The following is a 57671-nucleotide window of genomic DNA, read 5'->3' as shown; positions in this document are numbered from 1 at the left end:
GCGGGGTGGCCTGCCGGAGGAAGGCCCCGGCCTGCTGCCGGGCCTCGGCGCGGCTGGCCGTGCCGTACACCGTGACCAGGATCGACAGGCCGAGCGAGCCGCCGACCTGCTGGGTGGTGTTGAGCATGCCGGTGGCGGCGCCGGTCTCGTGCGGGGCGACGTGGGAGACGACGGTGAGGGTGGCGGGGACGAAGATCGAGCCCATGCCGAAGCCGAACATCATGGTCGGTCCGAGGATGCCGCCGATGTAGCTGCTGTCGATGTCGATCTGCGTCGCCCAGGCGACCCCGCCCAGCACCAGGAGCGAGCCGGCGACGAGGAAGGGCTTGGGGCCGAAGCGCAGCTGGTTGCGGGCGGCGAACTGGGCGGCGCCGACGATGGCCACGCTGATCGGCAGGAACGCGAAGCCGGCCCGCAGCGGGCTGAAGCCGAGGATCTCCTGGACGAACAGGGTGATGAAGAAGAAGATGCTGAACATCGTCGCGGCCACGCAGAGCAGCAGTCCGTACGCGCCCGAGCGGTTGCGGTCCCGTAGGAGGCGCAGGGGCATGATCGGCTGGCGTGCGCGCCGCTCGTTCGCCACGAACGCCGCGACCAGGACCACGGCGAGGCCGAAGGCGGTGAGCGTCACCGGGTCCGTCCAGCCGTGGTCGGAGGCGCGGATGAAGCCGTAGACCAGGGAGACCATGCCCGCGGTGGCGGTGAGGGCGCCGGGCAGGTCGAAGCGGCCGGGGTGGCGCTCGGACTCGTTGATGTAGAGCGGCGCCAGCAGGGCGATCGCGATGCCGATCGGCACATTGACGAAGAGCACCCAGCGCCAGGACAGCCAGGAGGTGAGCATGCCGCCGAGCAGCAGGCCGATCGCGCCACCGGCCCCGGCGACGGCGGAGTAGACCCCGAAGGCCCGGTTGCGTTCCTGGCCCTCCTTGAAGTTGGTGGCGATCAGCGCCAGCGCCGTCGGCGAGGCGATGGCCCCGCCCACGCCCTGCAGGGCCCGCGCCGCCAGCAGCCAGGCGGAGGACTGCGCGACGCCGCCGAGCAGCGAGGCCAGGCTGAACACCAGCACGCCGACGACGAACACCCGCCGCCGCCCGAGGATGTCGCCCGCCCGTCCGCCGAGCAGCAGCAGCCCGCCGAAGGTCAGGGTGTAGGCGTTGATGACCCAGGACAGGTCGGTGGTGCTGAACTTCAGCGCCTGCTGGATGTGCGGCAGCGCGATGTTCACGATCGTGATGTCCAGGACGACCATCAGCTGTGTCGCCGCGATGACGGTGAGTGCAATCCCCGGGTGCTGGCCCCGACGTGCGGTCGCGGGCGAAGCCTCGGCCAGGGCGCGCGAGGTGGCCATGGCGGTCCCCCAAAGGGTTCGGGGGTGAACGACGGGAAGGGGACGGATTCGTTCACCACTACCGACGGTATCCCCGGGGCATAGGGAACACAATCGTTCATTACGGACAGGCACCTGCTTCCCGGTCGCTCCGTGCACCGGCGCGAGGCCGGGGCGCGGTGGAGGCCGGGGTGGGGCGGAGGCCGGGGTGGAGCGGCGCGGGGGTCAGGGCGTGTCGTGGGGCCATCCGTCCTCCGTGCGCCGGGTGGCGGCGACGGCGTAGCCGGTGAGCAGGGCGGCCAGGATGTCGGTGAGGCGGGGCTCGACGTCGACGACGGAGTGGGAGAGCTCGGGGTCGGTCTCGTAGAAGGCGCGCAGGCGGGTGCCGGGGGCGGCCATCTGCCACAGGGCGCCGGCCATCGAGGTGGCGGTGGTGACGACGCTGCGGGCGTGGTCGGCGCCGAGCGGGGCGATGGAGCCGAGGGTCGCGCCGACCGCGTCCACCTCGGCGATGGCGCGGACCTTGAACGCGCGGACCGTGTCGAGGGAGACGTTGCGCTCCAGGTTCAACGGGGTGTGCGCGAGCAGGTCGCAGAAGAGCGGGCGGGCCACCAGCGACTGCGCCAGGACGCCCGCGATCGAGTGGGCTCCGTGGGCCCATTCGGGGTCCGCGGCGGTCTCGCACGGGGTGAGGGCGGCGAGGCGGTCGCGGACCTCGGCCGACCAGTCCTGCCAGGCCTCGGCGGCGAGCCGCAGGAAGATGTCCTCCCGCGTCTCGAAGTAGCGCAGCATCGCGGACTTGTGCATGCCGACCTCGTCGGCGATGGCGGTCACGGTCACCTCGCGGACGCCGTTGGCGGTGGCCAGGCGTGCGGCGGCGGCGAGGATCGCGTCCTCGCGGGCGCGCTTGGCCTCGGGGGTGCGGGCGCGCTGGAAGTCGGAGTCGGTCACGCCGTCGAGTCTAGCGAAACGTGGTTGCGCTAATAACGATCCGGCGTTGCGTTATTAGCGCAACGGTGTTTCACTAAATCCATGAGCACTCACACCGACACCCGCACCTGGTTCATCACCGGCTCCTCGCGCGGCTTCGGCCGCTCCCTGGCCTCGGCCGCCCTGGCGGCCGGTGACCGGGTCGTCGCCACCGCCCGCAAGCCCGAGCAGCTCGACGACCTGGTCGCCCGCTACGGCGACCGCGTCCTGCCCGTCGCCCTGGACGTCACCGACCCGGCCGCGGTCCAGGCCGCCTTCGCCGCCGCCCGTACGGCCTTCGGCTCCGTCGACGTCGTGGTCAACAACGCCGGGTACGCCAACCTCGCCCCGGTCGAGACCGCCGACGAGGAGGACTTCCGCCGCCAGTTCGACACCAACTTCTGGGGCGTCTACCACGTCTCCAAGGCCGCGATCCCGCTGCTGAAGGAACAGGGTGGCGGCATCGTGATCCAGTTCTCCTCCGTCGGCGGGCGCGTTGGCGCCACCCCGGGGCTCGGCTCCTACCAGGCGGCGAAGTTCGCCGTGGACGGCTTCACCCGCGTCCTGGCGGCCGAGACCGCGCCGCTGGGCATCCGCTACCTCGTCGTCGAGCCCGGCGGGTTCGCCACCGACTGGGCCGGGGCCTCGATGGAGGTCGACGACGTACCCGCCGACTACCGCGCCACCGTCGGCGCCCTCGCCGACCTCCTGCGCGGCGGCGGGGCGGCCGTGGGCGACCCCGACCGCGCGGCGCAGATCCTCGTCCGGATCGTCCACGCCGACCGGCTGCCCACCCACCTGCTCCTGGGCGCCGGCGCCGCGGACATGGCGCTGGACTACTCCCGCGGCCAGCTCGCCGAGGCCACCGTCTGGCAGGCCGTCTCCGCGTCCGCCGACACCGGCGCCGCCTACCCCGTCGACCTGCCGGCCAACGGCTGAGACGCCCGCCGCGAAGTCCCGAAGTCCCAAGGTCCCGAAGGGAGAACCCGGACATGCGACCGTTCCACGGCAAGGCCGCACTGGTCACCGGCGCCGGCTCGGGCATGGGCCGCGCCACCGCGCTCCTGCTGGCGCGGCGCGGCGCCGCCGTCACCGTCGTCGGCCGCCGCGAGCACCGGCTCGCCGAGGTGGTCGCCGAGATCACCGCCGCGGGCGGGCGGGCCCTCGCCGTCCCCGGTGACGTCAGCCGCCCCGAGGACAACGAGCGGGCGGTCGCCCGCACGGTAGAGGCGTTCGGCGCGCTGCACTACGCCGTCAACAACGCCGGGGTCTCCGGCGACTTCACCCCGCTGCCCGACATGACCCCCGAGCAGTGGCGGCGCACCGTCGACATCGACCTCAACAGCCTCTTCTACGGCATCAAGTACGAGATCCCGGCGATCCTCGCCTCGGGCGGCGGCGCGATCGTCAACGTCTCCAGCGTGTTCGCCGACCGCGGCGGCCCCACCGCCGAGTACTCCAGCGCCAAGCACGGCATCCGCGGCCTGACCCGCACCGCCGCGATCCAGTTCGGCGGCCAGGGGGTGCGCGTCAACGAACTCCAACCCGGCGTCATCGACACCGAGATGACCCGGGCCAACCCCGAGGGCACCAGGCGGGTCGCCGGGACCGGCATCCCCATGGGCCGGGTCGGCACCGGGCGCGAGATCGCCACCGCCATTGCGTTCCTGCTGTCGGACGACGCCGCCTACGTCAACGGCAGCCACCTCGCCGTCGACGGCGGATTCCTCGCCTGACGGGACGAGGCCCGCCGCGCCCCGGCCTGCCTGCTTCAGGGGGTGCTGGGGCGGGTCTCGGTCCAGTCGACCATCAGCCGTCGTTCGGCGAAGAACCACTCCCCGTCGCGCTTGACGAACCGGTCCAGGTAGCGGATCGAGGCGATCATGATCGACCGCTCGGCGTCCGTGCCGTAGGAGACGTGGTGGGCCAGGCAGTAGCTCTCGCCGCTCGCCCGGTCGCCGTCCAGGACCACGGTGCTCTGCCCGTTGAAGTGGGTGGTGGCCCGGTAGGTGTTCAGGTTGTCGAAGACCGGGGCCAGGGCGTCGCGGCCGCGCAGTTCCTGGGTCGGCTCGGCCGCGGTGGCGTCCATGAAGACCAGGAAGCGGGTGTCCTCGGTGAACAGGGCCATCTGCCCCTCGGCGTCACGGCGGTCGGCGCAGTGCGCGTAGGCGTCGACGAGCTCCCGGATGGCCAGCCGGTCCGCGGCCTCCTGGGGCGGGATCGGATCGTGGGGCGACACGGTGACTCCCTCCGGACGGGTGCGACACCTGAATCAGAGCACCGGAGGCCGGGCTCCTCAACCGCGCCCCGTCCGCCACGAGGACACCGACCAGGAGACGTGGTCGACGGCGCGGTCGCCGCCGGTACCCCCGCCGACTACGCTCTGGTGCTGCGCCGGCTCACCGGGCGGCCCTACGACAACCGCTTCGTCTCCGTCGTGACCGTCAGGGACCGCAAGGTGGCGCACTGGCGCGACTACCTCGACCCCACCGCCGTGTTCGACGCCCAGGGCTGGCCGCACAGCGGCCGCGCGTAGGAGCCACCGGACCCGCCTCGCCGCCGGGAACCCCACCACCCTCGACCGGGTGGCGTCTCAGGCATTCGGGCTACTGCCCGACAACCTCCGGGGCATCCGAGGAACACCTGACCCCTACATTCGCGGAGAGGAAGGCTGAGGAACATGACCACCGCAATCGTGGGCGTGGGCAACATCGGCGGCGCTGTCGCCCGGCACCTGGTCGCCGGAGGAGAGCACATCGTCCTGACGGGGAAGAGCGCGTCGCGGGCCCAGGAGCTGGCGGACGAGCTCGGACCGCTCGCGCACACCGCCACCGTCCGGGACGCCGTCGCCGAGGCCGACACCGTCGTGTTCGCCGTCTGGCTCGACACCATCAAGGAGCTGATCCCGCAGGTTTCGCCGCAGCTCGTGGGCAAGGTCGTGGTCGACCCGTCGAACCCGATCGCCTTCGACGACCAGGGCCGGATGGTGCGGTCCCTGCCCGACGGGCAGTCGGCCGGGTCCGTCGTCGCCGCGCTCCTGCCCGGGGGCGCCCACTACGTCAAGGCGTTCGGCACCCTCGCCGCCGAGGCGCTCGCCGCGAGCGCGAACCGCACCCCGCAGCGGGCCGCGCTGCTCTACGCCACCGACGACGAGCACGCCGCGGCGGCCGTCGAGCGGCTGATCCGCACGGCCGGATTCGACCCGGTGAAGGCCGGCGGCCTGGCCGACGCCGGACGCATCGAAGCCCCCGGCGGGGACCTGCACCAGTCCGGCCTCGACGGCGAGGTGGTCGGCGCCGACCAGGCCCGAGCGGCGATCACGGCCGACCGTTGAAGGACCGGCCGTGACAGACTGTCCCGCCAGGGGCGGCGACATCGTCGGCCTGTCCGTCACCCTGGCTCCGGCCCGGGGCGTGTGGAAGCTCTTGGCCGACCACGCGCCTGCGGGCCTGCTGCTGTTCTGACGGCCGGCGATCGAGAGTAACGGGGGCTTAGGGGTATGGGCGAGGATCCACTCATCTCGGCGGTGCGGAGAGGGGACGAGAACGCGGTCAGGATGCTCCTGGAGGACGGGGCGGATCCCAATGCCGTCGACGAGCAGGGAACCCCTGCACTCTGCCTGGCCATCGCCGCGTTCGACTCGTTGGCAGCCGACTGTCTGGTGGAGGGCGGCGCGGATGTGGACCGTCGGTTGCCCGATGGGACCACCCCGCGGCTGCGGGCCGTCGACAGCGGCTCCGTCGGTCTTGCCCACGGCCTGCTCGGCGAGGCGGCGCTGCTCGGTGAGGACACTCGCGCGGAACTGTTGGCACGTGCCCGGCAGTGGCACGAGACGGGCGCGGTCGGCATGCTGCGGGAACGGACCGGCTCCTCGGGTCCGGTCGAGTGGGTCCGGGTCCGGGACAGGGAATGGTCCACCGACTACCACGAGATCCGACTCGGCGAAACGACCGTCCGCGACGGCCACACAGGAATCCTCACTCTCCTCGAGAAGCATCTCGGACTCCGCTTGGGAGTCGACGAGTTGGCCGGCCGCGCGTGCGCCCTCGCGTACCCCGACCGGGAGCACGCCGTCTGGGGGGAGATCATCAGCACGCTTGCCGAGAGGCAGGACGACGAGACGTGGGAGGCCGCGGTGGCACTGCGGTCCCACCCCGATCCCCTGCGTCGCCGCTTCGGTGCGGAGCTCCTGACATCCCTCTTCCTCGGTGACCCCATGTCCGCCGACCCGAGCCCGTTCGAGCAGCGCACGCTGGAGTTCCTCCTCGACTGGGCGGCGGAGGGGGACCACGCGGACGTCCTGGCCGAGGTCTTGGTCGGCCTGAGCCAGCACGAGGACCCGAGGATCGAGCCCCTCGGCCTGTCCTTTCTCGCGCACCCCGCCTCGAAGGTGCGCGCCCGAGTGCCCGCGACCCTGGAGCACACGGTCGCGGACCGTTCGGGGCGGTGGACCTACGCGTCCGAGGGGCTGGATGCCATGCGCGTACTGGCTCGGGACAACGACGCCGCTGTTCGCCGACTTGTCGCCCATCAGCTCGCGGAGAGCGGGGAACCGGCGAGCGCGGTCGGCGAGGTCCTCGCCGAACTGCTCGACGACGAGGACCAGGTGACCCGCATCTGGGCCGTCTTCGGACTCGCCGAACGGGACGATCCGCGCTGCGTCGACGGCGCCGCCCGGGTCGGGACCGTCGACGAGTACGAGGCCTGGTCCTGGATACTCGGCGCGCCCTCGCGGTACGAGCAGCGCCGGAAAGAGTTGGAGGCGCCGGCCACCGCTGGGTAGGGAACGCCCGCGCGGGACCTGTTGGATCGCCGCCGCTCCGTACCCTTGTGTCCGGGCGGGCCGGGTCAGCCGAGGTCGAAGGTGTTCGGCAGGCCGAGGCGGTAGCGGGCCTCGTCGACCAGCTTGAGGGGCTCCAGCTCAGGGGGACGGAAGAGCAGCTGGATCCGGCAGCGTTCGGCGGGCGAACCGTCGGCGTCCAGGAGGGCGTTGACGGCGCGGCGCGCGGACTCGTTGGCGCCCTCCATGGTGGCCAGGTCGACGTCGGTGCGGACGTAGTCGCCGGCCAGGAAGAAGTTGCCGACGGCGGTGGCGGCGGAGGGCCGGTGGTAGAGCGTGCCGGCGGGGTGGACCAGGAGTTGCTCGCGGTTGGCCGGGGCCGGCCCGCCCAGGCCGGTGACGGCCGGGTCGAGGAACCACGAGTGCACGTCCGCGTCCGTCGGCCAACCGGCGCCCGGCCGGTCGAGGGCCCGCCGGCACTGCGCCCAGACCTCGCGGGCGACCTCCTCGCGGGTGCACTCCTTGGCCGTCCTGCCGTAGAGGATGCCGGGACGGTCCCACTCCGAGACGCAGACCGAGAGGCAGTCGCGCACCGTGCCGTCGCCGTAGGCGGCCGCGAAGTCGCGGTCCCAGAACTGCGCCTGGTTGACCGTGGTGAGCGACCACGGGGAGTCCAGGCAGATGGCGTGGCCGTGCACCAGCCGCAGCGGGCGGCGCAGGTAGAACTGGATGCCCGTCATCCAGTCCGTGCCGATCGCGTCGCAGCGCGCCAGTTGGGGATCGGCGGCGCGCAGGCGCGGGCCCCAGGTGGTGCGGGCATGCTCGACCGGCAGTGCGCTGAGGTAGTAGTCGGCCCGCACCGTCTCGGGGGCGCCGCCGCCGGCCGGTGCCACCAGGACCCCGGTGATCCGGCCCTCGCCGTACAGCACCTCCCGGACCTCGGTGCCGGTCCGGAACTCGACGCCCAGTGCGGAGAGGTGGGCCGCCCACGGGTCGATCCAGGCCTCACTGGTGGGGCCGTTGAGCACCCGGTCGAGCTGTCCGTCGACGCCGCGCCCGAGCAGCCCGTTCAGCAGGAAGGCCTCGATGATGGTGCGGGCCACCGTACGGGTGCTGGCCTGCTCGGCCCGGGTCGCCACCAGGTCCCGGGACACGCCGACCCCGAGGAGGCGCTGGTAGTCGTGGGACATTCGCCCGGCCCTGATGAAGTCCCACCACGGCACCCGTTCCCACTGCTGCTCGCGGCGCAGGTCGCAGCTGGTCAGGTGGACCAGGACCCGGTCCACGAAGTAGGCCAGCTCGTCGGCGGGCAGGTGCAGCACCTCGTCCAGCGCGCCGGTCAGGGTCCGCCGCAGGGCGTCCGGGGCGAGGTCGCCCAGGTCGAGCGGGCGGCGGGTGAGGGTCCGGAACGGGAGCAGCAGGCCCGGGCGCGGGGCGTCGAAGGACAGCAGCGCCTGGGTGGCGTCGCGCAGGTTGTCGTGGACGCCGCCGGGGTTGCCCGGGTAGGGGATGCGGCGCAGGGTGTCCGGCAGGTTGCGGTAGAAGCCGGGGAAGAACCGGAAGCCGTGCTCGCCCGGCAGCGCTCGGCGTCCACCGCTCGCGCCGCCCGGCACGTCCATGCTCCGGGCCTTGCCGCCGAGCGCGGCGTAGTACTCGTACACCGTCACCCGGTAGCCGCGCTCGGCCAGTTCGTGCGCCGCGCTCAGCCCGGACACCCCGCCGCCGAGGACCGCCACGGTCCGCCCGGCGCCGCCGCGGGCGATGGTGCCCGCGCCGCGCGGGAGCGAGGCGGCGCCGGCGGCGGGACCGACCGCCAGCGCCCCGCCCAACGCGGCGGCGCGGGTGAGGAACTGGCGTCGGGTCCGCCCGCTCACCGCATCCTCGTGCGAACCGTCCTGTGAACCCTCGGCCAACCCCATGCTGCGCGCACCTCCGGCTCCTTGGTCACCCCGAGCGGTTGGGATGACCCCCCGGTGTGCAACGAGCGGGACGGGTGCCGGTCACCCGTCCCGGGCCAGGGTGGTGGAGGGGTGTTCGACGGGGTGGGCCCGTCCTACGCCTCGTCGTTCTCGAAGCGTGGGAGCGGCGTGCCGCGCCGGGCCATCTCGGCCTCGAAGAGGCGCTGGAACTCCCGCGCGGACTCGTCGAGGACGATCGGCTCGTCATCGTCCTCGTCGGGGACGATGCCCTGCGCTCGCAGCTTCTGGTCCATCACCAGGATCGGATCCTCGGGGTCGTGGTCGGAGGGGCGGGGGCCCTCGGGTCCGTCCGGGCCGAAGCGGACGGCGCGTTCCACCCGGATGATCCGCAGGAGCCGGTCCTCGACGGTGAGTTCGAAGCCCTGCTCGGCTTCGAGCCGGTCCGCCGCCTCGGCGTAGCGGGCCCGTTGCCGGTCGCTCAGCCGGCGTTCGACCGGCTCGGTCACGCGCAGCCGCATCGACAGGATGTCCCGGGCGCGGAAGGGGGTGGGGGCGTCCATGACGCCGACCGGACGCCACCGGCCGTCGACCCGTTCCGCGACGCCGAAGGCGGCCGGCAGCAGCACCACACCCGGGTGGGTGGTGCTGGAACGCAGTGCGTCCCGGCGGACCTCGGGCGGGAAGTCGCGTGCGGTGGGCACCAGTTGGATGAGGTCGGTCTTGAGGATGCCGGTGGAGAGCCCGGTCGGCAGGGCGGGGTCCATGACGAAGCCGGCGGCCGGATCCAGGGCTTCGGCGAGCGGGCGCTTGCGGTGGTCGTCGGGGTCGGTGGAGCGCGGCGGCTCCGGGCCGTCCGGACCGCTGCGGATGTACCGTTCGGCCCGCACCACGCGGTAGCGGACGTCCAGTTCGACCTCGTCGAGCTTCTCCCACTCCAGCCGCCCGGCCGCGGCCAGGTAGCGCTGCTGCGCCGCGGTGTCGCCGGCCCGCTCCGCCCGGCCGGCCTGCTCGCGGCAGACCATGCCCAGGTCGTCGCGGGCCGACTGCGGGTAGACCTCGGCCATCGAGGTGCGCAGGGCCCAGCCGCCCGTGGGCAGTTCACGGGCGACGCCGAAGGCCCTGCTCCCGGCCGACAGGATCTGCGGATAGCTGTCGCGGGCCGTCCACGCCTCGACGTCCGCCATCCCCGCCACCGGCTCGGTGGGGGCGGCCATCCTGATGGAGAGGTAACCGGGGACATCGTCAGGGAAGTTCACCATGCGCACATGATGCAACCGGTCGGCCACCGAGCGCAGTCAAACGGCCCCTCCTGTCACTCCGAAGGGGCGGGTCACCGCTGTGCCGCTCCGGGTGGCGCGCTACTCGGGTACGAGCACCGCGACGCCCGTCACCCGGTCCGCGGCGAGGTCGGCGAGCGCCGCGTCCGCCCGGCGCAGGGGGTAGCGGCTGACGTGGACCACCGGGCGGGCGCGGGCCGCCTCCGCCAGGAAGGCCAGGCCGTCGGCCCGGGTGTTGGCGGTGACGCTGCGCAGCGTGCGCTCCTGGAAGAGGTGCCGCTGGTAGTCCAGCGACGGGATGTCGGTGAGGTGGATGCCGGCCACGGCGAGCGTGCCGCCGCGGTCCAGCGCGGTGAGGGCGGCGGGCACGAGGCTGCCGACCGGGGCGAAGAGGACGGCCGCGTCCAGCGGCTGCGGGGGCGGGTCGTAGGAGTCGCCGGCGAAGGCGGCGCCGAGTTCCAGTGCGAGCCGTCGGGCCGCCTCGGAGCGGGTGAACACGGCCACCCGGGCACCCCGGGCGAGGGCGATCTGGGCGGTCAGGTGCGCGGACGCGCCGAAGCCGTAGATGCCGAGCAGCCCGCCCGTCGGCAGTTCGGCCCGTTCCAGGGCCCGGTAGCCGATGATCCCGGCGCACAGCAGCGGGGCGAGTTCCTCGGCGGGCGGGCCCTCGGGCAGCCGGTAGGCGTAGCGGGCGTCCGCGGTGACGTGCCCGGCGTAGCCGCCGTGCCGGTCCCAGCCGGTGTACCGGGAGTCGGGGCAGAGGTTCTCGCGCCCGCCGCGGCAGTACCCGCAGCCGCCGCAGGTCCGGGCCAGCCAGGCCACCCCGGCCCGGTCCCCGACGGTGAACTCCTCGACCTCGGACCCGGCCGCCAGCACGTGCCCGACCACCTCGTGCCCGGGTGTGCGCCTCGCCATCCTGGGGGAGAGGTCCCCCTCCGCGAGGTGGAGGTCGGTGCGGCACACCCCGCAGGCCTCCACCTCGACCAGGATCTCCTGCGGCCCGGGCGGGTCGAGCGGTCGGCGCTCCCACACCAGCGGGCCCGGTCCCGGCCCGCCGACCGGCCCGGGGCGGTCCACCACCCAGGCCCCGGTCTCCGTCGGTAGGGGTTCCCTCGTGGTCATCGCGGCCTCCTGCCGGTCCGCCGGGCCCACGGATCGCCCGGCGTCACGCTCCGTATGTACCCACGGTGCCCCACGCCCCGCCAGGCCGCGTACGGCGTGGCCGGTCAGCCCCAGTACCCCGTGTGGACGGCGGAGGCCTCGTCGAACAGGTGCGGGCCGGAGGCCTCGACGGTGTTGCCGCCGGCCGCGAAGACCAGGCGGCAGGGCAGGTCGAGCACCGGTTCGTCCGGGTCCGCTCCCGCGATGGCGTTCAGTTCGGTGGCGGCGAGCGCGTAGACCACCCGCCGGATGCCGCTCCAGTAGATCGCGCCGGCGCACATCGCGCACGGCTCGGTGCTGGTGTACAGGACGGTCTCGGTGAGCTGGTGCGGGGCGAGGGCGCGGCAGGCCGCCCGGACCAGGTTGGTCTCCGCGTGGGCGGTGACGTCGTGGTCGGTCAGCACGGTGTTCTCGGCCGTGAGCAGGACGCCGCCGGACGCGTCGGTCAGCAGTGCGCCGAAGGGGTGGTTGCCGTGGGCGCGGGCGGAGGCCGCGAGTTCGATGGCCGCGAGCAGGTGGGTGCGGGTGTGGTCGGGCATCGGCGTACTCCTCGGGCGTGGAGCGGGCGGGGTGGAGCGGCTGGGGCGGGGCGGGCGGGAGGCCGACGAGCCGGCCCGGCCGTCCGCCCACCTCCATGGCACCACCGAACCCGGTCCCCGGCCCAGTCCGAGGAACGGACCGGGCCGGGCCGGGCACGGCAGCATCAGGACCGGACGGCCGCCCCCGCCCAGGAGCGGTTGCCGAGGAGGGTCTTGACGTCCGAGGCGAGCCCGTTGTCCGGGTTCACCCGGAACCCGAGCTCGTAGAGGGTGTCCTTGTCCCAGTTGGTGGTGCGCAGCCGGACCGGGACGTCGCCGGGGTGGTTCTGGAGGGCGAGCTTGAGCTCGGCGACCACCTGGGGGTTGATCCGGGCGGCCGGGACGGTGATCTGGACGGGCGGCTTGGTGCCGAGCTCGGCGGAGGAGACGTCGAGGGTGGTGATCTCCTGGCCGAAGACGCTCAGTGACCCGTCGCGCTCGTTGAGCCGGCCGCGGATCGAGATCACGTTGTCCTCGATCATCTGCTCGGCCATGAGGTTGTAGGTCGCCGGGAAGAACAGCACCTCGACCGAGCCGTCGCGGTCGGCGAGGGTGATGATCGCCCACGCGTTGCCGGCCTTGTTGATCCGCCGGTCGACGCCGGTGATCAGCCCGGAGAGCCGGACCTCGCCCTCGGAGCGGCCGGAGTCGAGGAGCTGGGCGATCGAGCTGTCGCGGTTCTGGGAGAGGATGTGCTCGGCGCCGTCCAGCGGGTGGCTGGAGACGTAGAGGCCGAGCATCTCGCGTTCCAGGGCCAGGAGTTGGCGCCGGGGCCACTCGTTCTCGGTGAGCTGGAAGTCGAGTCCGATGCCGGGCCCGCCGCCCTCGCCGGCGTCGAGGGCGCCGAACAGGTCGTCCTGTCCGATGGCCTGCTGCTTCTTCAGCCCGGTGACGGCGTCGATCGCGTTCTCGTGCACGCTGCTGAGCGAGAGCCGGGTGTGGCCGAGCGAGTCGAAGGCGCCCGCCTTGACCAGGGAGTCGACGGTGCGCTTGTTGCACACCACCAGTTCGACCTTGTCCAGGAAGTCGGCGAAGGAGGTGTACTTGCCCTTCTCCTCGCGGGTGCCGACCAGGGACTCGATGACGGGCACGCCGACGTTGCGCACCGCCTTGAGGCCGAACCGGACGTCGCTGCCGACGGCGGTGAAGTCGACCACCGACTCGTTGACGTCGGGGGAGAGGATCTTGATGCCCATCTGCCGGCACTCGGCCAGGTAGATCGCCATCTTGTCCTTGTCGTCGGCGACGGAGGTGAGCAGGGCGGCCATGTACTCGGCGGGGTAGTTGGCCTTGAGGTAGGCGGTCTGGTAGGAGACCAGCCCGTACGCGGCGGAGTGCGATTTGTTGAACGCGTAGCCGGCGAACGGGACCAGGACGTCCCAGACCGCCTGGATGGCCTCGTCGGAGTAGCCGCGCTCCTTGCAGCCGGCGTGGAAGGGGACGAACTCCTTCTCCAGGACCTCCTTCTTCTTCTTGCCCATCGCGCGGCGGAGCAGGTCTGCCTGTCCGAGCGAGTAGCCGGCCAGCACCTGGGCGGCTCGCTGCACCTGCTCCTGGTAGACGATCAGGCCGTAGGTGGGGCCGAGGACGTCCTTGAGCGGTTCCTCCAGCTCGGGGTGGATCGGGATGATCTCCTGCTGGGCGTTCTTGCGCAGGGCGTAGTTGGTGTGCGAGTTCATGCCCATCGGGCCGGGCCGGTACAGCGCGGAGACGGCGGAGATGTCGGCGAACTCGGTGGGCTTCATCAGCTTGAGCAGGGCGCGCATGGGGCCGCCGTCGAGCTGGAACACGCCGAGGGTGTCGCCTCGGGCCAGCAGCTGGTACGTGGTGGGGTCGTCGATCGGGATCTTCTCGATGTCGACGTCGACGCCCCGGTTGGCCTTCACGATCTTGATGCAGTGGTCGATGATGCCCAGGTTCCGCAGACCCAGGAAGTCCATCTTGATCAGGCCCATGGCTTCGCACGACGGGTAGTCGAAGCCGGTGATGATCACGCCGTCCTTGTCCCGCATGTGCAGCGGGATCAGTTCGAGCAGCGGGGTGGAGGAGAGGATGACGGCGGCGGCGTGCACACCGGTGCCGCGGATCAGGCCCTCGATGCCCCGCCCGGTGTCGATGATCTTCTTGACGTCGGGCTCGTTGTCGTAGAGCGCCCGGATCTCGGTGCCCTCGTTGTACCGCGGGTGCTTGTCGTTGAACAGGTCGGCCAGCGGCACGCCCTTGCCCATGACGTCCGGCGGCATCGCCTTGGTGATCCGGTCGCCCATGGCGAAGGGGTAGCCCAGGATGCGGTTGGCGTCCTTGACGGCGGCCTTGGCCTTGATCGTGCCGAAGGTGTTGACCTGCGCGGTGTAGGCGGAGCCGTACTTGTCGGTGACGTAGCGCACCATCTGGTCGCGCTGGCGGTCGTCGAAGTCGATGTCGACGTCCGGGGGGTTGATGCGCTCGGGGTTGAGGAACCGCTCGAACAGCAGGTCGTGCTCCAGCGGGTCCAGCTGGGTGATGCCGGTCAGGTAGGCGACCATCGAGCCGGCCGCCGAACCACGGCCCGGGCCGACCGGGATGCCGTTGTCCCGGCCGTACTGGCAGATGTCGGCGACCACGAGGAAGTAGGCGTCGAACCCCATCGGGGTGATCACGCCCATCTCCAGCTCGACCCGGTCCAGCACCTCCTGGCTGGGGTTGTCGCCGTAGCGGTGCTGGAGGCCGGCGGCGATCTTCTGGCGCAGGAAGGAGGCCTGGGTCTCGCCCTCGGGGACGTCGAACTGCGGCATCCGGTCGACGTAGGTGAAGACCTCCTCGTACGACTCCACCCGCTCGGCGATCGCCAGGGTGTTGTCGCAGGCCTCCGGCAGCTCGCGGAAGAGCTCGCGCATCTCCTCGGCGGTCTTGACGTAGTAGCCGCTGCCGTTGAACTTGAAGCGGTTCGGGTCGTCCTTGTTCTTGCCCACGCCGACGCAGAGCAGGCTGTCGTGGGCGTCGGCCTGGTCGGCGGTGACGTAGTGCGAGTCGTTGGTGGCCAGCAGCGGGATGTTCAGCTGCTTGGCCAGGCGCAGCAGGTCCTCGCGGACGTCCTGCTCGATGGAGAGCCCGTGGTCCATCAGCTCCAGGAAGTAGTTCTCCTTGCCGAAGATGTCCTGGTAGGCGCCGGCCGCCTTGACGGCCTCCTCGTACTGGCCGAGGCGCAGCCGGGTCTGGACCTCGCCGGAGGGGCAGCCGGTGGTGGCGATGATGCCGGTCGCGTTGGCGGCGATCAGCTCGCGGTCCATGCGGGGCTTCATGTAGTAGCCCTCCATCGACGCGAGCGAGGAGAGCTTGAAGAGGTTCCGCAGGCCGGTGGCGTTCTGCGCCCACATGGTCATGTGGGTGTAGCGGCCGCCGCCGGAGACGTCCTTGCCGCCCTCGCCGTCGGAGCCGGTCGGGCGCTGGCCGCCGGGGGACCAGAACACCTGCTTCTTCAGGAAGCGCGACGCCGGCGCGACGTACGCCTCGATGCCGATGATCGGCTTCACCCCGGTCTTGGCGGCCGCGTGGAAGAACTCGTACGCGCCGAACATGTTGCCGTGGTCGCTCATCGCGATGGCGGGCATGCCCTGTCTCTCCGCCTCGGCGAACAGCTTGCCGTTCTTGGCGGCGCCGTCCAGCATCGAGTACTCGGTGTGGACGTGCAGGTGCGCGAAGCTGTCGGACACGGCGCTGTGCTCCTGGGGCGGGACGCGGACGGGGAAGCGGTCCACCCTATCGGGTCCGCGACGCCGACGCGCAGCCCCGCGGGCCCGCCGCCGCGATCTTGACGGGGCCCTGTCGGTTCCTTGACGGGGTCATGGCCAGTGCGGCCGGCCCTCGCTCCGGTCAGCCCGCGGTGCGGCCGACGGGCAGCGGCGGCATGGTCCGCAGGGCCTGGGCGACCTGGGTCAGCCAGCGGGTCTCGGCCTCGAGGCCGGCGCTGGGCGGCAGGGACGGCTCGGCCTGCGGCGGGTCGGCGGCCTCGGCGGGCGTGTCCGCCCGCGCGCGGGCGCGGACCAGGGCGGCGGCGATCCGGGCGGCCTCGGCCCGCGCGGCGGCGTCGGTGGCCCGGGCGCCGCCGCCCCGCGGCTGCTCCGGCCCCGCCGGGGGCGTCTCGCCGGTGCGGTAGCGGCGGAGGATCAGCAGCCCGTCCCGGATCTCGATGACCCGGCGGTAGAGCGCGAGCTCGGCGTCGGCGAAGGGCAGCGGGCCGGCGGCGAGGGCGATCTGCGGGAAGACCGCGTGCAGGGCCCGCCACAGCGGGCCGAGTGACCGGTAGCTGCGGTACGCGGCCCGCCAGCGCCGGGCGGCGCGGCCGGCGCGCGCCCACAGCAGGGTGGTCGCACCGGCCAGCAGCAGCACCGCGCACAGCCGCCCGAGCGCCAGCGAGACGGGGTCCTCGGTGCTCTGCTGTCGGCCCGAGCGCAGGGCGCCGAGGACGTCGTCCAGCCCCCACGCCGTCCAGAGCAGTCCGACGGCGGCGGTGAGCGTGATCAGGACGAGGGCCGTGCGCAGGGCCGCGGTGTCGGCCTGGCGCGTCCAGGACAACGTCTGGCGCAGCAGCGTGACCAGGCAGCCGACCACGTAGCCGACGCTGACCAGGTCGTAGCCGGCCAGCGCCGCCGGGCCGGCGCCGCCGGTGGCCACCAACTGGCCGTCGACCTCCGTGATCCGGGCGAGCAGGAACAGGACGGTCGCCACGAGGACCGCGAGGGCGACGCCGGCCTGGCGGCGGCGCAGGGCCCGGGCGTCGGCGGCGGGGCGGCGCAGCGAGACGGCGGCCAGGGCGAGGAAGCCGGCGGAGCCCATCTTGAGGTGGTCGGTGAGCATCCAGGACAGGCCCGCCAGGCCCGTCCCGTGGTCGATGTCCGCCCCCGTCCGGCCGGCCATCAGCGCCAGGGAGGCGCCGAAGCACCAGGCGAAGCAGCAGGTGTAGCGCAGGGCCGGCGTGGTGCCGCGGTGCCGGCCGGCGAAGAACCGGTACGTGCTCAGGCCGAGCAGGAAGACCGCGGCGCAGGCGAGGACGGGGTCAGTCATGCGGGCCCGTCGGGCGGCGCCGGCCCAGCAGCGGGGAGAGCCGCTGCGCCCACTCGGCGTCGCGGGACTGGGCGTTGGCCGCCCGGCCGCCGGGCAGCAGGGCGCGTTTGAGGATCAGCGAGGCGAGCAACTCGGCCTCCCGCTCCTGGGGTTCGAGGTAGACGGTGCGGCCCAGGACCTTCCCGACCAGGGTCGGGGACAGGTGCGGCAGCAGGCCGCGGGTGAGCCCGGGGTCGGGCGAGGGGCCGTCGGCGTGGCCCAGCAGGAGGTGGGCGTACTCGTGCACCAGGATGTGCTGGCGGTGCACCTCGCTGGTGTCCTCGGCGTACACGATGTAGTCGGCCTGGCCGGTCGTCACCAGCAGCCCGCAGGGCGCCCCGGGCCGTGCGGGCACGGCGATCAGGTCGATCGGACGGCCGCGGGCGCGGGCGAGGCGGGCGACGAGCTCGGCGGCGTCGAACGGGTCGGGCAGGTCCAGTGATTCGCTGATCGCGCGACATCGCCGCATCAGTCCGCCGTGGCGTCGGATCCATCGCAACGCGCGCCTCCCCAGTCCGCCGGGGCCGACGTGGCCGGTCAGCCGTTGCGGGTGTCCCCTCGGCGGCACCACGTCGTGCTCACGGGGAGGGCTTCCCCCTGGCAGCCTCCCGGCGAGCGATAGTCTCGATCACATCGGAGACGGTGTCCAGGGCTTCGGGCGAGAGTTCCACCGCCCGCAGCGCCATGTTCCGTACGCCGGCGTCCCGCAGCGCCTCCAGCAGGGCGAGTTCGGCGACGATCTCCTCGGAGCGGTCGTCGAAGAAGTAGGCGGGGGAGACGTGGAAGAACCCGGCCAGCGCCTCCAGGTGGCGCTTGGTCGGGTTGTCGCGCTTGCCGGTGCGCAGCTGCCACAGGTAGGTGGCCGAGAAGGTCTCGCCGGTGGCCTCGCGACAGGCGCGCGCCACGTCCTCGTTGCTGTACTGCTCCCGGTTGGGGCGCCGGACCGTGCGAAACAGTGTCTCGATCTTCTCGGCGAGCGTGCTCGCCCCGGGTTCCGCCATCTCCGCCTCCTGCGCCGCCACTGCCGGTCCCGGCGGCACTGGAACGCGGGGCCGGCCACCGGGTAACCATCGTAGCTTCGGGCGTCGCCCCGGCGTCGGGCGGTGCCGTCCCCGGGGGACGAACGCGGGTCCGGCCCTCGGGGGAGGGCCGGACCCGACGCCCGGTGCGGGATGGTGCAGGGTGGTGCGAGGCGGTGCGCGGGTCAGCAGCAGCCGTAGCTGAAGCTGCCGCAGGTGCCGCACCAGCTCTGGTCGGTGCTGCTGCAGAAATCGTTGTTGGTGAAGGCCTCCTCACCGCCGCTGAGGGCGGTCAGGTCCGGCTCGCCCAGCGGGTGACCGGGGGCGGTGCGGGCCGTCTCGGGGTCCTTCCAGGACCGGACGGTCTCCTCGTCGCTCATGGTCCGACTCCCTCCGGGCCGCTCAGCAGCAGCCGAGGGTGAAGGCGCCGCAGGTGCTGCACCAGCTCCGCTCGGTGTTGTTGCAGAGGTCGTTGTTGGTGATCTGCTCCTCGCCGCCGCTGAGGGCGGTGAGGTCGGGCTCGCCCAGCGGGTGTCCGGGCGTGGTGCGGGCGGTCTCGGGGTCCTTCCAGGACCGGACGATGTCCTCGTTGCTCATGGTTCGACTCCTTCGGGGTCGTTCGGCAGGGGCGTTCAGCAGCAGCCGAAGCTGAAGCTGCCGCAGGTGCCGCACCCGGTCTGGTTGGTGGTGCAGATGTCGTAGACGGTGATCTGCTCCTCGCCGCCGCTGAGGGCGGTGAGGTCGGGCTCGCCGACCGGGTGGCCGGGGGCGGTGCGGGCCGTCTCGGGGTCCTTCCAGGACCGGACGATGTCCTCGTTGCTCATGGTTCGACTCCTTCGGGGTCGTTCGGCAGGGGCGTTCAGCAGCAGCCGAAGGTGAAGCCGCCGCAGGTGCCGCAGGCGGTCTGGCCGGTGCACATCTCGAAGACGGTCACCGGCTCCTCGCCGCCGCTGAGGGCGGTGAGGTCGGGCTCGCCCAGCGGGTGGCCGGGCGTGGTGCGGGCCGTCTCGGGGTCCTTCCAGGACCGGACGGTCTCCTCGTCGCTCATGGTTCGACTCCTTCCGCTCCGGGTCGGGGGGTACGGGCCGTCAGCAGTGGGTGCCGGTGGCCCAGGTGGGGCAGCAGCCGCCGGTGCCGAGGGCCTCGCTGCCGCCCTCCTCGTCGGACAGGCCGCCGACGAACAGGCCGAGGTCGACCTCGCCGGACGGGTGGGCGGGGGCGACGGCGCGGGCCGCGTCCTCGGGGTCCTTCCAAGCACGGGCGGTGCTGTTGTCGCTCATGGCGTTCCTGCCTCTCGGTGGTGGTTCCTCGACCGGACGGCCGGGCGGCCGACCGGGGTTCGTGGGGACGGGCGTCGAGCGGCCCGTCGGAACGGTGGTCCGTCGGAACGGTGGCCCGTCGGCTTCAGCGGCTCGCGGCGGGGCGCACGTCGGTGTCGGCCGCGCCGAACAGCAGGCGGTACGCGCCCTCCTGCTCGATCAGCTCGTCGTGGCGGCCGCGTTGGACGATCCGGCCGTGTTCGAGGACGAGGATCTGGTCGGCGTTGCGCACGGCGTTCAGCCGGTGGGAGACGACGATCCGGGTGACGGCCAGCTCCGCGAGCGCGCCGTCGACATGGCGTTCGGTCTGCGGGTCGAGGTGGCTGGTCGCCTCGTCGAGCAGCAGCAACCGCGGCCGGTGCACCAGGGCCCGGGCCAGGGCGACCCGTTGGCGCTGGCCGGCCGAGAGCGCCGACCCGCTCTCGCCGACGGGCGTGTCGTACCCCATCGGCAGGGCCAGCACGTCCTCGTGCAGCCCGGCGATCCGCGCGGCCCGGACCACCTCGGAGTCCTCGGCGTCGGGCCGTCCGAGGGTCAGGTTGTCCCGGATGCTGCCGCCGAACAGGCTCAGCTCCTGGAGGACGGCGCCGCAGTGGGCGCGCAGGTCGGCGAGGTCGAGCCGGTCGATCGGCACGCCGTCGTGGCGCACCGTCCCCTCGTCGGGCGGGAGCAGCCCGAGCAGCAGCAGGGCCAGGGTGCTCTTGCCGGACCCGGTGCGGCCGACGATGCCGAGCTTGCCGCCGGCGGGGACGGACAGGTCGATCCCGCTGAGGGCCGGCGGGCCGGACGCCTGGTAGCGGAAGGTCAGCGCGCGGACGTCCACCGAGGTCGCCTTCCGGGTGGTGAGCCGCAGCCGGCCGCCGGTCTCCGCCGGGGCGTCCAGGACGTCGAAGAGGCGTTCCACCTGGGCGTTGACGGTGAGGTAGAGCTGACCGGTGGTCGACAGGGTCTCCAGCGGCGCCAGGACGGACAGCACCAGGCTGTTCGCGGCCAGCATGGTGCCCAGGGTGGAGCGGCCGGTCATGACCATCCAGGCGCCGACGCCGAGCATGAGCAGCGGCCCGAGCGAGGTCATCGCCCGCTGCGCCCCGGAGAGCCCGGCGGTGGCGCGTCCGCGCCGCAGCATCGCGCCCTGGTAGCGGGTGAACAGCCCCTGCCAGTGCTCCACGGCGCGGCTCTCCACGCCGTTCGCCTTGAGCGGCAGGATCGCCTCCAGCGCCTCGACCAGGTAGCTCTGCTCCTCCGCCTTGGCGACCAGCTCCAGCTGGGCGAGGTTGCGCAGTCGGCGGTGGGCGTGGACCACCAGGAGCAGCTGGAGCAGGAACAGCGGGGCGACGGCGAGCAGGTAGAGGGGCTGCAGCAGCACGACGGCGACCAGGTAGCCGACCAGCAGGACGCCGTCCAGGGCCACGGTCATCAGCTGCTGGGTCAGGGTCTCCCGGGTGCTGGAGACGCTGGAGGTGCGCATCAGCAGGTCGCCGCGGCCCCGTTCGAGGAAGAACCGCAGCGGCAGCCGGAAGAGGTGTTCGACGAAGGAGCGGGTGAGCACCAGGTCGCCGCGCCGGCGCAGGGCGAGCAGCGCCAGTGCGCGCAGGGCGGTCAGCAGTCCGGTGAGCAGGGCGATGCCGACGGCGGACAGGGCCAGCAGGACGGGCAGGTCGGTGCGGTGCTGCGGGAGGAGCGAGTCCACCACGGTGCGGGTGAGCAACGGGACGGCCAGGCCCAGCAGTTGCAGCAGTCCGGTGACCAGGGCGGTCAGGGCGAGCAGGGAGCGGCCGCCCGGGGCGGCCAGGAAGCGCCGCAGGTAGCGGACCATCGGGCGGTCGCGCAGCGGGGTGTGCCGCTCCTCGAAGGACTCGCCCGGCTCCAGGGCGACCGTCACGCCGCCGTACAGGCCGTCGAAGTCCTGCCGGGAGATCTGGCGGCGCCCGCCGGCCGGGTCGACCAGGCGGACCGACCGGCGGTCGACCCGCTCCAGGACGACGAAGTGGTGGGTCCGCAGGTAGGCGATGACCGGGCCGCGCAGCGGCTGCTCCAGCGCGGCGGGGCCGCGGTCGACGCGGACGGTCAGCCCGGCCTGCCGCGCCGCGTCGACGAGCACGGCCGCCGAGGCGCCGTCGCGTCCCGCGCCGAGCAGCGGGCGGCAGTCGGCCACCGTGGAGTCCCGTCCGTAGTGGCTGAGCACCATGGCCAGGCAGGCGGCGGCGCACTCGGTCCGGGTGAACTGCAGCCGCTGCGGCACCCGGTGGGCGCGCCGCCGGGAGCGCTCCCGGGCGGGGGCGGCCGGCCGGGCGGGGTCGGACGCGGCGGTCACGGGGCCTCCTGCGGGGCGAGCAGCAGCACGGGGGCGACGCGCTCGGGCGCGGCGATCCGCAGCAGTCCGTGGCCGATGCCGGCCAGGCCGGTCATCAGGCCGGGCGTGACGATGCCGCCCGGGGTGCCGCAGACCGGTCCGCGCTCCTCGATCGCGGCCAGCAGGGCGTCGCGGGTCCGGGAGTGGTCGTCCCGGGCCCGGGCGACCCCGGCGCGGGCCGCCGCGGCGAACAGCTCCAGGTTGCCCAGGGTGCCGTGGCAGAGGCTGTCGTCGCCGATCTGGCTGGCGTCGGCGGTGGACCGCACGGCGCGCAGCAGTGCCCGGTCGCTCGACGGGGTGCGGACCCCGGCGGGCAGGTCGGCCCGGAGCAGTCCGATGCCGGGGGCGCCGTGGCACCAGGCGTGCACGGCCGCGAAGGTGCCCGGGGGAGGCGTGGCCCGCCAGGGCCGGGGGGCCTGCTCCCGGTAGTCCGGCCAGTTGTCGACCTCGGGGTCGTAGCCGGCCTCCTCGTAGGCGAGCGCGGCCCGGCCGGTGCGCAGCGCGGCCGCGTCCCCGGTGCGGGCGGCGTGCCGCAGCAGTGCCCAGCCGATCCCGCCGGCGCCGTGGGACATGCCGAGCAGCGGCCGTGCGGCGGGCATCGCGGTGCGCCAGGCGACGGTGCCGCCGGGGTGCGCCTCGGCCTTCTCCACCAGCAGCCGCGCGCAGCGCCGGGCGCAGTCGTGCGCGGCGGCGCCGTACCGGTGCGCCAGCGCCTCGGCCACGGCGAGGCAGCCGGCCGCCCCGCCGATCAGGTCGAGCTGCCGGTCGTCGTCCAGGGTGCCGGCCGCCGCGGTGAACAGGCCCGGTACGGGCTCCGCCAGGGCGGGGTCGTCGAGCAGCACGGCGGCGCAGTCGAGCGCGTACGCGGTGCCCGCGAGGCCGCCGAACGCCCCCCAGGAGCGCTTCGGCGTGTGCCGCAGCACATGGGCCAGGTGCTCCGGGAACGGTGCCAGGATCCGCCGCGCCCACCGCGCGTAGCGCTCCTCCCCGGTGACGGCGGCGAGCTGGGCGAAGAACAGCGCCGTCCCGGGGTAGCCGCCGTACAGGTCGTCCCGCAGGGCGGTGACCCGCCACTGGTCCCGGCTCAGGTCGAGGCCGAGCCAGCCGGCCCGCCCGCCGTCGCGGCGCGCGTCGGCCAGCAGCCGGTCGGCGACGGACCGGGCGAGGCGCAGGGCGCGTTCGCCGGGGGAGCGGTCCGGGCCGGTGGCGGGCCCGGCCGGGCGCGGGTCGGTGCCCGCGGGTGCGGCACCGTCGGCTCCCCCGGTGGTGGCGCGGGCGGCGAAGGCGGCCCGGATGATCCAGTCCTGGGTGGCCAGGTCGTGCTCGTCCATGGCGGCGACGATCCGCCGGGCCCGGTCGAGCCCCGACTCGGGCAGTGCCCGCGGCAGCGACCGGCCGCGGTGGGTGCGCAGGTCGCGGGAGCCGACGACGGAGCGGAACAGCGGGACGTCGCCGCTCCAGAGGTCCTCGGCTTCGAGCCGCAGCAGCGGCCGCTGGGCGGGGTTCCCGGCGGACTGGGCGAAGATCAGCCCGAGCACCCGGTCGCGGTCGAGGGCGTCTCGGGTGACGTCCGGGTGGGTGCTCTCGCCCAGCAGGTGGGCGTAGACCCGGGTGGCGCGGACGATGGTGCGGCAGGTGTCCTCGCGGAAGCGCTCCAGCGGGCCGTCCGGTGCGAGCAGCGCCCCGCGGTGGGCGGCGATGGCGCGGTAGCCGGCCTCGAACCCCGCCCGCAGGGACGCCAGGTGGTCGGCCGGGTCGACGTCCCGGCCGTCCAGTCGCGGCCGGTTCGCGCTGCCCTCGAAGGCGCGCTGCACCCGGGTCAGGCGCATCTCGTCGGTGCCGTCGCCCTCCCAGGTGGGCGACTTGAAGGGCATCACGGCGCCCTTGTCGGCGCCCATCCCGCCGACGTCCAGCACCGCGCCGCCGTCGCCGACCAGTACCGAGGGCAGCAGGCCCACCCGTTGCACCGAGTGGGCGAGCAGGTGCTGCGCCGGGTCGTCGTCGATCAGCGGGCTGCCGGTCAGGTGGGGCACGCCGACGTGGAACAGGGACTCCAGGTCGACGGCGACCGGGTGCTCCCCGACGGCGATCACGTTCTCGAAGTGGAAGTCGGTGGCGGCGGTCGCGTAGAGCAGGGCCAGCAGCGCCCCGAGGCGGTGGTAGAACCGCTCGGCGGCCGCGTGGTCGGCGCACGGCGCCGGTTCCACGTACTCGATCCAGCCGTACCCGCCCCGGTCCCACACCGCCACGGTGCCCGGGCCGGGGCCCGGCAGGACGGTGTCGTACCAGTCGACCAGGGCGTTGAAGTGCTCGTGGACGGCCAGCGGCCGGGGTTTGTACACCAGCCGCGCGCCGGAGGAGAAGGTCAGCAGCGCGACCGAGCGGCCCGCCTCGTGGCCGTCGCCGCGGCCCGTGCGCACCTCGGTCAGCTCGCCGGGGTCGCGTCCGGCGAAGAGCCGCTCGACCAGTGCGGGCCGGTCGGCGGTGAAGCGGTCGAGGAACTCCCGGTGCGCGTGGACGGCGTTCCGGGTGGCGCACGCCAGCAGCCGGGCCAGGACGGCGTACTCGTCCAGCAGCGCGGCCAGCCGCTCGGGCTCCCGCTGCCAGGCGATGAAGGCGTGGAAGCGCTCCTGCGGGGTGTCGCCGCTCAACTGGCCGGACAGCCGGGCCACATGGAGTTCGAGGACGAGGGTGCGGCCGAGGACGGACACCAGCTGGTCCCGCAGGCCGGCGGTGAGCGAGCGCCGGACCGCCGCGAGGACGGCGGCGGAGGGCTCGGTGGCGTCCGCGGTGCGGGCGGGTGCCTCCAGCAGGTGGAGGGCCTCGGCGAGGAAGGGTTCGACGACGGCCGCGAAGTCGGCGAAGCCGTGCCGGTGCGTTCCGTCGTGCCCCTCGGCGTGTTCCGTGGTGTCTTCCCCGTCGGGCGCCGGGGGCAGCCGTGGTGCGCGGGCGACGACGTCCTCGACGAACCGGGCCCAGGCCGGTTTGGCGGTGCGCGCGGCCAGGCTGTCGGGGTGTTCGGCGAGCAGCCGGCGCAGCAGGGGCGGGTCAATGCCGAGCGCGCGGGCCTGGGCTTCGGCGGTGTCCGGCGCGTGGTCGGTGAACGCCGAGCGCCAGCGGGCCAGTCGGCGGTCGGCGCGCCAGCCGAGGCTGCCCTCCGCCGGGTTGTCGGCGACCGGGGCGGGCGGGTCGCCCTCGCCGCTCAGGCGTTCGGCCAGCCACAGGCCGCGGGCCCACCAACTCCCGGTCAGGGGTGCGCGGTTGACGCGCGACCAGGGCGGGGCGGCGGCCGCGGCATCGGGCGGGGTGTTCGAGGGCATGCTGGACTCCTGGGGCGCGGAGGACGGGCGATCCGGAGGCGGGCAGGCGGACGCTGCCGGGAACGGGCAGGCAATGGCAGCTGGTGTGAATGGCTGTCTTTCAAGGATTCATGTCAGCTGGTGCCGCGATGCGAGTCTGCTCGGCTTGCGGCGGCCCGTCAAGTGGTGTGAACGGCAATGCCCAAGTCATTCATCTCAGCTGCCAGCAGGGGCAGGCCGGTCGTGCCGTGAAGGCCGAACCGTGCCTCACGCTTGGGGTGTTGAGCGCTGCCCACGCCTCTGCGGCGGGCCGCACGGGTGCCGTCGGCCCAGGGTGCGCGACCCGGCGCCGATGTCAGCGGGTGGCGGTGCCGACCGGCTCGTCCGCGTCCTGGGGGTCGTCGGCGTCGCTGAGGCCCAGGCGCAGGTGCTCGATGTGGTAGACGGCCTGGTCGAGCAGTGCGGCGACGTGGTTGTCGTAGAGCGCGTAGACGACCTGGCGGCCGTTGCGCCGACCGATGACCAGGCCGAGGTTGCGCAGCAGGCGCAGCTGGTGGGAGCAGGCGGACTGCTCCAGGCCGACCTCGGCGGCGAGCTCGGTGGCGGCGCAGGGGCCCTCGCGCAGCCGGGAGAGGATCAGCAGCCGGGAGGGTGTGGCCAGGGCTTGCAGGGTGGTGGCCACCCGGGCAGCGCTGGTGGCGTCCAGGCGCGTGTGCGGGACGGCGGTGGCGGGGGTGGCTCCATGACCCATGCGGGCAATACTACAACTGATAGATGAAGGGGCCTTCATATGTTCATGTATCGTGAGTGAGTCACCGGCCCCGCCCTGCCCAGGCCTGCCCCGAAGGGTCCCGTCCGCCATGTCCTCCACCACCCTGACCGAGCGCCCCGCGTCCCCGGGCGCGCCGCGTCCGGACACCGCGCCCCGGCGGCGCACCCGGGTGCTGTCGCTGCCCGAGGCCCGCTGGGCCGCCGCCGCGACGGTGCTCTTCCTGGTCGCGCTGCCGCTCCAGCTGACCGGCGCCCCCGCCTGGACCTGGGGCCCGCTGTACGCCCTCGCCTACGCCACCGGCGGCTGGGAACCCGGCTGGGCCGGGCTCCAGGCGCTGCGGGAGAGGACCCTCGACGTCGACCTGCTGATGATCGTGGCCGCGCTCGGCGCCGCCGCCGTCGGGCAGGTCATGGACGGCGCGCTGCTGATCGTCATCTTCGCCACCTCCGGCGCCCTGGAGGCGCTGGCCACCGCCCGTACCGCCGACTCGGTGCGCGGACTGCTCGACCTCGCCCCGGCCACCGCCACCCGGCTGCTGCCCGACGGCGGCGAGGAGACCGTGCCCACCGAGCGGCTGGCCGTCGGGGACACCGTGCTGGTCCGGCCCGGCGAGCGGATCGGTGCCGACGGGCGGGTGCTCGACGGCGCGAGCGAGGTCGACCAGGCCACCATCACCGGCGAGCCGCTGCCGGTCGCCAAGCAGCCCGGCGACGAGGTGTTCGCCGGCACCCTCAACGGCACCGGGGCGCTGCGGCTGCGGGTCGAGCGGGATGCCTCCGACACGGTGATCGCCCGGATCGTGCAGCTGGTCGAGGAGGCCTCCGAGACCAAGGCGCCCACCCAGCTGTTCATCGAGAAGGTCGAACAGCGCTACTCGCTCGGCATGGTGGCCGCCACCCTCGCCGTCTTCGCCGTCCCGCTGGCCTTCGGCGCGGCCTTCACCGGCTCGCTGCTGCGGGCGATGACCTTCATGATCGTCGCCTCCCCGTGCGCGGTGGTGCTGGCCACCATGCCGCCGCTGCTCTCCGCCATCGCCAACGCCGGACGGCACGGCGTCCTGGTCAAGTCCGCCGTCGTGATGGAGCGTCTGGGCCAGGTCGACGCCGTCGCCCTCGACAAGACCGGCACCCTCACCGAGGGCACCCCGCGCGTCACCGACCTCCGGCCGCTCACCGGCTCCGGCCTCGCCGAGGCGGAGCTGCTGGCGCTGGCGGCCGCGGCCGAGCACCCCAGCGAGCACCCGCTCGCCCGCGCCGTCGTCGACGCCGCCCGCGACCGCGGCCTGACCCCGGCCGCCGCCGAGGACTTCGGCTCCACCCCCGGCGTCGGCGTCACCGCCACCGTCGACGGCCGGGTGGTCGCGGTCGGCGCGCCCGCGCGGCTGATCAACGGCCGTACCGACGCCGCGTGCGCCGAAGCCGCCGCGCTGGCGGCCGAGTTGGAGGAGGCCGGCCGCACCGCCGTGCTGGTCGAGGCGGACGGCGTCCCGGTCGGCGTGCTCGGCATCGCCGACCGGCTGCGCCCGGACGCCGCCGCCACCGTCACCGCGCTGACGGCCCTCACGGGTACCGCGCCGATGCTGCTCACCGGCGACAACCCCCGCGCGGCCGCCCATCTGGGCGCCGAGGTCGGTATCACCGACGTCCGGGCCGGGCTGCTGCCGCAGGACAAGGTCGCCGCTGTCCGGGAGCAGGAGGCGGCCGGACGGAAGGTGCTGGTGATCGGTGACGGCGTCAACGACGCGCCCGCGCTGGCCGCCGCGCACACCGGCATCGCGATGGGCCGGGCCGGCTCCGACCTGGCGCTGGAGACCGCCGACGCGGTGATCGTCCGTGACGAACTGGCCACCGTCCCGGCCGTGGTGGCGCTCTCCCGGCGGGCCCGGTCCTTCGTGGTGCAGAACCTGGTGATCGCCTCGGTGTTCATCACCGTCCTGGTGGTCTGGGACCTGGTCGCCACCCTCCCGCTGCCGCTGGGCGTGCTCGGCCACGAGGGCTCGACCGTGATCGTCGGCCTCAACGGGCTGCGGCTGCTGCGCGAGGCCGCCTGGACGAGGGCGCGCGCCCTCTGACGGGTCCGGAACAAGGTCGGAACGAGGCCGGCGCGTCCCTCGGCGGGGCGCGTCGGCCGAGGCCGTGCGGGGGCCGGGTGCGGATGCGGGGCGGCCCCCACCGGCCTAGCGTGGCCCTCATGGAGCTGTTCCCCCCGATCCCGCTGGCCCAGTGGCAGGACTCCAAGGCGACGGTCCACCGCTTCGCCCAGGTCGTCGGCAAGATCCGCCTGGCGTGCAGCGTGCGGCGCAACCACTGGTGGAACGTCCCCTACCACCTCACCGGGCGCGGCATCACCACCCGCCCGATGGCGGTGCTGGACGGGGGCGGGACCTTCTGCGTCGACTTCGACTTCGTCGACCACCGGCTGGTGGTCTCCTCCTCGGACGGCCGCACGGCCTCGTTCCCGCTCACCGGCCAGTCCGTGGCGTCGTTCTACCGCCGTACGCTCGACTCCCTCGCGGCGGTCGGCGTGCCGGTCACGGTCTCGCACCCGTTCCCGTTCGACCTGCCCGACGCCGGCCGGCCGTTCACCGAGGACACCGAGCACGCCGCCTACGACCCGTTCTGGGTCAACCGCTACTGGCAGGTGCTGAGCCAGGTCAACCTGGTGCTGGAGGAGTTCGCCGCCGGCTTCTGCGGGAAGATCAGCCCGGTGCACCACTTCTGGCACACCTTCGACATCGCCGTCACCCGGTTCTCCGGCCGGGTGATCGAACAGCCGCGGACCGTCGACCCGGTGACCCGCGAGGCCTACTCCCGCGAGGTCGTGAGCTCCGGTTTCTGGTTCGGCGACGACTCCTTCCCGAACCCGGCCTTCTACTCCTACGCGGCCCCCGAGCCCGCCGGCCTGGCCGACAGCCCGCTCCGCCCCGGCACCGCCGGCTGGGTCGAGCGCAGCGGCAGCCACCTGGCCGTCCTGCCGTACGACGAGGTCCGCGGCCGGGAGGACCCGCGTGCCGTGGTGCTGGACTTCTACGAGTCCGTCTACGAGCCCGCGGCCCGCCTGGCCGGCTGGGACGTCCGGGGCGAGGCCTCGCCCGGCGGCATCACCGACCCGGTGGCGGCCGGGAACGGCGGCTGACGGGAACGGTGACTGACGGCGAACCAGGGCGGCTGTCCTCGGTGCGGAGTTTAGGTTAGCCTCACCTAAGCTGCGGTTCGCGTCGACGACGAACGGACCGGCACGGCCGCGGCGTCCGCCCGTTCGCTGGAAGGAGCCCGCCCTGTCCACCGTCACCGCTCCCGCCCGTTTCGCGCTCTTCCCCCTGCGCGTCGCCCGCACCGCCGGGCTCACCCCGCACCTGGTCCGCGTCACGCTCACCGGTGAGAGCCTCGCCGGGTTCGTCAACGGCGGCCTCGACCAGCGGATCAAGCTGCTGCTGCCGCTCCCCGGGCAGTCCGAGCCGCTGATCCCGCCCGGCGACGGCGACTTCGGCTGGTACCAGAGCTGGCGGGAGGCCGACCCGCGGGTGCGCCCGGTGCTGCGCACCTACACCGTCCGCGGCCAACGCCGCGACCCCGACGAGATCGACATCGACATCGCCGTGCACGGGGACCTCGGCCCGGGCTCCCGGTGGGCCGCCACGGCCGCGCCCGGCGACCGGGTGGTGGTCTGCGGACCGGCCGTCGAGGAGGCGGGCGGCGTGGAGTTCCGGCTGCCCGCCGACCCCGGCTGGGTCCTGCTGGCCGGGGACGAGTCGGCGCTGCCCGCCATCGCCGCGATCCTGGAGGAACTGCCCGCGCACCTGCCGGTCCGGATCTTCGCCGAGGTGGACGGGCCGGCCGAGGAGGCCTACCTCCCGGCCCAGCGCGCCGGGGTCGAGACCGTCTGGCTCCACCGCCGCTCCGGCGCGCCGGGCCTCACCGGGGCGGTGCGCGCCACCGACCTGCCGGACGGGCGGCCGTACGCCTGGATCGCGGGCGAGGCGGCCTCGGTGCGCGAGCTGCGCCGCCACCTGGTCGGCGAGCGGGGGATGGACCGGCGCGCGGTCTGCTTCATGGGCTACTGGCGGGCCGGGCGCACCGAGGACCAGCGCGCCGAGGACGGCCCGGGGGAGGGCGGCGAGGACTGAGGCCGGGGCCGCCGGGGCGAGGACGCCGAGGACCGAGGCCGGGGCCGCCGGGGAAGCGCCGCCGCATGCACCCTCCCGGAACATGAGGTTCCGTCATATTGTCATTCTCGCCGACGGCGCGCCCGAGCGCCGGGTGACGGCCCGAGCCACCTCACCACAGCGGGGATGACGATGAAGAGTCTCGCGGCGCGCCTGCTCGCCCTGGTCGCGGCCCTGCCGGTGCTCGCCGTACTGGCGGCGGGCCCTGGCATCGCGGCGCCGGACGGCGGGGCCGGGGCCCGGCTCGCCGCGTCCTGGACCGGCCCGCTGAGCACCCGGGGGCGCTACATCGTCGACGCCGACGGCGACCGCTTCAAGCTGAAGGCCGCCAACTGGGCCGGAGCCCAGGGCACCTGGCAGGGCAGCGGGAACACCGACGACCCGGCGAACAACCAGGCCGACCAGGTGTCGCACAACCTCCCGCTGGGCCTGGACCGGGTGCCGGTGGCCCGGCTGCTGGCCGACTTCCACGGGCTGGGCCTCAACAGCGTCCGGCTGCCGTTCGCCAACGCGATGATCCACGACACCGCCCCCGTGCCGGACTCCGCCGTCGCCGCCAACCCGCAGCTGCGCGGCCGGACCCCGCTCCAGGTGTTCGACGCCGTGGTGGCCGCGCTGACCGCCGACGGCTTCGCGGTGATCCTCAACAACCACACCACCAGCTACCGCTTCTGCTGCGGCCTGGACGGCAACGAGCGCTGGAACAGCGGCCAGTCCACCGCGCAGTGGGAGGACGACTGGCTGTTCATGGTGAACCGCTACAAGGCCGACAAGCGGGTGGTCGGCGTCGACCTGCGCAACGAGGTCCGCCGGGACGTCTGGGACGACCCCAACTGGGGCCTGGGCGACGCCCACGACGAGTACGCCGCCTTCGAGGAGGCCGGCAACCGCGTCCTGCGGGCCGACCCGGACCTGCTGGTCGTCATGGAGGGCATCAACTGGTACGGCATCCCCGCCGCGGGGTTCAGCCACGGCCGCCCGATGCTCACCCCGGTGCGCAACCTCTCCCACACCCTGATCGACTCCGGCAAGCTGGTCTACGCCGCGCACTTCTACGGCTACACCGGCCCGGCCAACACCGGTGCGGGCAGTGGCCCGGGATCCACCAGTGACCCGCGCTACCAGGACTTCACCCCCGAGCAGCTCGCCCAGGTGGTGGACGACCAGGCGCTGTTCGTCACCCGGGCCGGGCAGCACTTCACCGCCCCGGTGTGGATCAGCGAGTTCGGCGCGGGCGGCCGGGGCTCGACCGACGCCAAGGAGCAGGCCTGGCTGCACGCGTTCACCGACATCCTGGTGCGCGGCGACACCGACTTCGCCGTCTGGCCGCTGGTCGGCTGGGCCGACGCCGCCGGGCGGCCGCAGGACAGCTGGGCGCTGCTCTCCTACGGCCCGGACGGCGCCCGGACCGGCCTCACCGACCCCGGCGACTGGCGGGCCGCCGACTGGACCCGGCTGGTCGGCGCGCCGGCCGCGAGCGGCCCGGTGCCCGCCGTCGACCACTGGAGCATGCTCGCCCTCGACCACGCCGACCAGGTCCTCTCCCGGCGGATGCTGGCCCGCCCGGACTGGAGCCCCGGCAACCGCAAGGGCGACTGCCCGGACGGCCTGCGCCTGACCGCCCTCGCCCGCGGCGACAGCCGGGCCCTGTGCACCGACGCGGGCGAGCCGGCCGCCGGCGGCGGCGACTGGACCACCGTCACCGACGAGCGCTACGTCACCGCGGGGGACTGGGCGTCCGGCTACGACAAGCTCCAGTGCCCCGACCGCAGCCTCGCGGTCGGCTACAGCGTGCGCGCCAACGCCGTGGCCGCCCTGCTCTGCGCCCCGGCGGCCGGTCCGCTGCCGCTGACCGGCCGCACGGTCTGGTTCGACCGGGGCGACAACCGGCCCGCCACCGGCGGCTCGGTGGCGAGCGACTGGGCGCCGGGCCGCTACAAGGGCCAGTGCGCGGACGGCGAGTACCTGGCCGGTGTCGCGTCCACCTGGCAGCGCCTCCAGTACGGGGCCCCGGCCGCGCTGCTCTGCCGCCCGCTCGGCTGATCCGGCGGCGCCCCGGGGCCGAATCGGCGGGCCCCGGGGCTGATCCGGCGGTGGCTGCTGGGCCGCTCCGGCGACGGGCGCTCAGCTGATGCGGCGACGGCCCGGACCCGATTCGGCGAGGGCTCCGGGGGTCCGGGGGCCGACGGCGGGAGCGGCCGCCCGTTGAGACGATGACGAACGATCAGAAGCCCGCCCCCGTGGTCGCATTCCCGCAGGTTGGACGCGTTCATGACGTCTTTCCTGCGGGTCGGAACGACCCTTGACGGCGCAGGGCTTCTCTGCCAACCTCTCGGCAGGTCTGGACCATGATCGGCCTCTTCGACGGGGAGAGGACCGACGGCGCTCCGGCGGTGCGCAGGGGGGATCTGCGGGCCGGGCAGGTCGAGGCCGGGGGGCGGCCCGTCGGCCGCGTCGCCAGAGCATCCGCGGCGTCGGCCACGTCGGCGCCCGGCCACGGGGAACGCACCATTCACCGACTGCCGAATCGAGCCGCACATGCCACACTCCCTCCCCCCGCACGCCTCGCCCTTCCAGCGGGGCATCTGGGTCACCGAGCGCCTCGGCGGCCACCACGGGGTGTTCCACATGCCCGTCCTGCTCTCCTTCGACCGGGTCGACGCCGACGCCCTCGCCCGTGCCGTCTCGACGGTGACGGCACGACACCCCGTGCTGTCCCAGGTGTTCGTGGAGCGCGGCGGGAGCCTCGTCGCGGAGCCCGGCACCGCCCCGGTCCTCGACGTGGTCGACGCCTCCGAGGACTGCGCGCAGAGCCGGGAGAAGCGGCTGGCCGAGGACGCGGCACGCCCGTTGGACCTCCAGGCGGGCCCGCTGGCGCGGTTCACCCTCTACCGCGGCCGCGGTGAGGCGGCGGAGCTGCTCGCCGTCGTGCACCACGCGGTCTTCGACGGGGAGTCGAAGGACGTCCTGGTGGCGGACCTCGCCACGGCCTACGCGCAGGCCCTGGGCGGGCCCGCGCAGGCCGCCGACCGGAGCCCGTTCACGCCCCCGTCCACGCCCCCGGCCCCGCTCGACCCCGACCCCGACCTCGTCCGCCGGGCGGCGGACCGGTACGGCCCGCGGTGGGCCGCGGCGACCGAGCCCGTCCTCCCGGGACTGCCGCACGCCGTCACCGCCCCGGCCTCCGGAGCCTGCGAAACGTGGCGGACGGACGCGCGCGGCCGGGCCGCCGTGGCCGAGGCCGCGGAGCGCTGCGGCGTCACCGTCTTCGAGTTCCTGCTCGCCGCACTGCACGCACTGCTGCTGCGCTACGGCGGCGAGGCCGTCCCGGTCTCCGTGCCGCTGTCCGTCCGGACGCCCGAACAGGCCGGGGAGATCGGGCTGTTCGTCAACGAGCTGCCGGTGCACGCCCCGGCCGGGGTGGGCACCGGGACGTCCTTCGCCGAGTACGCCCGGGCCGTGCGCGCCGAGGCCCGCGGCGGGTACCCGTTCCGCCCCGTGCCCTTCGGCGCGGCCGTCGGCGGCCTCACGCCGCGCGCCGGGCTGGCCCCCGTGTCGTTCGGCTACCGGCGCGCCCGCGCCGTGGACCCGGTGTTCCCGGGGAGCACCGTCCGGGTGGACCGCACGGTGTTCAACGGCGCCGCCCGCAACACCCTGCACCTCCAGGCGGTCGACACCGCCGACGGGCTCGCGTTCTCGCTCCAGTACGCCCCGGCGGTCCTGTCGCCGGACGCCGCGGACCGCGTCGCCGGGCACTACACGGCGCTGCTGGAAGCCGCGACGGCCACGCCCGAGGCGCCGCTGAGCGCCCTGCCGGTGCTGGGCGCGGAGGAGCGGTACCTGGTGACGGACGGGTGGAACGCCACCGCCCGCTCCTACCCGCGCGAGCGCACCGTGCTGGACCTGGTGCGGGAGCGGGCCGCCGAGACGCCGGACGCCCCCGCCGTCAGCGCGGGCGCCGCGAGGCTGACCTACCGGGCGCTGGTGGCGCGGACCGAGGAACTGGCCGCCGTCCTGCGCGGGGCCGGGGTCGGCCGGGGCGACGTCGTCGCCCTGCACCTGGAGCGCTCCGCCGACCTGCCCGCCGTCCTGCTCGCGGTGCACGCCGCCGGGGCCGCCTACCTGCCGATCGACCCCGGACACCCCGCCGAGCGGCTCGCCTTCGTGCTCGCCGACTCCGGCGCGGCCCTGCTGGTCGCCGACCGGGAGCCCGCCCCCGACGTGGTGGCGGCGGCACCGGCCGTCCTCCGGCTCGGGAGCGCCCGCGCCGAGCCGGGGTCCGCGGCGGCGCCCACCCCGCCCGGCGACCTCGCCTACGTGCTGTACACCTCCGGCTCGACCGGGCGGCCCAAGGGAGTGGAGATCGGGCACCGGGCGCTGGTGAACCTGCTGACCTCCTTCGCCGAACGGCTGGGCTCGGGGCCCGGGGACGTCTGGCTCGGCCTGACCTCGCTCTCCTTCGACATATCCGGGCTGGAGATCCTGCTGCCACTGGTCACCGGCGGTCGGCTGGTCCTCGCACCGGAGGGCGCCGCCCTGGACGCGCCCGGAACGGTCGGGCTGGTCCGGCGCGAGGGCGTGACCCACCTCCAGGCGACCCCCGCGGGCTGGCGCGTGCTGCTCAGCGCCGGGCCGCTGCCGGCCGGGCTGACCGGGATCGTCGGCGGGGAGGCCCTGCCGCTGCCGCTGGCCCGCGAACTCCGCGGCTCCCTCGGGCGGTTGATCAACGGGTACGGCCCGACCGAGGCGACGATCTACGCGACCTGCGCCGACGTCCCGGCCGGACCGGAGGCCGTGGTGATCGGCGGGCCGGTCGCCAACACCCGGGCGTACGTCCTGGACGCGGACGGCCGGCCGCTGCCGATCGGGATCCCCGGCGAGCTCCACCTGGGCGGCGACGGCGTCGCGGACGGCTACCGCGGCCGCCCCGAACTGACGGCGGAACGCTTCGTCGAGGACCCGTTCGCCGGAACCGGCGGCCGGATGTACCGCACCGGTGACCTCGCGGCGTGGACGCCGGACGGCGAACTGGAGTTCCACGGCCGGATCGACGACCAGGTGAAGATCCGCGGCCACCGGATCGAACTGGGCGAGATCGAGGCCGCGCTGCTCGGCCACCCGGCGGTCGCCGCGGCCGCCGTCGCCGTGTGCGGGCAGGCCGATGGGGAACCCGCGCTCGTCGGCTACCGGGTGGCCGCACCCGGCGGCGAACCGCCGTCCGACGCGGACCTGCGGGACCACCTGCTGCGCACCCTCCCCGCGGTCATGGTGCCCCGGCAGTTCGTGGCCCTCGACCGCCTGCCGCTCACGGCGAGCGGCAAGCTCGACCGGCGCGCCCTGCCCGCCCCGCCGCGCACCGCCGCGGCCGGTCCCGTGGCGGCCGACGAGGTCACCGCGGGCGTCCTGGCGATCTGGGAGGAGGTCCTGGGCGCCTCCGGCATCGGCCCGGAGGACGACCTCTTCGACCTCGGCGGGCACTCGCTGACGATCATCCAGATCACCGCCCGGATCCGCGCCGCGTTCGGGGTCGAACTCGACTTCGACCTGTTCTTCGACGCCTCCACCCCGGCCGCCCTGGCCGCCGTCGTGCGAGAGCGGCGTTGACCGCCGCCGACCGCCCTTCCGCGACCGCCCCGCTCCACGCCCGAATGGACTGCCGATGACCGACACCCGGGACCTGCCCGCAGACTGGTCCGCCGCCAAACGATCCCTCCTCGCCCAGCGCCTGCGGGGCGCCGCGGCCCCGGTGCGGGTGGTCGAGCCCCGCCCTGCGGACAGCGCGCCGCCACTGTCCAGCGGACAGGAACGGCTCTGGTTCATGGACCAGTTCACGCCCGGCGCGACCGCGTACACGCTCGCCCCGGCCCGGCGGCTGCGCGGGCCGCTGGACCGCCCGGCGCTGGACGCCGCCCTGGCCGCCCTGGTGGAGCGCCACGAGGGGCTGCGGATGACCTTCCCGGTCACGGAGGACGGCAGGGCCGAGGTCCTGGTCGCCGAACCGGGCCCGTTCCCCGCCGAGTTCGTGGACGCCTCCGACGACCCCGACCCGGGACGAAGAGCCGCGGACGAGATCGGCGCGCTCGCCGCCAGACCCTTCGACCTCGCGAGCGGCCCCCTGCTGCGGGCCCTGCTGGTCCGGCTCGCCGACGAGGACCACGTCCTCGCCCTGGTCATGCACCACATCGTCGGCGACGGCTGGTCGATCGACATCCTCAACCGCGAACTGGACGCGCTCTACGCCCGGCACGCCCACGGCACCGACGCCGGACTCCCGCCGCTCCCGGTGCAGTTCGGGGACTACGCGCGCTGGCAGCGCGACCGGCTGGACAGCGGCGCCCTGGCCGACTCCCGCGCCTACTGGCGCACCGAACTCGCCGACGTCCCCGCCCTGGAGCTGCCCGCCGACCGACCCCGGCCGCCGCTGCTCGGCTACGACGGCGCGGCCGTCGAACTGCACTGGAGCCCGGAGCTCGTGCAGGCCCTCGCGGAGTGCGCCCGCGCCCGCGGGGCGTCGACGTACATGGTGCTGATGGCCGGGCTCCAGGCACTGCTCGGCCGGCACGCCGGACAGCGGGACTTCGCGGTCGGCTCGGCCGTGGCCGGCCGGCTCCACCGCGAACTGGAGGGCGTGGTCGGCGCGTTCGTCAACATGCTGCCGATCCGGGCGCGGCTGGAGGAGGGTCTCACCTTCGGGCAGCTCGTCGGCCGGGTGCGGGAGACGACGCTGAACGCCTACACCCACCAGGAGGTGCCGTTCGAGCAGATGGTCGCGGACCTGGACATCGAGCGGGACGTCAGCCGCTCGGCGGTGTTCCAGGTGACCTTCGCCTTCCAGAACTACGGCGACCGCGCGGCCTCCGCCGCGCCCGCCGCCACCGCGGAGGGATTCGGGCACGCGGCCACCACCAGCCACGCCGACCTCGCGTTCTACCTCCGGGAGAAGAAGGACGGCGGGCTCTTCGGCCTGATCACCTACCGCACCGACCTCTTCGACGCCGACACCGTGCGCCGGCTCACCGAGCGCTTCGAGGTCCTGCTCACCGCGGCCGCCGCCGATCCGGACCGGCCCGTCCAGGACCTGCCGCTGCTGACCGCGACCGAGCGCGCCGACGTGCTCGACCACTGGGCGGCCGGCCCGGACCTCCCCGACGGCGGCCCCCGGACGCTGACCGCGCTGCTCGCCGCCGCGGCCCGGCAGGCGGGCGACCGCCCGGCCCTGGTCTTCGAGGACGCCACCGTCACCCACCGCGAACTCGACACCAGGGCGACGGCCCTGGCCCGGCGGCTGCGGGCGCTGGGCGTCCGGCCGGACGACCGGGTGGCGGTGTGCCTGGAGCAGTCGCCGGACCTGGCGGTCGCGCTGGTCGCCGTCCTGAAGGCCGGCGGCTGCTACCTGCCACTGGACCCGGAGCAGCCGCCCGCCCGGCTGTCCCACCTGGTGGCGGACGCCGACGCGCGCGTCCTGGTGACGGACTCGGCGCTGCGGGAACGCTTCCCCGCGTACGGGGGCGCGGAGCTGCTCGTGGACCGCGCCGCCCCGGCGCCGGACGGCGCCCCGGACGACGCGCCGCTCCCGGAGGCCTCCGGCCCCGACGACCTCGCGTACGTCATCTACACCTCCGGATCCACCGGGCAGCCCAAGGGCGTCGCGGTGCAGCACCGCGAGATCCTCAACTACCTGGCCGGCGTGCGGGACCGGCTGCGGATCGAACCCGGCGCCCGCTACGGCCTGCTGCAGTCCCTGTCCTTCGACTTCAGCATCACGATGCTCTACCTGGCGCTCACCACCGGCGGCCAGGTCCACCTGCTGCCCCGCCGCATCGCCGGCGCCGAACTCGCCGGGCACATCGAGGCGTCGCGGCTCGACTACCTCAAGATGACGCCCTCCCACCTGGCCGCGCTGTCCGCCGACGCCCCGCTCGAGAGCCTGCTGCCGCACCGGGCCCTGGTGCTCGGCGGCGAGGCCTCGTCCCGGGCCTGGGCCGCCGACCTGGCCGGCCTCGGCCGGTGCGCGGTGTTCAACCACTACGGCCCCACCGAGGCGACGGTCGGCGTCACCGTCCACGAGGTCCACCCGGAGGACCACGGCCCGGGGAACACGCCGATCGGCACCCCGCTCGCGGGCGCGCGCTGCTACGTACTGGACGGCGCCCGGCGGCCGGTGCCGCCCGGCGTGACCGGGGAGCTCCACCTCGGGGGGCACCGGCTCGCCCGCGGCTACCTGGGCCGCCCCGACCTGACGGCGGAACGCTTCCTCGACGACCCGTTCACCGCGACCGGCGGCCGGATGTACCGCACCGGAGACCTGGCCCGCTGGCGGACGGACGGCACGCTGGAGTACCTCGGACGCGCCGACGACCAGATCAAGGTCCGCGGCTACCGGGTCGAGCCCGGCGAGATCGAGGCCGCCCTCACCGCGCTGCCCGGCGTCACCCAGGCCTTCGTGACCGTCCGGGGCGAGGGGATCAGGCAGAACCTCGTCGCCTACCTCGAGCGCCCGGGCGGCGGAACCGCCCCCGCCCCCGCCGAACTGCGCGCGGAGCTCGGCGCCGTCCTGCCGGACTACATGGTCCCCGCCCGGTTCGTCGTCCTCGACCGGCTGCCGCTGCTGGCCCACGGCAAGGTCGACCGCAAGGCCCTGCCCGAACCCGAGGACGCCGCCCCGGCCGCCGGCCGGGTGGAGCCCGAGGGCGAGACCGAGACGCTGATCGCCGCGATCTGGGCCGAGGTGCTCGACGTCGCGACGGTCGGCGCCCTGGACGACTTCTTCGAGATCGGCGGGCACTCGCTGCTCGCCACCCAGGTCGTCGCCCGGCTGCGCCGCGCCTTCCCCGACCTGCCGACACCCGTCGGCGTGATGGACCTCTTCCGCTTCCCGACCGTCCGCCAACTCGCCGCGCTCGTCGCCGACCCGGCCGCCGACCGGGGGCCGCGGGGCCTGCTGCACCGCCTCACCCCCGAGCGGCGCCGCACCACCGGAAGCGTCGTCTGCACGCCCTACGGCGGCGGCAGCGCCCTCATCTACAAACCGCTCGCCGACGCCCTGCCGGAGGACTGGGCACTGCACTCCGTCGCCGTCCCCGGACACGAACTCGGCGAGCAGCCGATGGACGTCGACGAGGTCGCCGACCGCTGCGCCCGCGAGATCCTCGAGAACGTCGAGGGCCGGATCGTGCTGTACGGGCACTGCGGGGTCGGCGTGCGCCTCGCCGTCGAGATCGCCCGGCGGGTCGAGGCCGCCGGCCGCGACATCGACGCCGTCCACCTCGGCGGCATCTTCCCCTTCGCCCGGCCCAAGGGCCGCGGCGCGGCGGTCGGGGAGCGGTGGGCCGAACTCCTCGACCGGCTGCGCAGCGACCAGGACATGATCAACGGGCTGGCCGCCGCCGGCCTGGACACCGACGAACTGGACCCGGAGCAGCTGCGGCTCATCGTCCGCAACCGCCGTACCGGCACCAAGGACGTCGAACGGTACTTCACCCGGATGTTCGCGACCGAGGGCGGCCGGATCAAGGCCCCGGTGATCGCGGTCTGCGGCGACCGCGACCCGGCCACCGAGTTCTACCAGGAGCGCTTCCGCGAGTGGCACCGGATCGCCGACACCACCGCGGTCGTCGTCCTCGACGAGGCCGGCCACTTCTACCTCAAGTACCGGGCCGCCGAACTCGCGGCCGTCGTCACCGGCGTCCACCGGTCGATCGCCGCGGGGGAGGAGGACCGCCACCGCCGCACGGACAGCGCGACCTGGTGGCTGGCCGGGCTCTCCCGGGACGCCGGACGGCCGGCCTCGGACGGGGACCGGGCGTCCGTCCGCCCCACCATGCGCCGCTTCCTCACCGTCGCCTCCGGGCAGCAGGTGTCGATGATCGGATCGGCGCTCACCGAGTTCGCCCTCCCGGTCTGGATCTACCTGCGCACCGGCTCCCTGGCCCAGTTCGGACTGCTGGCCGCCTGCGGCCTGGTGCCCGGCATCCTCGCCGCCCCGCTCGCCGGCGCGGTCGTCGACCGGGGGGACCGGCGCCGGACCATGCTCCTCGGCGACCTCGCCGCCGGACTCACCCAGGCCCTCCTGCTCCTGCTGTACGCCACCGGCGGCCTCCAGGTCTGGCACGCCTACGCGCTCATCGCCGTGCTGTCCGCCGCCCTCTCCTTCCAACGGCTCGCCTGGAACGCGGCGGTGCCGCAGCTCGTCCCCAAGCGCTACCTCGGCCGAGCCAACGGCGTGGTCCAGATGGCCTTCGGCCTCGCCCAGTTCCTCGTCCCGCTGTTCGCCGTCGGGCTGCTCGCCGCGATCGGACTCGGCGGCATCCTCGCCCTCGACGTGGCCGGCTACGCCGTCGCGGTCACCGTCACCCTGGCCGTCCGGTTCCCCGACCTGATGGGCTCCACCCGCCGGGAGAGCATCGCCGCGGAGATCCGCGAAGGCTTCCGCCGGGCCCTGGGCAGCAGGCACTTCCGCGCGATGCTGCTGTACTTCGCCGTCCTGAACGTCTTCCTCTCCCCGCTGTTCCTGCTCACCACCCCGCTCGTGCTCTCCTTCGCCCCGCTCTCGGCGGCCGGCTGGGTGTCGACGGCCGCCGGCCTCGGCGCCGTGCTCGGCGGGATCACGTTGGTGGCCTGGGGCGGACCGCGCCGCCGGAAGCTGCGCGGGGTGCTGCTCGCCACCCTGGTGGTCGCCGCGGCCTGCCTGCTCACCGGGCTGCGCCCGTCGATCTGGACGGTCGCCCTCGGCGCGTTCGGCATGACCTTCGCGCTCGCCCTGCTCAACGGCGCCTACGCGACCATCGTGCAGACCAAGGTGCCGCTGCGCTTCCACGGCCGGGTGATCGCCGTGAACACCATGGTCGCCTGGTCGACCCTGCCGGTCGGCTTCGCCGTGGTCGCCCCGTTCGGCCCCGGACTCCTCCAGCCGCTGATGGACCACGACGGCGCCCTCGCCGGCAGCGTCGGGCGGCTCATCGGCACCGGCGACGGCCGCGGCATCGGACTGCTCTACCTGCTGTTCGGCCTCGCCATGGCGGCCCTCGCGCTGGTCTGCCTGGCCGTGCCCGTGCTGCGCCACTTCGACCGGGACGTCCCCGACGCCGAGCCCGACGACCTGGTCGGCCTCCAGACCATCCAGGACCGGGCCGCCGACGCCGCCGCGCCCACCCTCCCGCACCGCTCCGAGACCGAGGTGACCGTCCGGTGACCACCACCGCCACCGCCATCCACCCGCTGACCGCCGAACAGCGCCGGCTCTGGTTCCTCCAGCAGGTCCACCCGGACGACGCCGGCTTCAACATGTACCTCAACCGGCGCTGGACCGGGCCGATCGACCCCCGGGCCCTGCGCACCGCGCTGGACCGGCTGACCGCCCGCCACGAGATCCTGCGCACCCGCTTCGCGCCCGAAGGACCCGACGAGGCGGAGCCCGTCCAGCTGGTCCAGCCCCCGGCCGCGACCGACCTGGTCACGATCCGCCTGCCCGAGGGCGCGACCGAGCAGGACTTCACCGACGCCTGCCGCCCGTACGTCAACGCGCCGTTCGACCTCGCCGCCGCGCCGCCGCTGCGCGCGACCCTGATCAGCGCCGGCGAGCGGGAACACGCGGTCAGCGTCGTGGTCCACCACATCGTCGCGGACGGCTGGTCCTTCCGCACGATGTGGCGCGAACTGCTCGCCCTCTACCGCGAGGCGATCGGCGAGGCACCCGCGGAACTGCCGGAACTCGCCCTGCAGTACGGCGACTTCGCCCGCGCCGAACGCGCCAGGACGGGCGGGGAGGCGGGCGAGGAGGCCTTCCGGTTCTGGGCGGACCGGCTCGCCGGCACCGGAGCGCTGCGCCTCCCGTTCGACCGGCCGAGACCCTCCAGCCCCACCAGACCCGCCGGTTTCGTCACCGTCGACCTCGGCCCCGAGCTGACCGCCGCCCTCGACCGGACGGCCCGGCAGGAGCGGTGCACCCCGTTCATGGTGCTGCTGGCCGGCTACCAGAGCGTGCTCGCGCGCTGGACCGGCTGCCGGGACTTCGTGGTCGGCACCCCGCTGGCGGGCCGTACCGAGGCGGCGCACGAGGCGCTGCTCGGCTACTTCAACCGCACCGCGGTGATCAGGTCGGACCTCACCGGCGAGCCCGGCTTCCGCACCGTGCTGAAGCGGACCAGGTCCGCCGCACTGGCCGCGCTGAGCCGTCCCGACGCCCCGGCCGAGCGGCTCGCCGCCCACCTCGGCCTGCCCGCGGACACCGGAGCCGGACCGCTCTACCAGGCCGTCTTCGTCCACCAGAGCCAGAACGACCTGGCGGTCGGCTCCGGCGAGCCGGCCCTGCCCGAGGGCGTCCGGACGACCGGCATGGACTCCGGCTTCGACCAGGCCAAGACCGACCTGCTGCTCGACAGCTGGCGCACCCCCGACGGCGGGATCACGCTCTCCTTCTGCTACGACCGCGAGCTGTTCGACCGGGGGACCGTCGAGGCGCTCGGCGACCGGTGCCGCGAGCTGTACGCGCGGATCGTCGAGGACCCGGAACTCCCCCTGCACGGCGACTGGTTCGTCGGTGCCGAGGAGCGGGCGGCGCTGCTCGCCCTGGGGGCCGGCCCGGCCGCTCCGGCCGCCGTACGGACGGTGCTGGAGCGGTTCGCCGAGCAGGCCGCCGCCCGACCGGACGCGCCGGCCCTGGAGTGCGACGGACGGACGCTGTCCTACGCCGAACTCGACCGGCGGTCCACCGAACTGGCCCGCCGGCTCGGCCCGGTGGCCGACCGGGTGGTCGCGGTGTCGATGGCGCCCTCCTTCGACCTGGTGGTGGCCCTGACGGCGGTCTGGAAGGCCGGTGCCGCCTACCTCCCGCTCGACCCGGCCCACCCCGAGGAGCGCCGCGCCCTGATGGTCCGGGAGGCCGACGCCGTCCTCACCCTCACCGGCACGGACCTGCCGGGGGCGGGGACCGCCGACCTCGCCCCGCCCGACCCGCGGGCCCTCGCCTACGTCCTCTACACCTCCGGGTCCACCGGGGCGCCGAAGGCCGTCGCGGTCGACCACCCGGCGGTCTCCGCCCGGGTCGACTGGATGGCGGGCCCGGACGGCTACGCGCTGGGCCCCGACGACCGGATCGTCCAGTTCGCCTCCCTCGGCTTCGACACCCACGTGGAGGAGCTCTGGCCGGCCCTCGCGGCCGGGGCGTGCGTGGTGCTCCTGCCCGGCGGCGGCCGGACCCTGCCCGACCTGCTGGCCGGTCCGGCCGGCCGGACCGTCACCGTGCTCGACCTGCCGACCGCGTACTGGGAGGAACTCGTCGGCCTGGACGACGGGACCAGCTGGCCGGACGCGCTGCGCCTGGTCGTCATCGGCGGTTCCGAGGCGCGCGCCGGTACGGTCGCCCGGTGGCGCCGGCGGCACGGGGACGCGGTCCGGCTCGTCAACACCTACGGCCCCACCGAGGCCACCGTGATCGTCACCGCGGCCGAGCTGACGGCCGCCGACACCGACCGCCGGCCCTCGCTGGGCCGCCCGCTGCCCGGCGTCAGGCTCCACGTGCTGGACGAGCACGGCGGACTGCTGCCCCGGGGCTCCGAGGGCGAGCTGTACATCGGCGGCAGCGGCCTGGCCCGGGGCTACCTGGGCCGGCCCGACCTGACCGCGACGGCCTTCGTGCCCGACCCCTTCGCCGGCGGCGTGATGTACCGCACCGGAGACCGGGCCCGGTGGCGGGCGGACGGCCGGCTGGAGTTCCTGGGGCGCGGCGACGCGCAGCTGAAGCTCCGCGGCTACCGGATCGAGCCCGCCGAGATCGAGTCCGCGCTGACCGCGCACCCGGGCGTCGCGCAGGCCGCCGTGCTGGTCCGCGACGGCCGTCGGCTGCTGGCGTACGCCGTCCCGCGCCCGGGGGCCGAGCCCGGGCCGGCCGAGCTGCGCGAGCACCTCGCCGTACGGCTTCCCGCCTACATGGTCCCGGACGCCGTCGTCACGCTGGCCCGGCTGCCGCTGACCCCGAACGGCAAGCCCGACCTCGCGGCCCTGCCCGACCCCGGGCCGGCCGCCGGGTCGGGCTACGTCGCGCCGCGCACCGACGCCGAGCAGCTGGTCACCGAGCTGTGGCAGGAGGTCCTCGGAGTGCCGCGGGTCGGGGTGTTCGACGACTTCCTCGCGCTCGGCGGGGACTCGCTCCTGGTCACCCGGGTCGCCGCGCGGATCCGGGCCGGGATCGGACTCGACATCCCCATCCGCGAGGTGTTCGAGAGCAGCACACCGGCCGCCCTCGCGGCCCGGATCGAGGCGCTGCTGATCGCCGAGATCGACGCGCTCAGCGAGGAGGAGGCGGCCGGGCGCCTCTCCGGCTGAGCGGGCGGCCGAGTGGTCCGGGGGTGCGGCCGGTGACGGCCGCACCCCCGCTTGCCTCCTGTCAGATGCCGGCCGCCCCGGCCAGCGCCGCGGCGAGGTCGTCGGCCAGCGCCGACACCGTCGCCGCCTCGAACGCGTGCTCGTTGTACCGCAGCCAGCACCGCAGCGCGCCGTCCGGCTGCTCGGTGACCGCCAGCTCGGGGACGTGCCGGTCACCGCCCGGCAGCGGGTACGGCACGGTGGCGTTGCGGGGCAGCTCCCAGGCCGCGCAGGCCACCCCCGGCAGCTGGGCCGGCGCGCTCCAGTTCTCGTACCGCAGCCAGGCCGCGAACGGCACCAGCGGGCTGAACTCCGCGAACGGGTACAGCTGGTGGTCGAGCGCCGTGGTGGCGGCGGACCGGACGCGGTCGAGCAGTTCGGCGAACCCCGGCGCGCCCGAGACGTCCACCCGCACCAGCAGCGACTGCACGAAACAGCCGACCGCCCGCTCCGCCTCCGGCCTGGTCCGCCCGGGCACCGGCGTCATGAGGACGAGGTCCGGCTGTCCGCTGCGGGCGGCCAGCAGGCCGCTCCAGACCGCCGCCACCGCGAGGAACGGCGTGGCCCCCAGCTCCGCCGCCCTGGCCCGCAGCGCGTCCGCCGCCGCCGGGGGCACCGTGAACGCGTGGGCGGCGCTCAGCACCACCTCGGTGTGCCGGCGCCCCGGGAAGGGGTCGATCGCGGCGGGCGCGTGCGCGAGCGCCGTCCCGAAGTGCGTCCGGGACGCCGGCCAGTGGGCGTTCGACCACTCCACCAGCTCGCCGTACTCCGGGCCGGGCCGGGCGGCCGGCACCCGGCGCCCGTGGCACAGCGCCGAGTACGCCACCCCCAGCTCGCGCAGGAGCACCCCCAGCGACCAGCCGTCGCTGACGAGGTGGTGGACCGCCAGCAGGACGACGTGGTCCGCCGGCCCGCGGCTCACCACGGCCAGCCTGGTCATCGGCCCCGCGGCGACGTCCGTCAGCCGGTCGCGCACGGCGACCAGCCGCGCCGACACCTCGTCGTCGCTCGCGCCGGGCGCCTCCACCAGCACCACGTCCGCGTGCGGTTCGTCGTCCAGGACGGCCCGCAGCACCCCCGGTTCGGCGCCGGGCACCGGGACGAACCTGGTCCGCAGCGCGGGATGGCGGCGGATCGCCTCGTGCAGGGCGTCGGCGAGGACGTCCGTCCGCAGGCCCTCCGTCACCCGGAACATCACCGCCACCGCGCCGACGTTGCGGCCCGGGGCCTCGGCCATCCAGCGCAGGAAGTTCTCCTGCTGGGAGGTGAGCGGCAGGTCGTGCGGCTGCGCGCGCAGCGAGCGGAGGAAGTCCGACACCTCGGCCCCGGACCGCTCCGCCGGCTCGGCCGGGGCGACGTCGGCCCGTTCCAGCCAGGCCGCCTGGGCGCGCAGCGAGGGGCGCTCGAAGACCAGCGCCGTACGGGCCGCCACACCGAACTCGGCGGAGATCGCGGCGGCCAGCTGGACGGCGCGGAACGAGTCCCCGCCGAGGGCGAAGAACTCCTCCTCCACCGCCCGGACCGGCCGGCCCAGCACGGCCCGCCACAGGCCGGCCAGGGCGAGCTCGCGCTCCGTCTCCGGGGCCCTTCCGGTCGTCGGGGCGGGTTCCTCGAACGCGGCCCGCAGCTCGTGCTTGAGCACCTTGCCGCTCGGGTTGCGCGGCAGGGAGTCCAACACCAGGACGCGCACCGGCAGTTCGGGCCTGGCCAGCCGCTCGCTCAGGAACAGCCGCAGGCCGTCGAGGTCGATCCCGTCCGGTCGCGGGACGACAGCGGCGACCGGCACCTGTCCCATCACCGGGTGCGGCAGGCCGAGCGCGGCCGCGTCGGCGACCTGCGGGTGCTCGTGCAGCACGGCCTCGATCCGCAGCGTCGAGACCTTCAGCGCACCGGACTTGACGATGTCGCTCTCCCGGTCGACCAGGTGGAGGTAGCCGTCCCCGTCCAGTCGGCCGAGGTCGCCCATCCGCACCCAGCCGTCGCGGAAGACGGTGTCGGAGGCCGCCCCGGCGTACCCGCGCGGCGGGCCGGGCTGGCGCAGCCAGATCTCGCCGGTCCCGCCGGTCGGCACCGGCTCCCCGGCCTCGTCCAGGATCCGCAGGTCGGCCGGGTCGGTCGGGCGGCCCAGCGAACCCGGACGGCCCGGGTCCACCACCGCGGAGATCTGCGCGGGGGCGGCCTCGGCGGAGGTGTAGGTGTTGACGACCGTCGCCTTCGGCAGGGCGGCGGACAGCCCGGCGGCGACGGCGGGCGGGAGCGCGGCGGCGGTGGACCCGACCAGCCGGACGCTGCCGAGGTCCCGGCGGTCGGCGACCCCGGAGTTCAGCAGTTCCACCGCCATCGACGGCACCAGGAAGACCGTGCCCGCGCCGGACTCCTCGACCACCCGCCCGAACTCCTCGGCGTCGAAGCGCGGCAGGCAGATCGTCGTGGGCTGCGCGGTCAGCGCGTTCACCAGCACCGCCTGGGCGGCGTTGGTCCCGATCGGGAAGGCGTGCACCGCGTGCCGTGAGTGCGCGTACGGGCGGGGGCGGGGGTCGAGGACCAGCCCGGCGGTCAGGCTCGCGTGCGCGGCCCGGACGCCCTTCGGGGTGCCGGTCGTGCCCGAGGTCCCGATGACCTGGGCCAGGTCCCCGGGGGCGACCCGGTGCGGCGGCTCGTCCGGCGTGTCGAGACCGCCGAGGCCGTCGAGGCCGTCGAGCGCGAAGGTGGGCAGCGCGGTGCGCGGACCGCTCCCGGCGACCGCCCAGCGTGCCCCGGCCGCCTCGACCAGCCGCTCCACATCGGCCGGGGCCAGGTCCTCGCGGATCACCAGCCCGGCCGCACCCGCGTAGTGGGCGGCCAGGAACGCCACGGCGTACGCGTCCCACTCCCGGTTGGTGAACAGCAGCGCCACCGTGTCCCCGGGCCGCACGCCGGCCCCGGCCAGCCCGTGCGCGGCCCGCACCGCCCGCTCGCGCCACCGGCCGTAGGTGAGGCTCCCGCCGCCGGGCACGAGCAGTGCGGTGCGTTCGGGATGGAGCGCCGCCCGGTGGTCCAGGAGCGCCGGGAGGGTGAGCGGAACGGAGGCGGGTCGGGCGCTGATGACGACTCCCGGAGGCGTTCGGAGCGTGGCGGAACGATGCCACAGGAAGATCGCCCGCTGATTGGTCCAGACCGTATCGGACTGGTCGAGGCGTGCGCCAGATCCGTCTCACAGATCGTCACGACCCGCTGTGCGAGCGCCCGGAGCGCCCGCCCCGCCTGGGTCAGGAGGGCGGCCCCGGCTGCTCCGGCCAGCCCGCCGTCAGGCGCCCGCGCTCCTGCCACTGCCGTACCCCCGGCCCGCCCGGGTCGCCCCGGCGGCAGAACTCCTCCAGCCGGGCGCACCGGGCGAGCATGGCGGCCCGGCGCCGCGGCCAGGGCGGCACCGGCTGCCCGTACGTGTCGAAGAGGTGGTGCAGGGCGCCCGCCCGGGCCGGGTGGTGCATGCGGACGATCCACTCGCACCAGGCCAGGTCCTCCACCGGCTCGCCGAGATGGGCGAACTCCCAGTCCAGCAGGCCGGTGACGGCGAAGGTCGCCGGGTCCAGCAGCAGGTTGTTGGGCCCGAAGTCCCCGTGCGCAAGCACCGAACCCGGGGGCGCCGGACCGTCGCCGGCCACGCCGGGGTCGACAGCCTGGAGCCGTCGCAGCACCCGCCCGCAGGCGGCCAGGACCTGCGCGCCGTGCCCGGCGTCCAGCAGGACCTGCGCGGGCACTCCGGGCAGGTGGCCGAGCGTGATGGCGCCCGGCTCGGTGCCGAGCACCGGGGGAACCGGCAGCAGCCCGTGCAGCAGGGACAGCAGCCGGTGCTCGCGCCGGCGCCGCTCCTCGGCGTCCGGCCCCTCGTACCGTTTCACGACGACCGTGCCGTCGCCCGCGGTGCGGTTGGTGTAGCCGTGGGGGAGGGGCCGCAGCCCGGACGGGCCGTCGCTCACCCCTGCCACTCCTCGGCCAGCAGCCCGAGTACCAGCTGGTCCACGAACTCCCCGTACGCCCAGGCGGCTTGGCGCAGCCGCCCCTCGACGGTGAAGCCGGCCGTGGCGGCGGCCCGGAGCATCGGGGTGTTGTCCGCCAGGGTCTCCAGCTGGAGGCGGCGCAGGCCGAGCACCGGGAAGGCGTAGTGGCAGAGCACCCGCAGGACGTCCGGGGCGAGCCCGCGCCCCCGGTGGCCCGGCAGCAGGGCGAGGCCCAGGTGGGCGCTGCGGTTGTGGGCGTCGATGCCCCACAGCAGGGCCTCGCCGGCCAGCTCGTCGGAGGCCGTCTCGACCACGGAGAAGCAGGCGGCCTCGTCGGACGGCCCGGGAACGACGTACGGGGAGTCCGCCGAGCCGGGCGGGATGGGCCGCCAGGGCCGGGTGTCGGCCCGGGCGCGGGTTGCCACGTCGTCGTACAACTCGGCCAGGAGGACCGGGAGGTCGGCGTCGTGACGGGCCCGGAGGGTGATGCGGATGCCTTGTAACATGTCACATGTTTACCATCGGCGGGACTGTCGCACCCAACGGGTTTTCCGGTGCCGACCGGCTTGCCGGGGCCGGAAGCCCCCTCCGGGATCGCGAGGCCGGGCCGACGGCCGGTCAGGTGGCTCGAGCGGCGGGGGCCACCAACCCCCGTGCTCTCGGGGCGGGTTGATGATTCCCACTCGACGGTGGCGTGCTCCCGCCCCGCACGGTTCACCCGGACGGCGCCGTGTGTTGCCCCTCGGGAGGAACGCGGCTCGATTACAAGGTTTGTATGAGAAACATCCACTACGGAACCGGTGGAATCGCCGCCTCGGCCGCCCTGGCGGCCCTTCTCGTCTGCGCCCCGCACCAGGCGTCTGCGGCCCCCGGAATCCACACGTTCGACTACAAGGGCGCGCCCGAGCAGTACGTGGTCCCCGAAGGGATCTGCGAGCTGGTGGTGCGGGCCTCCGGCGGTGCGGGAGGGAACGCCGTCTACGGGTCGCCCGGCGGGAAGGGCAGTCAGGTCCGAGCCACGGTCCAGGTCACGAGCGGTCAGGTGCTGACCGTCGACGTGGGGCAGGCGGGCAGCGGAGGAGACCTCTCCGTCCCCGGCAGCCTGGCCTACGGCGGGTACGGCGGCGGCGGCCAGGGCGGCTCCTCCAACACGGAGCACCGGCCCGGCAACGGCGCCATCGGTGCCGGCGGCGGAGGCGCCACCACCGTGACGACGGGTGGCAGCGCGCTGATCATCGCGGGTGGCGGCGGCGGAGGTGCCGGCAGTTTCACCAACGACGGAACCGCGTCCGGCGGCGCCGGCGGGCAGGCCGGAACCGACGGGGCCGACACCGGGCAGAGCGCGGCGGGCAAGGGCGGCAAGTCCGGCGGCAACGGGGGAGCGGGTGGCGCGGGTGGAACCGCCACCACCGAGTTCGACCACGACGGCTTCGCGGGCGGCAGCGCCACCGGCACCAAGGGCGGCGACGCGGCCGTCAACATCGGCGACCCCCACATGGGCGCCGGCGGCGGAGGCGGCGGCGGGGCCCACGGGGGCGGTGCCGGCGGCTCCTCCACGGCGACCACGCTCGACGGCGGCGGGGGAGGCGGCGGCTCCAGCCTCGGCCCGGCCGCCGCGACCTTCACCACCGGAGCGCGCAGCGGCAACGGGGAGGTCGTGATCGAGGAGGTCGCCTGCGCCTCCCCCTCGCCGTCCCCGTCCCCGTCCTCCTCGCCCTCCCCCTCGCCGTCCCCGTCCTCCTCGCCGTCCTCGACCGCCTCTCCCACCCACTCGCCGTCCCCGACGGCTTCTCCCACCCACTCGGCGTCCCCGACGACCGGCCCGAGCCACTCGGCGTCCCGCGGCCCGTCGCCCACGGGCGGCCCGAGCCACCACCACTCGCCCGGTCCGGCGCCCGGCCACGGTGGGGGCCAGCTCCCCGAGACCGGGAGCAGCACACCGGCCCTGCTGATGAGCGCCCTGCTCTGCGTGGGCGCCGGTGCCGCCGTGTTCCGTCTCGCCCGCCGGAACGGCCGCCGACGCTCCTGACGCCGGCGTGGCCCATGGAGCCCACCCGCTGCACGGGAAGTCGGCCGGTCCGACTTCCCATGCAGCGGAAGCCCGTTGTGCTGATAGCGGTCCTCCGCGTCCGTCGCCTCAGGTCGTCGGGCCGAGGCCCTCTGGGAGGGCGACGGCCTCATCCGGCGCCCCGGTGCGCGCGACCGGCTCGCCGCGGGTCCGACGCCTGTGGCCTCGTCGCGTGTTCGCCTCGATCATCGCGACTGGATCCCCTTGCTCAAGTCGGCTCGTCGAACCGGATGTTCCAGGTCTCTTCCGGCGGGCATCCGATCTCCCCGCGCCATGTGGTCGGTTGTCATTTTCCGGGGCCGGGGCTGCGCCTCGGGTCACACGCCGGTCGTGATCCCCACCGCCTCGGCGAGCTCCAACGTCTCCGCTCGCATCGCGCGCGGCGACTTCCGCCACAACTCGGCCGCGACCGAACGAGCCTGGGGTGTGAACCGGACCGTCTCCGGGCTGATCCGCAGCGCGATCCCCATCACGTGCAGCGCGGCGGTCCGGTCGCCCCGATGCATGTGCGACCGGGCCGCATCCACCCACAGCCTGGTTCGGCGCTCCGTCGACGGGATCGAGTCCGGGTCGATCTCGTCCGCCAGCGACAGTGCCTTGCCTGAGCTCCGCAACTCGGTGGAGACGCTGACCGCGTGCAGGTCGACGTTCGCCCGCCCGAACACCGTCGACAGCTCGGTGTACCCGGCCGGCAGTGACTTCGCGACCTTGTCGGCCGTGTCCCAGTGGTTCCACGCCATCCCGTCCCGTCCGTCCCGCGCCTCGGTGATCGCCGCGTGCAGGTGCAGCGCCCCGTACAGGCCCCGCCAGTGCTGCGGTCCGTCGGCGAGGTGCGGGCGCAGCCGGTCGGCTGCCGTGGTCACCATCAGCATGGCGCCTTCGTGCTCACCGACGGCGCGCATGGTGTTCGCGAGGTTCCATGCGGCGGCGCCCATGGCGGCCGGGTCGTCGGCGTCGGCGGCGGCTGCCATGGCACGGTCACCGAGCATCCACACGGCCTCTGCCGGGCCGATGTACGCAATCACCTGCTGCGCGAGCCGGTACGCCGAGGCGAGCCCCACCAGTGCGGTGCGGCGGTCGTCGCCGCCGGCCGAGCGGGCCAGCGACTCCCCGTGCCGGATCAGGTCCGGGGCGATGTTCCCGACGGCGGTCCGGTTGTTCGCCGCGTGGTGCCACAGGCGCCACCCGGCATCGACATCGGCGGCGTAGGTCGCGGCCGTCATCCCCGCCGGGACCGGTGCCGGCGGCCGGGTTCCGCGTTCGAGGAGGGTCGACCAGATGGCGGTCGACGCGGGGTGGAACAGCCGGCCGGTGCTGACCGGCTGCGCGGCCCCGGCCGGTCCGGTCAGCACTGACAGATCGGTCACGTCGAGTGCGAACGCAAGTTTGAGCAGTATCGCGTGACTGCTGATCGCGCGTTCTCCGCTCTCGATCTTCTTGAGCCAATCAGTGCTGCGGCCGACCAGGCCGGCGAGCACGGGGCGCGTCATCCCGCGACGCTCGCGCATGATGCGGATGCGCTCACCGGGGGTGAGTTCCTCGGGCAGATCGGACATGTGCATCTCCTCGGCTGGGCGCCGCCACCGGGAAATTGCCTCAACCGGACGAACACCCGGTGGCGACAGCCGTTCCACGGTAGGGCGGCGGGCAGTTGGGGCACCAGGCTCCGCTGCGGGTGAACGCCGGTACACGGTGGGTGAGGGGGACAGGGTGTCCCCCTCACCCACGAGTCGTCACCGTACGATTTCGTTGCGTCACTCAGAGCAGTGCGGGTGTTGTCCGCAGGGAGGGGAGCCCGGTCCACGGACTGGCGTCCCGTGTGCGGCCGTCGGCACGACCACCGATCCTCGCCCCCTGGGAGGACCGGTCCGAACGAGAACGAGGGAGCGCCACCATGTCCGTCCTGACCGACCGACTGCCCACCCTGAACATGGGCATCGACACCGAGCCGTCCGGCCCGCTCGCCACCCGACCGTTCGGGCTCGACGCCGTCACCAACCCCGTGACCGTCATGCCGCTGCCCCCCGTCACCGTCGACCCGCACACGCAGCTGTCCCTGATCGACGGTCGCGTGGCCCTGGACATGCCGACCATGGAAGGGTCGGGGTGCCAGACCGAGAGCGACGGCCAGACCGTGATCAGCGTCGACTTCGACCAGAACGACGACTGATGACCCACGGCACCGGGAGCACGCGGGGCGTCCCGCCCCGCGTGCTCGTCATCACCCACGATCTCGACCCCACTGCCGACTACGTCCTGCGTGAGCTCAACGCCCGAGGCGTTCCGTTCTGGCGCACCGATGTGGCGGACTTCCCGCAGCGCATCACCATGCGTGCCGAGCTGCGGCCCGACGGTGCGTGGGGCGGCGCCGTCGTCGGGCCCCTGCGAGGGATCGACCTGTCCGAGCTCACCTCCGTGTGGTGGCGCAAGCCCACCACGTTCCGGTTTCCCGACAGCATGTCCGGCCCGGAACAGCGGTTCGCCGCAGGGCAGGCGAAGCGCGGGTTCGCCGGCGTCCTCGGCTCCCTGCCACAGGTGTTGTGGGTCAACCGTCCCGAGCGCAACGCCGACTGTACGAAGCCCGCACAGCTCACCGCCGCCGCGGAGTCCGGCCTGCAGGTCCCGGCGACCTTGGTGACCAACGACCCCGCCGCGGTGCGGGACTTCGCGGACCGGTGCCGGGGCCGGATCGTCACGAAGGTGCTCGGCGGTATCGTCCACACCGAGAACGGGCAGCGCGGGCAGATCTACACCACCCGCGTTCCCGCCGACCGGTGGGACGACCCGCGGGTGGCCCTCACCGCGCACCTGTACCAGCAGGAGATCACCGACAAGGCCTACGAAGTCCGCGTGACCTGCGTGGCCGGCCGACTGTTCCCCGTCAGGATCGACGCCCCGGACGGCCCCGGGCGGCTCGACTGGCGCACCGACTCCAAGCGCCTCGCATACTCCCCGATCTGCCTCCCCGTGCCCATCCGGACGGGCATCCTGGACATGCTGTGGCGCCTCGGACTCGTCTATGCCGCTGTCGACCTGATCGTGGACCAGGTCGGAACGCACTGGCTGGTCGACGTGAATCCGGGTGGGCAGTGGGCGTGGATCGACTGCACCCGTGATGCCATCACCACCGCCTTGGCCGACCTGCTCCAGAAGGGCACTCTGTGACCACCACCACCACCGCCGAGCCGACTGCCGACGCCCTGCGTGCCGCACTGGTCGACGCGCTCACCGCCGACGGCTCCCTGGTCGACCCCGCGTGGCAGCGCGCGTTCCGCGACGTCCCCCGCCACTTGTTCGTGCCGTACTTCTACCGGCAGGGCCCTGACGGCCGGCAGCAGCGGATTGCCGGCGACGACCCCGACCACGCCGCCGGGTGGCTGCGGGCCGTCTACGCGAACCGGCCCCTCGTCACCCACCTGATCGGCGGGAACGCCGCGTCGTCGTCCACACAACCGTCGCTGATGGCCGCGATGCTGCAGGCGCTCGGCGACGATGTCGACGGCCCGGTGAAGGAGATCGGTACCGGCACCGGTTACAACGCCGCACTGCTCGCCCACCGCTACGGCTCCGATCGGGTCGTGACCGTCGACGTCGACCCGGACGTGACGGCCGAGGCCCGGCGCCGGCTCGACTCGACGCCCTATCGGCCGACCGTGGTCACCGCCGACGGGGCCACCCTCACCGATGCGGGTGGCCCGTTCGGCGCGATCATCGCCACCTGCGGGCTCGACCACATTCCGACGACGTGGCTGCAGGCGCTCGCGGGGGGCGGTGTGATCGTCGCTCCGCTCGGCGCGGGCGTCGTCCGCGCGGAGAAGAGCGGTGCCACCGAGGCCGGCGGCCGGTTCCTGCCGACCGGCGCCTACTTCATTCCGTTGCGCACGGTCGGGGGCAGCGGCGTCATCCGCCGCCCGGCCCTGCCCGCTGTCGGCGCACGCCCGTCGGAACTCGGCCCCGACGTCGTCGTGGACGAGCACTTCCGGTTCCTGGTGAGCATCGCCCTCGGCCCGCTCGGATGGAACTACGACCTGGACGACGGGCGGCCGGTCGGCGCCTGCCTGTGGGACGGCGCGGGATCGATCGCAGAGCTGCGGCCCGACGGCTCCGTGGCCGAGGCCGGGCCGCGCCTCCTATGGTCCGAGCTCGAAGCAGCCCACCGCCTGTACGCCGCGAACGGCCGCCCGACCCGCGAGCGTTACGGGTTCAGCATCACCAGCAGCGGGCAGCGGGTGTGGCTCGACCGGCCCGACGGACCGTACTGGCCGCTGAACCCGGGGTGCTGACTGGCGTCCCCCGAATGCCCGGAGGCCCCGGTGGGCGGCGTACCGCCCACCGGGGCCTCCGGGTCCGTCGGGTCACCCGAGCGGGACCTCCAACTGCCGGGCCAGGTCCGCGACCAGGGCGTCCAGCCAGCCCCGGACGGTGCCCGGGTCGAACAGGTCGGCGTCGTACTCGACCTGCCCGAGGTAGCCGTCGGCGTCCGGGGTGAGCGAGAACGCGCAGTCGGCGCGGGCGGAGTGGCCGGGGATGTCCTCGATCTCGGCGGTCAGGCCGGGGAGGTCGAGGCCGATCGGCGGGGTGCTCTGGACGGCGAGCACGACCTGCGGGTAGCCGACGGGCATGGGGACGCCGCGCTCCCGCAGCGGTTCGACCAGCAGGCCGAACGGCATCAGGGAGTGGTCGAGGGCGGAGGCGATCGCCTCGGCGGCGTGGTCCACCAGGGCCCCGAACCCGCTCTCGCTCCGGGTGGGCACCAGGATCGGCATGCTGCTGGTGAGCAGGCCGACCACCCGTTCGTCGGCCGGCCGCCTGCGGTTGGCGTTGGAGAGCAGGATCAGTGTCTCCGACGCGCCGCTGAGCGAGCCGAGCAGCCGGGCGAACGCGGCCACGACGACGGCCGAGGCGGTGGTGGAACGGGCGGCGGCGTAGCGCCCGACCGCCTCGGCCACCGCCGCCGGGACCCGGAACTCGGCCGTCTCGCCGAGTCCGGAGCGCTGCTCGGGACGCGGCCGGTCGGTGGGCAGGTCCGCCGCGAGCGAGGCGCCGCCGAGGACCTCGGCCCAGTGGTCGGCGGCCGCCGCCATGGAGGCCCGGTTGACCACCGTCCGTTCCCAGCAGGCGTGGTCGGTCATCCGGCCGGCCTCCCCGGGCAGCGGCCCGCCCGTACGGTAGAGCGCGCTCAGGTCGGCCAGCACGGTGGCCAGCGACCAGCCGTCCACCGCGATGTGGTGGATGGTCAGCAGCAGCACCCACTCCTCCGCCGCCGGGCGCAGCAGCCGGGCGCGCAGCAGCGGGGGCGCGGTCAGGTCGAACGGGCGGGCGACCTCGGCCTCCAGGGCCGCGGCGAGGGCCGCGTCCCGTTCGGCGGGCGCGAGCCCGCGCAGGTCGTCGACCGGGACGTCCAGCGGGGTGTTCGGCAGCACCTGCTGGAGCCCCCCGAGCTCGGTCTCCAGGAACCGGGTCCGCAGGCTCTCGTGCCGCTCGGTCACCGCCGTCAGCGCGGCGGCCAGCCGCTCGGGCTCCAGCGGCCCGCGCAGGGTGATCCGGTGGGTGATGTTCCACACCGCCGGATCGGCCGCCGCGCGGTGGGCCTTGCGCAGCCGCCACTGGGTCACCCCGGCGGGGGCGGCGAACAGCGCCGCCCCGTCGCCGGTCAGGATGGTCAGCAGCCGGTCGCGGTGGGCCCGGACGAGGCCGGTGACCTCCTCGTCCATCGCTCCCGCGGGGGCCAGGTAGCCGAGCTTCTCACCGGTGGTGCGCAGCACGATCTCGCGCTCGTCGAGCAGCTTGAGCAGCCGCGCCCACCCTTCGTCCGTCTCCTCCGCCGTGCTCACATCCGTTGTGCTCACAGGGTGCCCTCCTCGAAGGCCGGGGCCGGGGCCTGCTCGGCGGCCGGCTGGTGGGCGGCCATCGCGCGGATGGTCGGGCGGCGGAAGAAGTCCAGCACGCCGATCCGCACGCCGGTCTCCTCGCGGACCCGGTTCAGCAGCCGGGTGGCGGCCAGGGAGTGCCCGCCGAGGTCGAAGAAGGAGGTCTCCACCCCGGCGGGGCGGCCGAGCTCCTCCTCCCAGAGCTGTTGCAGGGTGCGCTCCAGCCCGGTGGCCGGGGCGGCCTGCGGCTCGTCCGCGCCGAGCGGGCGCGGCTCGGGCAGGGCGGCGGTGTCCAGCTTGCCGTGCGGGGTGAACGGCAGGGTGTCGACGGTGGCCCAGAGGCTCGGGACCATGTAGTCGGGCAGCAGGTCGGCCAGGCGGTCGGCGATCCCGGGCAGGTCGGCGGCCGCGCATCCGACGTACCCGGCGAGAACGGTGCCCGCCGGGGTGCGGCGCGCCGTCACGGCGGCGGCGTGCACGCCGGGCAGGCCCAGCAGCACGGTCTCGATCTCGCCCGGCTCGACCCGGTAGCCGCGCACCTTGACCTGGCGGTCGGCCCGGCCGAGGTACTCCAGCCGGCCGTCCGGGCGCCAGCGGCCGAGGTCGCCGGTGCGGTAGCTTCGGCCGTCGGGGGTGTCGGTGAAGACGGCGGCGCTCTCCTCGTCGCGGCCGATGTAGCCGATGCCGACCTGGACGCCGAGGGCGTGGATCTCGCCGACCGCGCCGGGCGGCACCCGGCGTCCGGAGGCGTCGAGCAGCACGATCCGGCTGCCCGGGGTCGGGCGGCCGATCGACGCGTACTCCGGGCCGTCCGGTTCGATCTCACCGGCCGTCAGCGCGTGGGTCTCGGTCGGGCCGTAGTGGTTGACCAGCCGGCAGCCGGGGTTGCGGCTCAGGAAGGCCCGCAGCCCGGGGGTGAGCAGCACCTGCTCGCCGCCCGAGATCAGCTCCCGCAGGTGCGGCACCGGCTCCTCGCCGAGCGCGTCGGCCAGTGCGGCCAGCGGGGTGTACGGCAGGTGGACCCGTTCGGCCCGGGTGGCCCGGACGACGGCGGCCAGCGCCGTCACGTCGTAGCGGGTCTCCTCCTCGATCAGCAGCAGGGTGCCGCCGCCGGCCAGCGTGGTGAGGATCTCCTGGACGCTGACGTCGAACCCGCAGGAGGCGTACTGGAGGGTGCGGGCCGCGGGGTGGTCGGCGACGTTCCAGGCCACGAAGTGGGCCAGGGCCAGCGCGTGCATCAGCACGCCCTTGGGGCGGCCGGTGGACCCGGAGGTGTACAGCAGGTACGCGGGCGCCTGCGCCGAGGGGGCGGGCAGCGGGGGCAGCGCGGCGGGGTCGGCGTCGGCCGGGGCGGTGCCGGTGAGCACCGTCG

41 protein-coding genes (2 of these 41 running past the window's edge) are annotated in these 57671 nt (G+C 74.5%); 16 read left to right on the top strand and 25 right to left on the bottom strand.

Features of this window, described 5'->3' with window-relative positions; all coding sequences use genetic code 11:
* Both AMK13_RS18360 and AMK13_RS18355 read right to left on the bottom strand, forming a co-directional pair.
* Positions 1-1348 carry the 5' portion of an MFS transporter gene (locus tag AMK13_RS18360; protein WP_074003159.1) on the bottom strand. Its footprint begins 197 nt before the window's first position, so only the first 1348 of its 1545 coding nucleotides appear in the window; its start codon is at positions 1346-1348; the stop codon falls past the left edge of the window.
* A 204-nt stretch (positions 1349-1552) separates the two neighbouring features.
* Entirely contained in the window at positions 1553-2278 is a 726-nt protein-coding gene (locus AMK13_RS18355) for a TetR/AcrR family transcriptional regulator (RefSeq protein WP_074003158.1), read from the bottom strand.
* Between the two features lie 81 nt (positions 2279-2359).
* Between AMK13_RS18355 and AMK13_RS18350 the strand changes: the two genes are divergently transcribed.
* Together AMK13_RS18350 and AMK13_RS18345 are read left to right on the top strand one after the other, a co-directional pair.
* Complete coding sequence (locus tag AMK13_RS18350) at positions 2360-3235, top strand: SDR family NAD(P)-dependent oxidoreductase (RefSeq protein ID WP_074003157.1); 876 nt, start codon at positions 2360-2362, stop codon at positions 3233-3235.
* A gap of 53 nt (positions 3236-3288) precedes the next feature.
* On the top strand, positions 3289-4032 hold the full coding sequence (locus AMK13_RS18345; protein WP_074003156.1) for an SDR family NAD(P)-dependent oxidoreductase: 744 nt from the start codon (positions 3289-3291) through the stop codon (positions 4030-4032).
* Between the two features lie 35 nt (positions 4033-4067).
* Here AMK13_RS18345 and AMK13_RS18340 read toward each other — a convergent pair whose 3' ends face one another.
* Positions 4068-4535: a nuclear transport factor 2 family protein gene (locus tag AMK13_RS18340; protein WP_074003155.1), complete on the bottom strand. Its 468-nt coding sequence runs from the start codon at positions 4533-4535 to the stop codon at positions 4068-4070.
* Between the two features lie 99 nt (positions 4536-4634).
* Here AMK13_RS18340 and AMK13_RS18335 point away from each other — a divergent pair, with 99 nt between their 5' ends.
* The 3 genes from AMK13_RS18335 (at position 4635) to AMK13_RS18325 (ending at position 7079) form a co-directional block, all read left to right on the top strand.
* Positions 4635-4832: a nuclear transport factor 2 family protein gene (locus tag AMK13_RS18335; protein WP_074003154.1), complete on the top strand. Its 198-nt coding sequence runs from the start codon at positions 4635-4637 to the stop codon at positions 4830-4832.
* A gap of 135 nt (positions 4833-4967) precedes the next feature.
* A complete protein-coding gene (locus AMK13_RS18330; protein WP_274538691.1) occupies positions 4968-5630 on the top strand; it encodes an NADPH-dependent F420 reductase in 663 nt (220 codons plus the stop codon).
* A 165-nt stretch (positions 5631-5795) separates the two neighbouring features.
* A complete protein-coding gene (locus tag AMK13_RS18325; protein ID WP_074003152.1) occupies positions 5796-7079 on the top strand; it encodes a HEAT repeat domain-containing protein in 1284 nt (427 codons plus the stop codon).
* 65 nt (positions 7080-7144) lie between these two features.
* On the opposite strand, the gene AMK13_RS18320 is transcribed toward AMK13_RS18325, so the two are convergent.
* The 16 genes from AMK13_RS18320 to AMK13_RS18245 form a co-directional block, all read right to left on the bottom strand.
* Positions 7145-8950, bottom strand: coding sequence for a hydroxysqualene dehydroxylase (locus tag AMK13_RS18320; RefSeq protein WP_079272260.1), 1806 nt, complete (start codon positions 8948-8950; stop codon positions 7145-7147).
* A 179-nt stretch (positions 8951-9129) separates the two neighbouring features.
* On the bottom strand, positions 9130-10254 hold the full coding sequence (locus AMK13_RS18315; protein WP_074003150.1) for a DUF5954 family protein: 1125 nt from the start codon (positions 10252-10254) through the stop codon (positions 9130-9132).
* Between the two features lie 99 nt (positions 10255-10353).
* The gene (locus AMK13_RS18310) at positions 10354-11394 is read right to left on the bottom strand and encodes a zinc-binding alcohol dehydrogenase family protein (protein WP_074003308.1); all 1041 of its coding nucleotides are present in this window, start codon (positions 11392-11394) and stop codon (positions 10354-10356) included.
* Between the two features lie 104 nt (positions 11395-11498).
* Complete coding sequence (locus AMK13_RS18305) at positions 11499-11972, bottom strand: nucleoside deaminase (RefSeq protein ID WP_049650233.1); 474 nt, start codon at positions 11970-11972, stop codon at positions 11499-11501.
* Between the two features lie 164 nt (positions 11973-12136).
* Entirely contained in the window at positions 12137-15703 is a 3567-nt protein-coding gene (dnaE, locus tag AMK13_RS18300; protein WP_074003307.1) for a DNA polymerase III subunit alpha, read from the bottom strand.
* A gap of 160 nt (positions 15704-15863) precedes the next feature.
* Entirely contained in the window at positions 15864-17054 is a 1191-nt protein-coding gene (locus AMK13_RS18295; protein WP_074003149.1) for an MAB_1171c family putative transporter, read from the bottom strand.
* Complete coding sequence (locus AMK13_RS18290; RefSeq protein WP_181970381.1) at positions 17047-17592, bottom strand: hypothetical protein; 546 nt, start codon at positions 17590-17592, stop codon at positions 17047-17049. The genes AMK13_RS18295 and AMK13_RS18290 overlap by 8 nt, the downstream gene beginning before the upstream one ends.
* A 79-nt stretch (positions 17593-17671) precedes the next feature.
* Complete coding sequence (locus AMK13_RS18285; RefSeq protein ID WP_049659008.1) at positions 17672-18094, bottom strand: hypothetical protein; 423 nt, start codon at positions 18092-18094, stop codon at positions 17672-17674.
* 203 nt (positions 18095-18297) lie between these two features.
* Positions 18298-18492 carry a hypothetical protein gene (locus AMK13_RS18280; protein ID WP_074003148.1) on the bottom strand — a complete coding sequence of 65 codons (195 nt, stop codon included), beginning with the start codon at positions 18490-18492 and terminating at the stop codon, positions 18298-18300.
* Between the two features lie 22 nt (positions 18493-18514).
* Positions 18515-18709 (bottom strand): hypothetical protein, encoded by a 195-nt coding sequence (locus AMK13_RS18275; RefSeq protein WP_074003147.1) that lies wholly within the window; start codon positions 18707-18709, stop codon positions 18515-18517.
* Positions 18710-18744: 35 nt separating this feature from the next.
* The gene (locus tag AMK13_RS18270) at positions 18745-18936 is read right to left on the bottom strand and encodes a hypothetical protein (RefSeq protein WP_074003146.1); all 192 of its coding nucleotides are present in this window, start codon (positions 18934-18936) and stop codon (positions 18745-18747) included.
* Between the two features lie 35 nt (positions 18937-18971).
* A complete protein-coding gene (locus tag AMK13_RS18265) occupies positions 18972-19160 on the bottom strand; it encodes a hypothetical protein (RefSeq protein ID WP_074003145.1) in 189 nt (62 codons plus the stop codon).
* Between the two features lie 40 nt (positions 19161-19200).
* On the bottom strand, positions 19201-19392 hold the full coding sequence (locus AMK13_RS18260; protein ID WP_049659012.1) for a hypothetical protein: 192 nt from the start codon (positions 19390-19392) through the stop codon (positions 19201-19203).
* Between the two features lie 124 nt (positions 19393-19516).
* Positions 19517-21745: a peptidase domain-containing ABC transporter gene (locus AMK13_RS18255; protein ID WP_079272259.1), complete on the bottom strand. Its 2229-nt coding sequence runs from the start codon at positions 21743-21745 to the stop codon at positions 19517-19519.
* On the bottom strand, positions 21742-25104 hold the full coding sequence (locus AMK13_RS18250; protein WP_079272258.1) for a type 2 lanthipeptide synthetase LanM family protein: 3363 nt from the start codon (positions 25102-25104) through the stop codon (positions 21742-21744). Before AMK13_RS18250 ends, AMK13_RS18255 begins: the two co-directional genes overlap by 4 nt.
* Positions 25105-25438: 334 nt before the next feature.
* Positions 25439-25834, bottom strand: coding sequence for an ArsR/SmtB family transcription factor (locus AMK13_RS18245; protein ID WP_074003144.1), 396 nt, complete (start codon positions 25832-25834; stop codon positions 25439-25441).
* 109 nt (positions 25835-25943) lie between these two features.
* Here AMK13_RS18245 and AMK13_RS18240 point away from each other — a divergent pair, with 109 nt between their 5' ends.
* From AMK13_RS18240 to AMK13_RS18210, 7 genes are all read left to right on the top strand, one after another.
* A complete protein-coding gene (locus AMK13_RS18240) occupies positions 25944-27926 on the top strand; it encodes a heavy metal translocating P-type ATPase (protein ID WP_074003143.1) in 1983 nt (660 codons plus the stop codon).
* A gap of 119 nt (positions 27927-28045) precedes the next feature.
* Positions 28046-28990: a DUF5996 family protein gene (locus AMK13_RS18235; RefSeq protein WP_074003142.1), complete on the top strand. Its 945-nt coding sequence runs from the start codon at positions 28046-28048 to the stop codon at positions 28988-28990.
* Between the two features lie 70 nt (positions 28991-29060).
* The gene (locus AMK13_RS18230) at positions 29061-29981 is read left to right on the top strand and encodes a siderophore-interacting protein (RefSeq protein WP_338016308.1); all 921 of its coding nucleotides are present in this window, start codon (positions 29061-29063) and stop codon (positions 29979-29981) included.
* 165 nt (positions 29982-30146) lie between these two features.
* Entirely contained in the window at positions 30147-32063 is a 1917-nt protein-coding gene (locus AMK13_RS18225) for a glycoside hydrolase family 5 protein (RefSeq protein ID WP_107418767.1), read from the top strand.
* A 495-nt stretch (positions 32064-32558) separates the two neighbouring features.
* Positions 32559-35624, top strand: coding sequence for a non-ribosomal peptide synthetase (locus AMK13_RS18220; protein ID WP_074003139.1), 3066 nt, complete (start codon positions 32559-32561; stop codon positions 35622-35624).
* 55 nt (positions 35625-35679) lie between these two features.
* Positions 35680-41211, top strand: a complete 5532-nt coding sequence (locus AMK13_RS18215; RefSeq protein WP_074003138.1) for a non-ribosomal peptide synthetase/MFS transporter — start codon at positions 35680-35682, stop codon at positions 41209-41211.
* Complete coding sequence (locus tag AMK13_RS18210) at positions 41208-44342, top strand: non-ribosomal peptide synthetase (RefSeq protein ID WP_074003137.1); 3135 nt, start codon at positions 41208-41210, stop codon at positions 44340-44342. Before AMK13_RS18215 ends, AMK13_RS18210 begins: the two co-directional genes overlap by 4 nt.
* A gap of 61 nt (positions 44343-44403) precedes the next feature.
* Here the strand turns inward: AMK13_RS18210 and AMK13_RS18205 are convergent, their stop codons facing one another.
* The 3 genes from AMK13_RS18205 to AMK13_RS18195 form a co-directional block, all read right to left on the bottom strand.
* The gene (locus AMK13_RS18205) at positions 44404-47421 is read right to left on the bottom strand and encodes an AMP-binding protein (protein ID WP_274538690.1); all 3018 of its coding nucleotides are present in this window, start codon (positions 47419-47421) and stop codon (positions 44404-44406) included.
* 208 nt (positions 47422-47629) lie between these two features.
* Positions 47630-48340 (bottom strand): phosphotransferase, encoded by a 711-nt coding sequence (locus AMK13_RS18200; RefSeq protein ID WP_241852927.1) that lies wholly within the window; start codon positions 48338-48340, stop codon positions 47630-47632.
* Positions 48337-48867: a GNAT family N-acetyltransferase gene (locus AMK13_RS18195; protein WP_074003135.1), complete on the bottom strand. Its 531-nt coding sequence runs from the start codon at positions 48865-48867 to the stop codon at positions 48337-48339. The genes AMK13_RS18200 and AMK13_RS18195 overlap by 4 nt, the downstream gene beginning before the upstream one ends.
* Before the next feature lie 269 nt (positions 48868-49136).
* On the opposite strand from AMK13_RS18195, the gene AMK13_RS45970 reads away from it, so the two are divergent.
* Positions 49137-50390 (top strand): LPXTG cell wall anchor domain-containing protein, encoded by a 1254-nt coding sequence (locus AMK13_RS45970; RefSeq protein WP_074003134.1) that lies wholly within the window; start codon positions 49137-49139, stop codon positions 50388-50390.
* A 356-nt stretch (positions 50391-50746) separates the two neighbouring features.
* Here AMK13_RS45970 and AMK13_RS18185 read toward each other — a convergent pair whose 3' ends face one another.
* Positions 50747-51985 (bottom strand): helix-turn-helix domain-containing protein, encoded by a 1239-nt coding sequence (locus AMK13_RS18185; RefSeq protein WP_241852926.1) that lies wholly within the window; start codon positions 51983-51985, stop codon positions 50747-50749.
* Between the two features lie 338 nt (positions 51986-52323).
* Here AMK13_RS18185 and tgmA point away from each other — a divergent pair, with 338 nt between their 5' ends.
* From tgmA to AMK13_RS18170, 3 genes are read left to right on the top strand one after another with little or no spacing between them, the layout of a single operon-like run.
* A complete protein-coding gene (gene tgmA, locus AMK13_RS18180) occupies positions 52324-52599 on the top strand; it encodes a putative ATP-grasp-modified RiPP (RefSeq protein WP_074003132.1) in 276 nt (91 codons plus the stop codon).
* Positions 52599-53594, top strand: coding sequence for an MvdC/MvdD family ATP grasp protein (locus tag AMK13_RS18175; protein WP_074003131.1), 996 nt, complete (start codon positions 52599-52601; stop codon positions 53592-53594). The genes tgmA and AMK13_RS18175 overlap by 1 nt, the downstream gene beginning before the upstream one ends.
* Positions 53591-54712, top strand: coding sequence for a methyltransferase domain-containing protein (locus tag AMK13_RS18170; protein WP_074003130.1), 1122 nt, complete (start codon positions 53591-53593; stop codon positions 54710-54712). Before AMK13_RS18175 ends, AMK13_RS18170 begins: the two co-directional genes overlap by 4 nt.
* Before the next feature lie 72 nt (positions 54713-54784).
* On the opposite strand, the gene AMK13_RS18165 is transcribed toward AMK13_RS18170, so the two are convergent.
* Both AMK13_RS18165 and AMK13_RS18160 read right to left on the bottom strand, forming a co-directional pair.
* A complete protein-coding gene (locus AMK13_RS18165; protein WP_143204566.1) occupies positions 54785-56278 on the bottom strand; it encodes a condensation domain-containing protein in 1494 nt (497 codons plus the stop codon).
* On the bottom strand, positions 56275-57671 hold the final stretch of the coding sequence (locus AMK13_RS18160; protein WP_074003128.1) for a hybrid non-ribosomal peptide synthetase/type I polyketide synthase. It continues 11788 nt past the right edge of the window; only the last 1397 of its 13185 coding nucleotides appear in the window; its start codon lies beyond the right edge, outside the window; the stop codon is at positions 56275-56277. Before AMK13_RS18160 ends, AMK13_RS18165 begins: the two co-directional genes overlap by 4 nt.

The organism is Streptomyces sp. CB02056, from assembly GCF_001905545.1.
Taxonomy (GTDB): Bacteria; Actinomycetota; Actinomycetes; order Streptomycetales; family Streptomycetaceae; genus Kitasatospora.
The sequence above is the reverse complement of the archived record's forward strand: the minus strand, read 5'-3'. Positions and strand labels throughout refer to the sequence as shown.

Excerpts from the sequence above, each read along its gene's own strand:
- AMK13_RS18240 (WP_074003143.1), top strand. The coding sequence starts at position 25,944 with ATGTCCTCCACCACCCTGACCGAGCGCCCCGCGTCCCCGGGCGCGCCG.
- AMK13_RS18260 (WP_049659012.1), bottom strand. The coding sequence starts at position 19,392 with ATGAGCGACAACAGCACCGCCCGTGCTTGGAAGGACCCCGAGGACGCG.
- AMK13_RS18220 (WP_074003139.1), top strand. The coding sequence starts at position 32,559 with ATGCCACACTCCCTCCCCCCGCACGCCTCGCCCTTCCAGCGGGGCATC.
- AMK13_RS18310 (WP_074003308.1), bottom strand. The coding sequence starts at position 11,394 with ATGACCACGAGGGAACCCCTACCGACGGAGACCGGGGCCTGGGTGGTG.
- AMK13_RS18295 (WP_074003149.1), bottom strand. The coding sequence starts at position 17,054 with ATGACTGACCCCGTCCTCGCCTGCGCCGCGGTCTTCCTGCTCGGCCTG.
- AMK13_RS18305 (WP_049650233.1), bottom strand. The coding sequence starts at position 11,972 with ATGCCCGACCACACCCGCACCCACCTGCTCGCGGCCATCGAACTCGCG.
- AMK13_RS18345 (WP_074003156.1), top strand. The coding sequence starts at position 3,289 with ATGCGACCGTTCCACGGCAAGGCCGCACTGGTCACCGGCGCCGGCTCG.
- AMK13_RS18235 (WP_074003142.1), top strand. The coding sequence starts at position 28,046 with ATGGAGCTGTTCCCCCCGATCCCGCTGGCCCAGTGGCAGGACTCCAAG.
- AMK13_RS45970 (WP_074003134.1), top strand. The coding sequence starts at position 49,137 with ATGAGAAACATCCACTACGGAACCGGTGGAATCGCCGCCTCGGCCGCC.
- AMK13_RS18325 (WP_074003152.1), top strand. The coding sequence starts at position 5,796 with ATGGGCGAGGATCCACTCATCTCGGCGGTGCGGAGAGGGGACGAGAAC.
- AMK13_RS18280 (WP_074003148.1), bottom strand. The coding sequence starts at position 18,492 with ATGAGCGACGAGGAGACCGTCCGGTCCTGGAAGGACCCCGAGACGGCC.
- AMK13_RS18285 (WP_049659008.1), bottom strand. The coding sequence starts at position 18,094 with ATGGCGGAACCCGGGGCGAGCACGCTCGCCGAGAAGATCGAGACACTG.
- tgmA (WP_074003132.1), top strand. The coding sequence starts at position 52,324 with ATGTCCGTCCTGACCGACCGACTGCCCACCCTGAACATGGGCATCGAC.
- AMK13_RS18175 (WP_074003131.1), top strand. The coding sequence starts at position 52,599 with ATGACCCACGGCACCGGGAGCACGCGGGGCGTCCCGCCCCGCGTGCTC.
- AMK13_RS18270 (WP_074003146.1), bottom strand. The coding sequence starts at position 18,936 with ATGAGCAACGAGGACATCGTCCGGTCCTGGAAGGACCCCGAGACGGCC.
- AMK13_RS18215 (WP_074003138.1), top strand. The coding sequence starts at position 35,680 with ATGACCGACACCCGGGACCTGCCCGCAGACTGGTCCGCCGCCAAACGA.
- AMK13_RS18185 (WP_241852926.1), bottom strand. The coding sequence starts at position 51,985 with ATGTCCGATCTGCCCGAGGAACTCACCCCCGGTGAGCGCATCCGCATC.
- AMK13_RS18265 (WP_074003145.1), bottom strand. The coding sequence starts at position 19,160 with ATGAGCGACGAGGAGACCGTCCGGTCCTGGAAGGACCCCGAGACGGCC.
- AMK13_RS18195 (WP_074003135.1), bottom strand. The coding sequence starts at position 48,867 with ATGTTACAAGGCATCCGCATCACCCTCCGGGCCCGTCACGACGCCGAC.
- AMK13_RS18245 (WP_074003144.1), bottom strand. The coding sequence starts at position 25,834 with ATGGGTCATGGAGCCACCCCCGCCACCGCCGTCCCGCACACGCGCCTG.
- AMK13_RS18315 (WP_074003150.1), bottom strand. The coding sequence starts at position 10,254 with ATGGTGAACTTCCCTGACGATGTCCCCGGTTACCTCTCCATCAGGATG.
- AMK13_RS18225 (WP_107418767.1), top strand. The coding sequence starts at position 30,147 with ATGACGATGAAGAGTCTCGCGGCGCGCCTGCTCGCCCTGGTCGCGGCC.
- AMK13_RS18275 (WP_074003147.1), bottom strand. The coding sequence starts at position 18,709 with ATGAGCAACGAGGACATCGTCCGGTCCTGGAAGGACCCCGAGACCGCC.
- AMK13_RS18350 (WP_074003157.1), top strand. The coding sequence starts at position 2,360 with ATGAGCACTCACACCGACACCCGCACCTGGTTCATCACCGGCTCCTCG.
- AMK13_RS18250 (WP_079272258.1), bottom strand. The coding sequence starts at position 25,104 with ATGCCCTCGAACACCCCGCCCGATGCCGCGGCCGCCGCCCCGCCCTGG.